General features: G+C 46.2%; 50 protein-coding genes and 1 pseudogene (2 of these 51 running past the window's edge). 27 read left to right on the top strand and 24 right to left on the bottom strand.

Annotation, left to right across the window (positions count from 1 at the left end):
• The 3 genes in view from VA249_RS00795 to VA249_RS00785 are tightly spaced (at most 11 nt apart) and all read left to right on the top strand, a layout consistent with a single transcriptional unit that may run on beyond the window.
• Positions 1-6, top strand: the 3' portion of a protein-coding gene (locus tag VA249_RS00795; RefSeq protein ID WP_128811991.1) for an ExbD/TolR family protein. The gene continues 402 nt to the left of window position 1, outside the view; the window shows 6 of its 408 coding nt (coding positions 403-408); the start codon falls outside the window, past its left edge; the stop codon is at positions 4-6.
• Positions 7-10: 4 nt separating this feature from the next.
• Positions 11-640, top strand: coding sequence for an energy transducer TonB (locus tag VA249_RS00790; RefSeq protein WP_128811992.1), 630 nt, complete (start codon positions 11-13; stop codon positions 638-640).
• A gap of 11 nt (positions 641-651) precedes the next feature.
• Positions 652-1866, top strand: a complete 1215-nt coding sequence (locus tag VA249_RS00785) for a tetratricopeptide repeat protein (protein ID WP_221068491.1) — start codon at positions 652-654, stop codon at positions 1864-1866.
• A 118-nt stretch (positions 1867-1984) separates the two neighbouring features.
• Here VA249_RS00785 and VA249_RS00780 read toward each other — a convergent pair whose 3' ends face one another.
• Complete coding sequence (locus VA249_RS00780; RefSeq protein WP_211916559.1) at positions 1985-2149, bottom strand: hypothetical protein; 165 nt, start codon at positions 2147-2149, stop codon at positions 1985-1987.
• Positions 2150-2181: 32 nt separating this feature from the next.
• On the opposite strand from VA249_RS00780, the gene gmk reads away from it, so the two are divergent.
• The 7 genes from gmk to VA249_RS00745 all read left to right on the top strand — a co-directional run bounded on the left by gmk (position 2182) and on the right by VA249_RS00745 (position 12362).
• Entirely contained in the window at positions 2182-2805 is a 624-nt protein-coding gene (gene gmk / locus VA249_RS00775; RefSeq protein WP_128811994.1) for a guanylate kinase, read from the top strand.
• 204 nt (positions 2806-3009) lie between these two features.
• Positions 3010-3282 carry a DNA-directed RNA polymerase subunit omega gene (gene rpoZ / locus VA249_RS00770; RefSeq protein WP_005379346.1) on the top strand — a complete coding sequence of 91 codons (273 nt, stop codon included), beginning with the start codon at positions 3010-3012 and terminating at the stop codon, positions 3280-3282.
• A gap of 39 nt (positions 3283-3321) precedes the next feature.
• Positions 3322-5442 carry a bifunctional GTP diphosphokinase/guanosine-3',5'-bis pyrophosphate 3'-pyrophosphohydrolase gene (spoT, locus tag VA249_RS00765; protein WP_128811995.1) on the top strand — a complete coding sequence of 707 codons (2121 nt, stop codon included), beginning with the start codon at positions 3322-3324 and terminating at the stop codon, positions 5440-5442.
• Positions 5443-5496: 54 nt separating this feature from the next.
• A complete protein-coding gene (gene trmH, locus VA249_RS00760; protein WP_128811996.1) occupies positions 5497-6180 on the top strand; it encodes a tRNA (guanosine(18)-2'-O)-methyltransferase TrmH in 684 nt (227 codons plus the stop codon).
• A 215-nt stretch (positions 6181-6395) separates the two neighbouring features.
• The gene (gene recG / locus VA249_RS00755) at positions 6396-8477 is read left to right on the top strand and encodes an ATP-dependent DNA helicase RecG (protein WP_211915585.1); all 2082 of its coding nucleotides are present in this window, start codon (positions 6396-6398) and stop codon (positions 8475-8477) included.
• Positions 8478-8733: 256 nt separating this feature from the next.
• Positions 8734-10719 (top strand): S9 family peptidase, encoded by a 1986-nt coding sequence (locus tag VA249_RS00750; RefSeq protein ID WP_221068490.1) that lies wholly within the window; start codon positions 8734-8736, stop codon positions 10717-10719.
• A 248-nt stretch (positions 10720-10967) separates the two neighbouring features.
• Positions 10968-12362, top strand: a complete 1395-nt coding sequence (locus tag VA249_RS00745; protein WP_164837230.1) for a uracil-xanthine permease family protein — start codon at positions 10968-10970, stop codon at positions 12360-12362.
• 86 nt (positions 12363-12448) lie between these two features.
• Here the strand turns inward: VA249_RS00745 and envZ are convergent, their stop codons facing one another.
• On the bottom strand, positions 12449-13741 hold the full coding sequence (gene envZ / locus VA249_RS00740; protein ID WP_221068489.1) for a two-component system sensor histidine kinase EnvZ: 1293 nt from the start codon (positions 13739-13741) through the stop codon (positions 12449-12451).
• Between the two features lie 206 nt (positions 13742-13947).
• A complete protein-coding gene (ompR, locus tag VA249_RS00735; protein ID WP_045460431.1) occupies positions 13948-14667 on the bottom strand; it encodes an osmolarity response regulator transcription factor OmpR in 720 nt (239 codons plus the stop codon).
• 214 nt (positions 14668-14881) lie between these two features.
• Here ompR and greB point away from each other — a divergent pair, with 214 nt between their 5' ends.
• Positions 14882-15367, top strand: a complete 486-nt coding sequence (gene greB / locus VA249_RS00730) for a transcription elongation factor GreB (protein ID WP_211915587.1) — start codon at positions 14882-14884, stop codon at positions 15365-15367.
• A gap of 169 nt (positions 15368-15536) precedes the next feature.
• Here greB and VA249_RS00725 read toward each other — a convergent pair whose 3' ends face one another.
• Entirely contained in the window at positions 15537-17417 is a 1881-nt protein-coding gene (locus tag VA249_RS00725; RefSeq protein WP_221068488.1) for a putative ATP-dependent zinc protease, read from the bottom strand.
• Positions 17418-17626: 209 nt separating this feature from the next.
• On the opposite strand from VA249_RS00725, the gene VA249_RS00720 reads away from it, so the two are divergent.
• Complete coding sequence (locus VA249_RS00720) at positions 17627-19945, top strand: Tex family protein (RefSeq protein WP_221068487.1); 2319 nt, start codon at positions 17627-17629, stop codon at positions 19943-19945.
• Between the two features lie 115 nt (positions 19946-20060).
• Here the strand turns inward: VA249_RS00720 and VA249_RS00715 are convergent, their stop codons facing one another.
• Positions 20061-20525 carry an ATP-dependent Lon protease gene (locus VA249_RS00715; protein WP_221068486.1) on the bottom strand — a complete coding sequence of 155 codons (465 nt, stop codon included), beginning with the start codon at positions 20523-20525 and terminating at the stop codon, positions 20061-20063.
• Between the two features lie 129 nt (positions 20526-20654).
• Positions 20655-21419 carry a pimeloyl-ACP methyl ester esterase BioH gene (gene bioH / locus VA249_RS00710; protein ID WP_221068485.1) on the bottom strand — a complete coding sequence of 255 codons (765 nt, stop codon included), beginning with the start codon at positions 21417-21419 and terminating at the stop codon, positions 20655-20657.
• Between the two features lie 84 nt (positions 21420-21503).
• On the opposite strand from bioH, the gene VA249_RS00705 reads away from it, so the two are divergent.
• The 4 genes from VA249_RS00705 to cysQ all read left to right on the top strand — a co-directional run bounded on the left by VA249_RS00705 (position 21504) and on the right by cysQ (position 24578).
• The gene (locus VA249_RS00705) at positions 21504-22274 is read left to right on the top strand and encodes a ComF family protein (RefSeq protein WP_221068484.1); all 771 of its coding nucleotides are present in this window, start codon (positions 21504-21506) and stop codon (positions 22272-22274) included.
• 97 nt (positions 22275-22371) lie between these two features.
• The gene (gene nfuA / locus VA249_RS00700; protein ID WP_128812012.1) at positions 22372-22956 is read left to right on the top strand and encodes a Fe-S biogenesis protein NfuA; all 585 of its coding nucleotides are present in this window, start codon (positions 22372-22374) and stop codon (positions 22954-22956) included.
• 168 nt (positions 22957-23124) lie between these two features.
• On the top strand, positions 23125-23688 hold the full coding sequence (gene nudE, locus VA249_RS00695; RefSeq protein ID WP_211915593.1) for an ADP compounds hydrolase NudE: 564 nt from the start codon (positions 23125-23127) through the stop codon (positions 23686-23688).
• A 62-nt stretch (positions 23689-23750) separates the two neighbouring features.
• On the top strand, positions 23751-24578 hold the full coding sequence (gene cysQ, locus VA249_RS00690; RefSeq protein WP_128812014.1) for a 3'(2'),5'-bisphosphate nucleotidase CysQ: 828 nt from the start codon (positions 23751-23753) through the stop codon (positions 24576-24578).
• Positions 24579-24973: 395 nt separating this feature from the next.
• On the opposite strand, the gene VA249_RS00685 is transcribed toward cysQ, so the two are convergent.
• From VA249_RS00685 to gspC, 12 genes and pseudogenes are all read right to left on the bottom strand, one after another.
• Positions 24974-25735, bottom strand: a complete 762-nt coding sequence (locus VA249_RS00685; protein ID WP_221068483.1) for a type II secretion system protein N — start codon at positions 25733-25735, stop codon at positions 24974-24976.
• Between the two features lies 1 nt (position 25736).
• A complete protein-coding gene (locus VA249_RS00680; protein ID WP_221069762.1) occupies positions 25737-26228 on the bottom strand; it encodes a type II secretion system protein M in 492 nt (163 codons plus the stop codon).
• A gap of 7 nt (positions 26229-26235) precedes the next feature.
• Complete coding sequence (gspL, locus tag VA249_RS00675) at positions 26236-27438, bottom strand: type II secretion system protein GspL (protein WP_221068482.1); 1203 nt, start codon at positions 27436-27438, stop codon at positions 26236-26238.
• Positions 27407-28417, bottom strand: coding sequence for a type II secretion system minor pseudopilin GspK (gene gspK, locus VA249_RS00670; protein WP_221068481.1), 1011 nt, complete (start codon positions 28415-28417; stop codon positions 27407-27409). The genes gspL and gspK overlap by 32 nt, the downstream gene beginning before the upstream one ends.
• A complete protein-coding gene (gspJ, locus tag VA249_RS00665; RefSeq protein ID WP_221068480.1) occupies positions 28410-29135 on the bottom strand; it encodes a type II secretion system minor pseudopilin GspJ in 726 nt (241 codons plus the stop codon). The genes gspK and gspJ overlap by 8 nt, the downstream gene beginning before the upstream one ends.
• The gene (gene gspI, locus VA249_RS00660; protein WP_221068479.1) at positions 29122-29517 is read right to left on the bottom strand and encodes a type II secretion system minor pseudopilin GspI; all 396 of its coding nucleotides are present in this window, start codon (positions 29515-29517) and stop codon (positions 29122-29124) included. The genes gspJ and gspI overlap by 14 nt, the downstream gene beginning before the upstream one ends.
• Positions 29498-30103, bottom strand: a complete 606-nt coding sequence (locus VA249_RS00655; RefSeq protein ID WP_211915600.1) for a GspH/FimT family pseudopilin — start codon at positions 30101-30103, stop codon at positions 29498-29500. Before VA249_RS00655 ends, gspI begins: the two co-directional genes overlap by 20 nt.
• Before the next feature lie 31 nt (positions 30104-30134).
• Positions 30135-30578 carry a type II secretion system major pseudopilin GspG gene (gspG, locus tag VA249_RS00650; RefSeq protein WP_128812024.1) on the bottom strand — a complete coding sequence of 148 codons (444 nt, stop codon included), beginning with the start codon at positions 30576-30578 and terminating at the stop codon, positions 30135-30137.
• A gap of 60 nt (positions 30579-30638) precedes the next feature.
• Positions 30639-31855 (bottom strand): annotated as a pseudogene (gene gspF, locus VA249_RS00645) (type II secretion system inner membrane protein GspF).
• Complete coding sequence (gene gspE, locus VA249_RS00640; protein WP_128812030.1) at positions 31855-33357, bottom strand: type II secretion system ATPase GspE; 1503 nt, start codon at positions 33355-33357, stop codon at positions 31855-31857. The pseudogene gspF and the gene gspE overlap by 1 nt, the downstream one beginning before the upstream one ends.
• Positions 33357-35396 carry a type II secretion system secretin GspD gene (gene gspD, locus VA249_RS00635; RefSeq protein WP_221068478.1) on the bottom strand — a complete coding sequence of 680 codons (2040 nt, stop codon included), beginning with the start codon at positions 35394-35396 and terminating at the stop codon, positions 33357-33359. The genes gspE and gspD overlap by 1 nt, the downstream gene beginning before the upstream one ends.
• Positions 35397-35432: 36 nt before the next feature.
• Positions 35433-36353, bottom strand: coding sequence for a type II secretion system protein GspC (gene gspC / locus VA249_RS00630; protein WP_221068477.1), 921 nt, complete (start codon positions 36351-36353; stop codon positions 35433-35435).
• A 253-nt stretch (positions 36354-36606) separates the two neighbouring features.
• On the opposite strand from gspC, the gene hslR reads away from it, so the two are divergent.
• The 4 genes from hslR to VA249_RS00610 all read left to right on the top strand — a co-directional run bounded on the left by hslR (position 36607) and on the right by VA249_RS00610 (position 42044).
• Positions 36607-36993 (top strand): ribosome-associated heat shock protein Hsp15, encoded by a 387-nt coding sequence (gene hslR / locus VA249_RS00625; protein ID WP_128812034.1) that lies wholly within the window; start codon positions 36607-36609, stop codon positions 36991-36993.
• A gap of 30 nt (positions 36994-37023) precedes the next feature.
• On the top strand, positions 37024-37899 hold the full coding sequence (gene hslO / locus VA249_RS00620) for an Hsp33 family molecular chaperone HslO (protein WP_128812036.1): 876 nt from the start codon (positions 37024-37026) through the stop codon (positions 37897-37899).
• A gap of 336 nt (positions 37900-38235) precedes the next feature.
• On the top strand, positions 38236-39864 hold the full coding sequence (gene pckA / locus VA249_RS00615) for a phosphoenolpyruvate carboxykinase (ATP) (RefSeq protein ID WP_221068476.1): 1629 nt from the start codon (positions 38236-38238) through the stop codon (positions 39862-39864).
• Between the two features lie 161 nt (positions 39865-40025).
• Positions 40026-42044 (top strand): AsmA family protein, encoded by a 2019-nt coding sequence (locus tag VA249_RS00610; protein WP_221068475.1) that lies wholly within the window; start codon positions 40026-40028, stop codon positions 42042-42044.
• Here the strand turns inward: VA249_RS00610 and VA249_RS00605 are convergent.
• The 3 genes from VA249_RS00605 to VA249_RS00595 all read right to left on the bottom strand — a co-directional run bounded on the left by VA249_RS00605 (position 42030) and on the right by VA249_RS00595 (position 44405).
• Positions 42030-42947 carry a bifunctional GNAT family N-acetyltransferase/hotdog fold thioesterase gene (locus VA249_RS00605; RefSeq protein WP_128812042.1) on the bottom strand — a complete coding sequence of 306 codons (918 nt, stop codon included), beginning with the start codon at positions 42945-42947 and terminating at the stop codon, positions 42030-42032. The genes VA249_RS00610 and VA249_RS00605 overlap by 15 nt on opposite strands.
• Before the next feature lie 107 nt (positions 42948-43054).
• The gene (dtd, locus tag VA249_RS00600) at positions 43055-43489 is read right to left on the bottom strand and encodes a D-aminoacyl-tRNA deacylase (protein WP_221068474.1); all 435 of its coding nucleotides are present in this window, start codon (positions 43487-43489) and stop codon (positions 43055-43057) included.
• On the bottom strand, positions 43461-44405 hold the full coding sequence (locus VA249_RS00595; protein ID WP_221068473.1) for a virulence factor BrkB family protein: 945 nt from the start codon (positions 44403-44405) through the stop codon (positions 43461-43463). The genes dtd and VA249_RS00595 overlap by 29 nt, the downstream gene beginning before the upstream one ends.
• Before the next feature lie 35 nt (positions 44406-44440).
• On the opposite strand from VA249_RS00595, the gene VA249_RS00590 reads away from it, so the two are divergent.
• Entirely contained in the window at positions 44441-45082 is a 642-nt protein-coding gene (locus tag VA249_RS00590) for a DUF2959 domain-containing protein (RefSeq protein ID WP_128812048.1), read from the top strand.
• 31 nt (positions 45083-45113) lie between these two features.
• On the opposite strand, the gene VA249_RS00585 is transcribed toward VA249_RS00590, so the two are convergent.
• Entirely contained in the window at positions 45114-45656 is a 543-nt protein-coding gene (locus VA249_RS00585) for an AAA family ATPase (RefSeq protein WP_221068472.1), read from the bottom strand.
• Positions 45657-45785: 129 nt separating this feature from the next.
• Positions 45786-47618: a translational GTPase TypA gene (gene typA / locus VA249_RS00580; protein ID WP_221068471.1), complete on the bottom strand. Its 1833-nt coding sequence runs from the start codon at positions 47616-47618 to the stop codon at positions 45786-45788.
• A 529-nt stretch (positions 47619-48147) separates the two neighbouring features.
• Between typA and glnA the strand changes: the two genes are divergently transcribed.
• The 6 genes from glnA to add all read left to right on the top strand — a co-directional run bounded on the left by glnA (position 48148) and on the right by add (position 56761).
• Positions 48148-49557 carry a glutamate--ammonia ligase gene (gene glnA, locus VA249_RS00575; protein WP_211915610.1) on the top strand — a complete coding sequence of 470 codons (1410 nt, stop codon included), beginning with the start codon at positions 48148-48150 and terminating at the stop codon, positions 49555-49557.
• 159 nt (positions 49558-49716) lie between these two features.
• Positions 49717-50283, top strand: coding sequence for a DUF4124 domain-containing protein (locus VA249_RS00570; RefSeq protein WP_221068470.1), 567 nt, complete (start codon positions 49717-49719; stop codon positions 50281-50283).
• 178 nt (positions 50284-50461) lie between these two features.
• On the top strand, positions 50462-51472 hold the full coding sequence (gene glnL, locus VA249_RS00565) for a nitrogen regulation protein NR(II) (RefSeq protein ID WP_420864271.1): 1011 nt from the start codon (positions 50462-50464) through the stop codon (positions 51470-51472).
• Positions 51473-51530: 58 nt separating this feature from the next.
• Positions 51531-52934, top strand: coding sequence for a nitrogen regulation protein NR(I) (glnG, locus tag VA249_RS00560; RefSeq protein WP_128812058.1), 1404 nt, complete (start codon positions 51531-51533; stop codon positions 52932-52934).
• Between the two features lie 113 nt (positions 52935-53047).
• Positions 53048-55594, top strand: coding sequence for a phosphodiesterase GepA (gene gepA, locus VA249_RS00555; RefSeq protein ID WP_221068468.1), 2547 nt, complete (start codon positions 53048-53050; stop codon positions 55592-55594).
• Between the two features lie 162 nt (positions 55595-55756).
• Positions 55757-56761, top strand: a complete 1005-nt coding sequence (gene add / locus VA249_RS00550) for an adenosine deaminase (RefSeq protein WP_221068467.1) — start codon at positions 55757-55759, stop codon at positions 56759-56761.
• Positions 56762-56848: 87 nt separating this feature from the next.
• On the opposite strand, the gene hemN is transcribed toward add, so the two are convergent.
• Positions 56849-57671 carry the 3' portion of an oxygen-independent coproporphyrinogen III oxidase gene (gene hemN, locus VA249_RS00545; protein ID WP_221068466.1) on the bottom strand. It continues 569 nt past the right edge of the window, so 823 of the gene's 1392 nt are visible here — the last part of the coding sequence; the start codon falls outside the window, past its right edge — the gene reads right to left on this strand; it ends in the stop codon at positions 56849-56851.

The following is a 57671-nucleotide window of genomic DNA, read 5'->3' as shown; positions in this document are numbered from 1 at the left end:
GATTAAGCTTATGCGGTATCTGGCCTCCATTGCACTGGCGCTCGTTGTCTCCCTCGGATTGTTCTGGGGGATGGACAAGCTAGTAAATAAAGAGCGCCACGAGCTAGTGTCGGATGATGATCTCCGTATGGTGGAATTCATTCGCATTAAACCGGACGAAAAAATACAGGAGAAAAAACGCGAACTTCCGAAACCACCACCGCCTAAGCGTCCGCCGCCACCACCTGAAATGAAGGTGACGTCGACAGTTAAACCGGTGATGGATCAAATTCCGATGGATATGCCTAAGTTGGATCTACCCGTGAACGTAACAGGGGGATCCGTACTTGGTCACTACGCTCAAGGTGGTGCCAAACTGGCTGGCGGAGGGGGTCCTGTACCTCTTGCAACATTCCAACCGCAGATGCCACGTAAAGCAGCACGAGCGGGAATTGAAAAAGGAATTGTATTAGTAGAATTTACCGTCAATGAGCGTGGAGCAGTGCAAGATGTAAAAGTCTTGAAAGAATCTCCTCGTAAGTTGGGCTTGGGTAAAGCCGCGAGAAAAACCGTCTCTAAGTGGACCTTTAAACCAAAAATGGTTGATGGAAAAGCAGTGACTTCTCGTCTATCCCAAGAAATCGAGTTCTCTACTAACTAAGGAGTCGCAACATGAAAGCATATACAAAATTGTTGGCTTCTCTGGTGTTTATTTCAGGCGCGTATTGCGCGCCTGCTTTTGCCAGTAACCCTGAGTTGTCTGACAGAACGTTCCGTACGGTAAACAAAGTTCAAGAACTTATCGCTGAGGAAAAGTACTCTCAAGCAATTGAGAAGTTAAATGCAGCATTGAAAGGTTCAAGCAAAAAACAATACGACAAAGCCGTTTTACTTCAGCAGATGGGGTTTCTTTATTCATTAAAAGACAACTACCCTAAAGCCGCAAAGTACTTTGCCGATGCCTTGAAGCTCGATGCGCTGCCCGTACCAGTAGCCCAGCAAGTTCGTTATAGTCTGGCGCAGTTATACCTCGCAGAGGGACAATTTAGAAAGTCCGTCAACACGATGAATGAGTGGTTTAAAATTTCGGAAACGACCGAAGAAAAGCCACAAGCACACGCATATATCACACTTGCGAGTGCCTACATTCAGCTAGAGGATTACAAAAATGCGATTCCGCCGACCAAAAAAGCGATCGCAATGAGTAAGAACCCTAGTGAGTCTTGGTATCAGCTTCTGATGTCAGCACACTATGAGCTAAAACAGTTCAAAAGTGTGGCCGGTGTGCTGAAAATTTTGACCACCAAGTATCCACAAAATAAGCGCTACTGGACCCAGCTATCTGGTATTTACATGGAGTTAAATCAAGAGCGAAATGCCCTCTCTACTTTAGAGATGGCCTATAAACTAGGTCTACTGGAAGAAGAGAAAGAGTACTTACGTTTGGTAAACTTCCAAGCTTATCAAGGTGTTCCTTTCCGCGCAGCAAAGACGATGCAAACGTCGATGGATGAGGGCAAGATCACGCGTGATGCTAAAAACTTAGAGAAGTTGGCTTCTTTCTGGCAACAAGCACAGGAGTTAGATAAGTCGATTGAGACCTATGTAGCTGCTTACAAGTTAGCCCCAAAAGCAAAAACGCAGATCAAGATCGCTCGTTTAATGATTCTCGACAAGCAGTACTCTGCCGCAACTAAGTTTGCTAAAAATGCGGCACCAGATGCGAAACGTGATGATAAAGGTGAACTGAATTACATTCGAGGCATGGCGTATTTCGAATTGAATCAGCCAAGCAATGCGCTTAAAGCAATGAAGAGTGCAGCGCAATCTCCGGACATGAAAGCTGTCGCGGGTCCTTGGATCAATTTCCTTGAATCACAGGGCTAAACGGACATTGCTGCTTAAATACACGATCTTTTGATTGAGTATAATAAGATTAAGTGTGAGTCAGTCGCACGCCTGGGGAAGTGAAAGCTTCCCCTTTTTTCATTCTTACGTTCATTTTTCACTGACAACACAGATCCCAAAGATCGGCTAGCAACCGCTCGGAGATCATGATACTCTTCGCCTCCATTTTTCTGGCGGGTTTATCACCAATCTCAACATGTTTGGTGGAGAAATCATCAAAGCCAGTGCTATCGTTAACGATGTCGATACTTTCTTTCGGCATTCACTCAATCCAACCAATAGTGGAACAGTACAATGGGCAAAGGTACTCTCTATATCGTATCTGCACCTAGCGGCGCAGGTAAATCTAGCTTGATCTCAGCAATGTTGGAACGTAACCCAACATACGCAATGAAAGTGTCTGTGTCTCATACTACTCGTGGTATGCGCCCTGGTGAAGAAAACGGTACCCACTACCACTTTGTCGCCAAAGAAGAGTTCGAAACTTTGATTGCACAAGGTGATTTCCTCGAATACGCGGAAGTGTTTGGAAATTACTACGGCACATCGCGTGTATGGATTGAAGAAACGCTAAATAAAGGTATCGATGTATTCTTAGATATCGATTGGCAAGGCGCGCGTCAAATTCGCGAACAAATGCCAGAAGCAAAAAGCATTTTCATCCTACCACCATCAAATGGTGAGCTAGAGCGCCGTCTTACCACTCGTGGACAAGACAGCGATGAAGTCATCGCAAAACGCATGGCAGAAGCTAAGTCAGAAATCTCTCACTACAATGAGTATGATTATGTCATCGTAAATGATGATTTTGACACTGCTCTAATGGATTTCAAAGCAATCCTACGTGCAGAGCGATTGAAAGAAGAAAAGCAAGCGGCTAAATACAAAGGCATGCTTGACGCTCTTCTAGCAGAGTAAGACTGCTCTACCCTCACGTGATGTTGGAATGGGATCTCCCCAGATGTACATCATGGCAGGTAAAAAGAATAAATTTCTGCTTCTTTATTTCGGTAAGGAAGCATATATTGCTTATACAGTTACATGTCTTAACGCTAGTAAATAACACGCTAAGACTGTATACTTTCTCGTCATTCAAAATTTAGTTAACTATTTGGAGTCCTCATGGCACGCGTAACTGTTCAAGACGCTGTTGAAAAAGTTGGCAACCGTTTCGACCTAGTACTGATTGCGGCTCGCCGCGCTCGTCAAATGCAAACTGGCGGTAAAGATGCACTAGTGCCAGAAGAGAACGATAAGCCAACGGTTATCGCTCTACGCGAAATCGAAGAAGGTTTAATTACTAAAGAAGTTCTAGACGCTCGTGAACGTCAAGAGCAACAAGAACAAGAAGCGGCAGAGCTAGCGGCAGTAAGCAGCATCGCTCACAACCGTTAATTCTGACTTTAGAATTCAACAACCTCCCGGGCCTATAATTTGTATCTATTTGATAGCCTCAAAGACGTTGCCCAAGAATACCTAACAGAGCCTCAAATTGAGGCTCTGCGTCAATCTTATGTGGTAGCGCGAGATGCCCATGAAGGGCAAACCCGTTCAAGCGGGGAACCGTACATTATCCACCCTGTCGCAGTGGCTCGTATCTTGGCCGAAATGCGCCTCGATATTGAAACCCTCCAAGCAGCTTTATTACATGACGTCATCGAAGACTGTGATGTATCCAAAGAAGATCTCGAAGAGAAGTTTGGTACTACGGTCGCTGAGTTGGTTGATGGCGTATCGAAACTGGACAAACTCAAATTCCGCGACAGAAAAGAAGCTCAGGCAGAAAACTTTCGCAAGATGGTTCTTGCTATGGTGCAAGACATCCGCGTTATCCTGATCAAACTGGCTGACCGCACACACAATATGCGTACGTTAGGCGCCCTACGCCCTGACAAAAAACGCCGCATTGCTCGTGAAACTCTTGAGATATACTCACCGCTTGCCCACCGACTTGGCATCCACAATATCAAGACTGAACTCGAAGAACTTGGTTTTGAGGCACTTTACCCAAATCGCTATCGAGTACTAAAAGAAGTGGTGAAAGCCGCTCGTGGTAATCGTAAAGAGATGATCCAACGCATCCACAGCGAAATCGAAGGTCGCCTTGAAGATGTCGGCTTGAATGCTCGCGTACTTGGTCGTGAGAAAAACCTGTTCTCCATCTACAACAAGATGAAAACCAAAGAGCAGCGTTTCCACACCATCATGGATATCTACGCGTTCCGAGTGGTTGTTGATACAGCAGATACTTGTTATCGGGTGCTAGGCCAAGTTCATAGCTTGTATAAGCCTCGTCCTGGCCGCATGAAAGATTACATCGCCGTACCAAAGGCGAATGGCTACCAATCTCTGCACACTTCAATGGTTGGCCCACACGGCGTACCTGTCGAAGTACAAATCCGTACTGAAGATATGGATCAAATGGCAGACAAAGGTGTTGCCGCTCATTGGTCTTATAAAGATAAAGGTGAGCGTTCAGGCACGACCGCGCAAGTAAAAGCACAGCGTTGGATGCAAAGCCTACTCGAACTGCAACAAAGCGCGGGTAACTCATTCGAATTCATTGAAAACGTAAAATCCGATCTATTCCCAGATGAGATTTACGTCTTCACACCAAAAGGTCGTATCGTTGAACTCCCTCTCGGCGCCACTGCCGTAGATTTTGCTTATGCCGTACATACGGATGTTGGCAATTCTTGTGTTGGCACTCGTGTTGACCGCAACCCTTACCCACTTAGTAAGGCGCTTAAAAACGGTCAGACGGTAGAGATCATCAGTGCGCCTGGTGCGCGTCCAAATGCAGCTTGGTTAAACTATGTCGTAACTTCACGTGCTCGCACTAAGATTCGTCAAGTATTGAAAACCATGCGTCGTGAAGAATCGATTACGTTAGGCCGCCGTCTACTTAATCACGCACTTGGTCGCCACTCAATTGATTCAATCTACCCAGAAAACATTCAAGAAGTGCTCACCGATCTCCGCTTAGAAAGCGTCGATGACTTGTTAGCAGCGATTGGTTTGGGTGAATTGATGAGCATCGTCATTGCGCGTCGCCTACTCGGTGATACCGATGAGTTGACGACCACCAGCTCGATTCCAAACGATTCAAGCAAGAAACTGCCGATTCGCGGAGCAGAAGGGCTACTGCTGACCTTTGCAAATTGTTGTCATCCAATACCGGATGACCACATCATTGCTCATGTATCTCCAGGTCGTGGTCTTGTTGTTCACCGTGAAACGTGTCCAAACGTACGCGGTTACCAAAAAGAGCCTGACAAATACATGGCTGTCGCTTGGTCTGAGGATTACGATAAAGAGTTCATCGCTGAGCTGAAAGTCGACATGCTCAATAATCAAGGTGCGCTAGCAGAGCTGACTAACGTCATTTCGAAAACCGGCTCAAACATTCATGGCCTTTCTACCGAAGAGCGTGATGGACGTTTGTATACGGTGACCGTGCTGCTCACCACGAAAGATCGTGTCCACCTTGCAGGCATTATGCGTAAAATCAAAGCCATGCCACAAGCGACGCGAGTTAGACGCAGAAAGAACTAACCTTAATCGCCACTCAATCACATTGGGTGGCGATTTTTTATATCCCTTTATATTATGAATTTAGAACGTTACAACCGCATTCACCAAGTGCTCAAGGCACGTCAAACTGACCTTACTCTTTGTCTAGAAGAAGTCCATAAGCCGAATAACGTCTCCGCCGTGATCCGAACGGCTGATGCAACAGGTCTGCACAAAGTTCACGCGATTTGGCCAGATAAAATGCGTACCCTTACCCACACCTCAGCAGGTGCTCGAAATTGGGTGGAAGTAGAAACGCACAACACCATTGAAACGGCCATTACTGAGCTAAAAGCACAAGGTATGCAGGTATTGGTCACCAACCTATCCGATACCGCCGTTGATTTTCGCGACATCGACTACACTAAGCCAACCGCAATTATTCTTGGTAGCGAAAAAGTTGGCGCATCTGAGCAAGCGAAAAAATTAGCCGATCACGACATCATCATCCCAATGATTGGTATGGTGCAGTCTTTGAACGTATCAGTCGCCAGTGCCGTAATCCTCTACGAAGCACAGCGTCAGCGTGAAGCTGCAGGCATGTACAACCGTGAAGAAAGTGCACTACCAAAAGAGACCATCAACCGTATTCTGTTTGAGCGTGGCCATCCAGTACTGGCTAAAGTCGCCAAGCGCAAAGGGTTAGATTACCCTCAACTTGATGATGAAGGTCAGATCATTGCCGATGAGGCGTGGTGGAAAGAGATGCAAAGTAAATAACCCAGAATACATAACGCTTCGCTCACGGAATACCGATGACTCCACTTCCGTATTCCGTATTCCGTATTCCGTATTCCGTATTCCGTATTCCGTATTCCGTATTCCGTATTCCGTAATATCTAAGTAAAACCCCTCAATACTATCAATCTTTTCCTGTACAAAAACACAGCTCAATGGTTAACATACCTATACGTTAACTATTTTTCGAGCTCTCTATGTCTGCCCAAATGTTATCTGCTGTTCCTTTAAGTTCTCTCTCTGGAGTTGGCGCGAAAGTCGCAGAAAAACTCGCCAAAGTTGGCTTACATAGTGTCCAAGATTTATTGTTCCACCTTCCTCTTCGCTACGAAGATCGCACCCGTATTTATCCTATCGCCAAACTGCACGCGGGGCTTTGGGCTGCGGTACAAGGTAGGGTTATGGCTGTCGATACCATTTTTGGCAAACGCAAAATGCTAACGGTAAAAATAAGCGACGGAAACGGTACCATCACCCTACGTTTTTTCAATTTTACTGCCGCGATAAAAAATAATTTTTCACAAGGTAAGTTAGTACATGCTTACGGTGAAGTTAAGCGTGGCGGTATAGGGCTAGAGATTGTTCACCCTGACTACAAGTTTTATGTCAGTGAACAAAAGCCGGATGTGGAACAGAGCTTAACCCCAGTTTATCCAACCACCGACGGATTGCGTCAAATCACTTTGCGTAACCTAACGGAACAAGCCTTAGCGCTACTCGATAAAGCGGCGGTACAAGAGCTGCTGCCATCCGGTTTGTACGATCACCAAATTACCATGTCCCAAGCGCTGCACACCATTCATCGCCCACCACCAAGCATTAACGTCGACGAATTTGATGAGGGCAAACATCCTGCGCAAATTCGTTTAATCATGGAAGAATTATTGGCGCAGAACCTCTCTATGCTTGCCGTGCGCAGCAAAGGACAACAAGACGTCGCATTACCCTTGGCATCGTGTGAACATCTTAAAAATCAACTCCTTGCTCAACTGCCATTCTCACCGACCAATGCACAAGCTCGTGTCGTCAAAGAAATTGAAGCTGACTTAGAAAAAGCGCACCCAATGATGCGTCTCGTACAAGGTGATGTAGGTTCAGGAAAAACTTTGGTGGCGGCGCTAGCGGCGGTCAGAGCCATTGAGCACGGCTACCAAGTCGCACTCATGGCACCGACAGAACTGCTTGCTGAGCAGCACGCGATTAACTTCGCAAACTGGTTTGAGAAAATGGGCGTAAAAGTCGGTTGGCTTGCCGGCAAACTAAAAGGTAAAGCCAAAGAGACGGAACTTGCACGTATCGCCAGTGGTGAAGCACAAATGGTGGTCGGAACGCATGCTTTATTCCAAGAGCATGTCGAATTCCACCACCTCGCTTTGGTGATTATTGATGAACAACACCGTTTTGGGGTTCATCAACGATTAGAACTGCGTGAGAAAGGAGCAAAGCAAGGTGCTTATCCACATCAGCTTATCATGACGGCAACTCCGATCCCACGGACGTTGGCGATGACCGCATATGCTGATTTAGAGACCTCCGTCATTGATGAACTGCCACCCGGTCGAACGCCTATTCAGACCGTTGCTATTCCAGATACCAAACGTGACGATATCGTTGAGCGTGTGCGCAATGCCTGCTTAAACGAGGGCAAACAAGCGTATTGGGTGTGTACCTTGATTGATGAATCCGAAGTACTGGAAGCCCAAGCTGCGGCAGATACCGCAGAGGAGTTGCAACGTAAACTGCCCGACGTAAAAATTGGCTTGGTACATGGACGAATGAAGCCGGCGGAGAAGCAGGCCGTCATGCAAGACTTCAAGGACAACAAGCTACATTTATTAGTAGCAACAACCGTTATTGAAGTGGGTGTTGACGTGCCGAATTCTAGCTTGATGATCATCGAAAACCCAGAGCGCTTAGGTTTGGCCCAGTTACACCAGTTAAGAGGCCGTGTTGGTCGGGGTTCAGTCGCCAGCCATTGTGTACTGCTGTACCACTCTCCGCTATCCAAAACGGCGCAAAAGCGTTTAGGCGTATTGCGAGAGAGTAACGATGGGTTTGTCATTGCACAAAAAGACTTAGAGATCCGTGGACCTGGTGAGCTACTCGGGACCAAACAAACTGGCTTGGCAGACTTTAAGATTGCTGATTTAGTGAGAGATCAACGCCTGATCCCAGAAGTTCAACGCATAGCTCGATACATTCATGATAACTACCCAGCGAATGCGAACGCGATCATCGACCGCTGGCTAGGCGAACGAGACATCTACTCGAAAGCATAGCAGCGGCTACCGATTTTATATGCTATCTAACCGCAACTCGGGATAATCTAAGCAATGTAGACTTTCTTATCCCGAATTGAGGTTATCTAGTTTCAATATTTACCTCAGTCCTGCAGACAGCGTTCTGTAAGACTAGTTTCATATACACCAATTCTTCCTACCTATCTCTCATTGAACCTAACATCATTCGACTTTATGGTTGAATTGCGCCAAGTTGTACCTTTCCTAAAAACCATTTGCCATCAAGGATAGATGCATGAACAAAAGCAAACGGCTTGCAGTCACAGCAGTAACCATTGCCGCGTTATACACCACTCCGGTTTTCGCAAAGGATCAGCAAAACGCTCCTCTCACATCCGCAGAGCTCTTTTCAAAAAGTTCCGCCTACTTCAACCCCAAAATATCTCCAGACGGTAAGCATTTAGCATTCGAATCGAACATTGATGGCAAAGACGCCTTGGTCATTCTCAATGCTAAAACCATGCAACCAAGCAGTGTGTTACGTTTTAATGGCAATGAACAAGTCGGTGATTATTATTGGATTAATAACGAGCGTGTCGTTGCCTCGAAAGAGTATCTAAAAAGTTGGTCAACCGCTCCAGTAAGTTATGGCGAATTAGTATCAGCCAATGTTGACGGGAAAAAATACGCCTACATCTTTGGTTATAATCCGCCAAAATCAAGTAAGTTGATACGTTCAGCCTCCATCGTCAAAGCGTTTGGTCATGTCTTAGATATCTTGCCCGATGATGACCGACACATCTTGGTGTCCGCATTGCCTATTGGCGATTACAAATTTGATATAGAAAGACCAAGTGAAGTCTATCGAGTCAATGTTTACAATGGGCGACGCTCTAAAATAACTACATCTCCAGTAGGATTTAGTCGTTTTCTGACCGATCATAATGGCGAGGTACGCTTTGTTTCTGGTCTCAATAGCAAAAATAAAGTGGAACTTTATTATCGTGTCAATGAGCAATGGAGAAGCTCTGACAAGATCCAATCATTAAAGAGCTTCAAAGAGTTTTACCCCATCTCTTTTGGCAGTAATCAAGACTCTGTTTATGCTGCCGTCAGTTACAAAGGGGAGCCAAGAGCGGTCCATCACCTAAATTTAAAAACAGGTGAAAGCACAAAAGTCGCATCCGATGCGAGCGTCGATCCAAAAAACTACTGGCTTGATCCAGATTCAAAACAGCTTTATGCGGTGGAGTTTGAGAGCGATTATCCAACCTATGCCTTTGTCGATCCCAAAAACAAGCGCAGTGAATATCTCCAACAAATCCTTACCTCCCTACCCGGACACCAAGTTAGATTAGTCAGTGAAACCGATGCGGGTGACGCCTATGTCATTATGGCATTCAATGACCGAAATCCTGGTGATTACTACTTATTTACGACGCAACCAAAAGAAATACGCTATTTATTTTCGGCCAGAGAATGGTTAGATCCTGCGAAAATGGCGGAAGTAAAACCGGTCGAATTCACCAGTCGTGATGGAAAACGCATCACGGGATATCTCACTCTGCCACCCAATGCCGAACCGAAAAAACTCCCACTCATCGTCAACCCACATGGAGGGCCTCATGGGCCAAGAGATTGGTGGGAATTTCGCGAAGAAAACCAGTTTCTTGCCAGTCATGGCTATGCGGTATTACAAGTCAACTTCCGCGGCAGTGGTGGCTTTGGCAAACAATTTGAAGAAGCTGGCTACCGAAAATGGGGCACGAACATTCAATATGACATTATTGATGCCACCAAGCACATCATCAGCGAAGGCATTGCAGACAAACAGCGAGTGTGTATTTCAGGTGGGAGCTTTGGTGGATACAGCGCGCTTAAATCGGCGAGCATCGCACCAGACTTGTTTCAGTGTGCGGTCGGCACAGCCGGTGTTTATGATCTTGAATTGATGTTCAAAGAGGGAGATGTTCCAGATAGTAAAATGGGGCTCAGCTACTTAACCGAAGTCCTCGGAGAAGACCCGAAAATCCTCAAAGCGATGTCGCCAACGCATAATGCAGACAAACTCAAGTCTGCGATCCTACTCGTTCATGGTGGCAAAGATCAACGCGCCCCTATCGAACAATTTAATGCGATGACAAAAGCGTTGGACAACATTAAATACCCTTATGAGGCGTTTGTTCTCGATGACGAGGGACACGGTTTTTACAAAGATGAGCATCGAGCGAAATATTACGCTCATGTGCTCAACTTCTTTGATAAGCATTTGAAAAACTAAACATCCTAAAAATAAAAGGCGATACCCTCGGTGTTATCGCCTTTTATTTTTCTGAATAAAGCAAACGTTTGCTTTTTGGCAAAATCCCTCTATAATCCCGCACAAAATTTGTGGTGTGCTCCTTGTCACACCAAACCAATCTGAGTTGACGCTGATTAACAGCAATCACAGGTAATAACGTCAACTCCGCCTAGTACTCCCATTCAGCGAGTTCTGGGTAAACTTTTTTGCGACTAGCGAGACAAACAATGACAACTTCAAACCGACCTTCGGAATTGGTCTATCAACTCAATGACCGTCCACCATTACCTCAGACTATTTTTGCTGCACTTCAGCACTTATTGGCAATGTTCGTGGCCGTCATTACACCATCCTTGATTATCTGCCAATCTTTAGGCGTACCTGCTGAGCAGACCAACACCATCATTAGCATGTCGTTGTTTGCATCTGGCGTGTCTTCTTTTATTCAAATTCGCACTTTCGGCCCAATCGGTTCAGGGCTGTTGTCTATACAAGGCACGAGCTTCAATTTCTTAGGCCCAATTATTGGTGCAGGCCTGTCACTGCAAGCTGGCGGCGCGGATCTTAATACCATGATGGCCGCTATATTCGGCACCATTTTAGTCGCTTCATTTGCTGAGATTTTTCTTTCACGAGTTCTAGAGCACGCACGTCGAATCATTACACCTTTGGTATCGGGTATTGTCGTGACACTGATTGGTCTAACGCTGATTCAAGTCGGCTTGGTATCAATGGGCGGTGGCTATGCGGCAATGAGCGACGGTTCGTTTGGTAGCCTAGATAAGCTGGCATTAGCAGGAACCGTACTGGGTTTAATCGTCATTTTGAACCGCTCTAAAAACCCATATCTTCGCGTTGCTTCCATCGTGATTGCTATGCTGGTAGGTTACGTGATGGCTTACTTCATGGGCATGGTGGATACCTCAAAACTGGGACAGACGGACCTCATTGCTCTACCAATTCCAATGCAATACGGCCTTGGTTTTGACTGGTCACTGTTCATTCCACTTGTGTTGATTTTCTTTATCACAGCCCTAGAAGCGATTGGCGACATCACCGCAACATCTGAAGTCTCTGGTGAGCCAGTGAAAGGGCCAATCTACATGAAGCGTATCAAAGGTGGCGTGTTAGCTGACGGTCTAAACTCTGCGATTGCCGCCGTATTCAATAGCTTCCCTAACTCTACATTCAGTCAAAACAACGGCATCATTATGCTGACTGGCGTAGCAAGTCGCTATGTGGGCTACTTCATTGCCGGTATGTTGGTGATTCTTGGTTTGTTCCCGGGCGTAGCGAGTTTCGTTCAGTTGATTCCTGAGCCCGTATTAGGTGGCGCAACCATCGTTATGTTTGGCACGATTGCCGCAGCAGGTGTGCGCATTATTTCTCGTGTAGAACTCGACCGCCGTGCGATTCTCATCATGGCACTGTCATTTTCAATGGGTCTAGGCATTGCACAAAAACCTGAAATTCTTCAGTTCATGCCAGACTTTATTAAGAGTATCTTCTCAACGGGTGTTGCGGCAGGTGGTATCACCGCGATCATATTGAATCTCCTGCTTCCAGAAAAATTGGAAGAAGACACTGAAGAGCTTGTCACTCAAGAAGTAAAATCGTCTTAACTTTATACTGAATATCGGGATGTCAGGTAGCCCAACCACTATTTCGGTTGGGCTTTTTTTCTCTCGATGCTCGCGGTTTCCAATATTTATTTTGTAGGGAAACTAATTTGCGCGATCAGGCCGCCTTCACTGCGATTTCGGATGATCACCGAGCCAGAATGTTGGCTGACAATACGCTTTACAATAGCCAGCCCTAACCCTGTCCCCTCACTACCGCGAGCCGTATCACCGCGTGTAAACGGTTCAAACAACTTCGCAATTTGTGAGGGCTCGATCCCTGGGCCATTGTCTTCGACACACACCCACACCAATTGCTTGTCCGCCGTGGTGCCCGTACTAACTTTTACCCAGCCATTTCCATAACGTAACGCATTGACCACCAAGTTACTCACAGCGCGCTTGATAGCAATCGGACTGCCTTTCGCGGTTGGTATGTTCGCGTTCAAATCCGTCTCAATTTCTACTTCATAGCCGCCCTCCGAAGTCGCGACATCACTAGTGATCGTATTGATGTCCACTTGCTCAAACGACTCTTTATTGACGGGTTTGAGGTAATCCATAAACTGACTGATGATTTCGTTACACTCTTCCGTATCGCTAATGATCCCCTCCGCCAAATAGCTGTCTTCTGGTGACATCATTTCTGTCGCAAGACGGATTCGAGTCAATGGCGTACGCAAATCGTGACTGATCCCAGCCATTAAAAGTGCTCTATCTTCTTCCAGTTCTTGGATACCTTTCGACATTTGATTAAATGCCCGAGTCACAGAGCGGATCTCTGACGCTCCTTTTTCTGGTAATGGTGGTGGGATTTCCCCTCGCCCAACCCCCTTTGCCGCTTTCTCTAATTCGATTAACGGACGGTTTTGCAAACGAATGAATAACCAACCGCCCGCGATGATCAGTAGCGCCATCATCAAACTATTACGAAATAGCGGAGCAAAATCTTCTTCTTGCAGTTCAGACAGAGGAACTCGAATGATGGAATTTGGCAACTCGTCGATGCGCATCCATAAAATGTAGCTTTCACTGCCCAGCAACAGTCGTACTTCAGTCGGAGAACCAAGCTCTTGGCTCATTTCTTCCGACATTAAATCGATCGACATGGCGTGATTGAATTCATTCATCATTTCGCTATCGACGCTATGAACCGTCACGCCCAAGTTTTCAAGCAATTGATGGCGTAATGGCGCATCCGATTTCAATAAACCGTCTTCATCAAGCACCAAATTTAATTCATGAGCGAGTATTTTGTTGAACTGTTGCAGGCTTGGCATCAACGCATAGTTAAAAACGGCGTAATAAGAAAAGACTTGGCTAGCGAGGAGCAAAGAGACGAACAGTAGAATGGATTGTGTAAATGAACTTCGGATTCGCATGGGGAGTCCCTAATAGAGCGTTCCTGATGGAGAGCCTTAATCGCGAGGTTTCCGTCCCTCTCGTCAAAAGAGTAAACAGCGAAAGAGCGGAGTGTGAATAACCGAGTACCGGTCGATAACATTACCCAGTAAGTAAAACACCCAAGCGACGAAAGAATCGAACATCATTGTCGTGGCTTGGGCATATACTTGGCATGTAAACGTGATTACGCTTCTTTGCCGTCTGGAACGAAGACGTAACCTAAGCCCCACACAGTTTGAATATAGCGTGGTTTACTTGGATCATCTTCTAACATACGGCGTAGGCGAGAAATCTGGACGTCAATAGAACGCTCCATTGCTGAGTACTCACGACCACGAGCCATGTTCATCAACTTATCGCGCGACATTGGCTCACGAGCATTCGTAACCAAGGCTTTAAGTACCGCAAATTCACCTGAAGTCAGTGGCATTGCCTCTTCACCGCGGAACATCTCGCGAGTACCTAGATTCAGACGAAATTCACCAAACTCAACCACTTTCTCTTCCGTACTTGGCGCGCCCGGCAGTTCAACCGTTTGACGACGCAGTACCGCTTTAATTCGAGCCAAAAGCTCACGCGGGTTAAACGGCTTTGGTAGGTAATCATCTGCGCCGACCTCAAGACCGACAATGCGGTCGACTTCATCACCTTTTGCTGTCAGCATAAGAATTGGCAACATGTTGTTCGCATGACGTAGACGTCGACAAATCGAAAGTCCATCCTCACCCGGCAACATTAAGTCCAAAACCATAAGGTGGAAGTTTTCACGAGTCAGAAGACGGTCCATCTGTTCGCCGTTAGCTACACTTCTCACCTGAAAACCTTGCTCAGAAAGGTAACGCTCCAACAGCGCACGTAAACGAGCATCGTCATCGACCACTAATATTTTATGATTTTCCTGCATTGAAACATCCTTTCAAAGGCATCTGTTGTCAAAAATGTATCACTGTTTTTTCAAACGTGCTTGTGCAAATTGTTACTCTTTTTATCTTAAACACGCTTTTGATGAATAATTTCGACGCCGACCATCAAATTTCTCACACTCACAAGAATTTACAGTTAGCTAGCTTCAAGGCTAATATGATGAATAGAATCCAAAAATAGCTGATGTCTCTCTGATGAAAACCAATCTAATTACCCGTGAGGGCTACAATCGCCTAAAAACCGAGCTCGATTTTTTATGGCGAGAAGAACGACCTGAAGTCACCAAAAAAGTCACTTGGGCGGCAAGTTTGGGCGACCGAAGTGAAAATGCGGATTATCAGTATAATAAAAAACGCCTTCGTGAAATTGACCGTCGAGTCAGGTATTTACGAAAACGTCTCGAACAAGTAAAAGTCGTGGATTTCGATCCTCAGCAAGAGGGCAAAGTCTTTTTTGGCGCTTGGGTAGAAATTGAAAACGAAGCGGGCGACGTGAAAAGCTTCCGCATTGTTGGACCCGATGAAATCTATGGCGATGCAAAAGGTTACATTTCGATTGATTCTCCGATGGCACGCGCGCTACTAAAAAAAGAAGTCGATGACGAGTTCAGCGTAAAAACGCCCGAGGGCTTTAAAGAATGGTTTATAAATAGCATTCGCTATCAAGCCGAAGAACAGTAATTCTTCTGAGCCGATAGTTTGACCGCGGATACACACCAAAAAGATAGAAAAAATAAGCGGTAGAAAGATAAACCTTAAAAAATAAACCATAGAAAAAACCGCATTCTCAGATGCGGTTTTTGTGTTATAGCAAAGATGTATTCGTTCAGAGAGAACTTCTGCCGTGTAATTACTCTTCGTAATCCGGCTTTTCAGTCACGATGTAGTTGGTATCACTGGCAACGACCGCACCATGTTTCAAAAAGTTCTTACCCAAAATCATACTGTAATGAAAACGGCTACGGTCTTGTAAATTAACGCGAATTTTCTTCTCTAATTCACCCAATTTTACGTGCATCTCGACCACCGGGCGCTCATTGGCTTTCTCGCCTTTTTTCGCGGTAATGCGCATCACATCGACCACAGGTTTGGTGAACGCTTTTTTCATGCCAGCATCGTTTTCATAGTTAAAGCTCACCATCTTTTTGCCGTCTTTTTCAAACTGTTTGATGTTTTGTGCATTAATGGAACTCACATCAGCGCCAGTGTCCAATTTGACTGGGAAAGAAAGCCCTTCCACTTCAGCAACTTCAATGTGCCCCGCCTTGAAAAGCGTCTGTGCATCCAACAAATGATCCGCACGCGTATTCAGCAATACGCCCCCTTTTGCCATGTTATGACCAAATACGAAAAACGGTTGCTGCTGGTCTTTTTCCAACAAATCAATGGCAAACTTAACTGAGGTTTGTTTATCACCCAAGATAAAGTCGCCCTCAACAACAGGGCGAACAGCATCGCCAACCTTAAGTTTCTTAAGCACTGGCTTCGTAATTTTCTCTTCTTTGCCATTACTTGTTGGTAAGTAGAACGTCACCACCTCTTTTTTGTCTTTTGTCGTCAACTCAAAGCCATTTACTCGAAGTAATGGGGTTTTGACCGTAAAGGTTGGATACGCAGGCAGGCTGTAGCCATCAATATTCACCGACTCTTCAGGTGAAATCACCAATGGTTTCGATTTCAAAGCATTCTTAAAAGATTTCTCGACCCCACCGAGTAAATTTTCTCTATCGGTATCAATCACAAAGTGTTGACTCGCAACGTCTTTCCCTAAGCGAATCTGCGAACTAAAGCCGCTACGGTCACGCAAGTAAACCAACCATTGTTGAGTCTCGGTTTCACTCACTTTTACTGGGAGGTACACCAATGGTCGCTCACCCTTGCTGGTTTTCAGCATTCGGATCAATGGCAGCGTCATTGAATGGCGCTTGCCATTTTCCCCCTCCAAGGTAAAAGAAACTTGCTGCTTCTTTTTATCGACCTTGATATTGAGTGCATGAACGTTGGTATAGCGGCTAGATGTCGAAATACTCACTTTGTAAGGGAGCCCCTCGATACTCACCGTTTCTTTTTTACCAATCATCTGGGCGTTGGGTTGCTCTTGCAAATAGTCATAACCGGCAAACACCCATGCGTTGTTATCGAGGTACGTCTTACCAATCAAAACTGGGGCAGAAAATTGCGTACGCTTAGTAAGGTTCACCACGGTATCAACGGTGTGGCCGGCAATGGTCATTGGCATTTTGACGGTTGGGCGCAAAATAGGTTTTTCACTGGTACGGCTGCGAATAGCACTGATACGGTCTAAATCATCGGTGATTTTGACCTCTTCTCCAGTGTAAGGGTGATGAAGAGTAAAGCTCACGGTCACTTGATACGGCTTGAAACTTTCCGCCGTCCACTTTGCATTGGTTCCGCCTAGATCGTCGACAATCGCCCACATCAATTTGTCATCTTTTAGATCTTTGTACTCTGGATTGGAACTGGTCACGTGAATATTGTCAGCGTGCATTGACGTGGTATCAGCGCCCGTATCGATTTTTCCAATAAAAGGCACGCCACTTAATTCCGGAATATCACTGTAGTGCACACTTTCGACACGACCTAAAACCGGCTTGTCATCAAGTTGGTAGACGGGAGCTTGCGTCGTAGCAGAAAGAGACTGAGACCAAGCTAAGGGGGTCGCTAGTAAAGCACTTGAAAGCGCCAGAGCCAAAGACATTTTCTTCATCATAATTTTCCGTATGAGCTAAGGTAAGGAGTTAGTCGGCAAACCAACGCATAAGTTTCGAATTTAATTACAGTTTTGACACAAACCTGACTGATGTCCACCAGCACTCGGTAAATTTTTGTGAAGCGCCATTAAAACATTGCAAATTCTACCAATGGCCCCAATGTTCTATACATAACCAATACCCAAACAAAATGAAAGAGAAGACACGGATGAGCCAAGCTATCTGTCGCATGATTGCTCAAGAGCTGAATGTTCGCCCTGAGCAAGTTAATGCTGCTGTAACCCTGATCGATGACGGTAACACAGTCCCGTTTATTGCCCGTTACCGTAAAGAAGTAACGGGTGGTCTTGATGATACCCAATTGCGTACACTAGACAGCCGCCTGTCTTACCTTCGCGAGTTAGACGACCGCCGTCAAACCATCCTAAAATCCATTCAAGAACAGGGCAAACTCACCGCTGAGTTAGAACAAGCTATCAAGCAAGCAGACAGCAAAACTCGCCTAGAAGACCTGTACTTACCATACAAACCAAAACGTCGAACGAAAGGTCAAATCGCCATTGAAGCCGGCCTAGAACCGTTAGCTGACATCCTGTGGAATCACCCTCAAACGGAACCAGAAAGCGAAGCAAGCAAATACCTTGACGCAGACAAAGGCGTGGCAGACACCAAAGCCGCACTGGATGGCGCGCGCGCGATCATCATGGAACGCATCGCTGAAGACGCGAACCTGCTTGAGAAGATCCGTAACCACCTAAACCGTAATGCAGAAATGGTTGCTCGAGTGGTTGAGGGCAAAGAGAACGACGGTGAGAAGTTTAAAGATTACTTCAACCACAACGAACCGCTAAGCAAAGTACCATCGCACCGCGCACTGGCGATGCTACGTGGTCGTAACGAAGGCTTTCTAACATTGGCAATGAATGCCGATCCAGAACAGGAAGATGGCGTACGTCAGTCTTACTGCGAAACCATCATCGCCGACCACTACGGTGTGACCCTAAGTAGCGCGCCTGCAGATACGTGGCGTAAACAAGTGATCAGTTGGGCTTGGCGCATTAAAGTCTCCATGCACATGGAAACCGAATTGATGGGCGCAATGAAAGAGCGCGCTGAAATCGAGGCGATTGAAGTCTTCGCTACCAACCTAAAAGACTTGCTGATGGCAGCACCTGCAGGCCCTCGTGCAACGCTTGGCCTCGATCCGGGTCTGCGTACTGGTTCAAAAATCGCTATTGTTGATCCGACTGGTAAAGTGCTTGCGACCGAAACCATTTACCCTCACCCACCACAAAAACAATACGACAAATCTGCGCAAGTCGTTGACCAACTTGTTCGCAAGTACAACGTCGATTTGATCGCGATCGGTAACGGTACGGCTTCACGCGAAACCGACAGTTTCGTCGCTGATGTGATCAAACGTGGCAATCTGAAAGTACAAAAAATCATCGTCAGTGAAGCGGGGGCATCGGTTTACTCTGCCTCTGAGTTGGCTGCGAAAGAGTTCCCGAATATGGACGTATCGCTGCGCGGTGCAGTGTCTATTGCACGTCGCCTGCAAGATCCGCTGGCTGAGCTTGTAAAAATCGATCCAAAATCGATCGGGGTGGGTCAATACCAGCATGACGTGAGCCAATCAATGCTAGCAAAACGCCTAGATGCCATTGTGGAAGACTGTGTAAACGCTGTTGGCGTTGATGTGAATACCGCCTCTGCAGCACTGCTCACTCGCGTTGCGGGCTTATCCAGCACCATCGCGCAGAATATTGTCGACTTCCGTGATGAAAACGGCCGCTTCGACGCTCGTACCACACTGAAAAAAGTACCTCGTTTAGGCCCTAAAGCATTTGAACAGTGTGCGGGTTTCCTACGTATTATGGATGGTAAGAACCCTCTTGATGCTTCAGCCGTTCACCCAGAAGCGTACCCAGTGGTAAAAGCGATTTCTGAAAAAAACAGCAAAGACATCAAAGCGTTGATCGGCGATTCGAGCTTCCTAAAAAATCTACACGCGATCGACTACACCAATGACAACTTTGGTTTACCGACCGTAACTGACATCATTAAAGAACTCGACAAACCAGGTCGAGATCCTCGTCCTGAGTTTAAAACTGCAACATTTGCGGAAGGCGTTAACGCGGTATCCGATTTAGAACTAGGTATGATTCTAGAGGGCGTGGTCTCCAACGTGGCGAACTTTGGTGCTTTCGTCGACATCGGTGTTCACCAAGATGGTCTTGTACACATTTCTGCGCTCACTGACCGCTTTGTTTCAGATCCTCGTGAGGTCGTAAAAGCCGGTGATATCGTCAAAGTTAAAGTCATGGAAGTGGATGTTCAGCGTAAGCGCATTGCGTTAACCATGCGTTTGAACGACGAACCTGGTCAAGACAACCGCAGTCAGCGTTCGGAGACACCACGTCGTCATGATCAACAACGTCGTCAACAACCTCGTCGTGATGATTCTTCATCAAACAACGCTATGGGTGGGGCATTTGCGGCCGCTTTTGCGAAAGCGAAAAAATGATCTCGTAAAAAACAACCTCGTTAAGGTTTAACACTCATACTCAAGAGAGTACAGAGTACAAAAGAAAACGCTCCAATCAGTTTAACCTGCTTGGAGCGTTTTTATTTGGATCGCTTCATAGTATGGCTATCACTTCAGATGGTGTATGGGGCGCGACGGCATGACCATAATGAAACTTAATCACTTTTCTGCGCTTTTCCATTACCCCCTGCTTGATCGCCGCATCCAGAATACGCTTAGGTAACCGAAATCGAATCGTGTAGCCCTTTCCCTGATCCTCGCTATAAGATTTGAGCGCAAGCAAACCAAACAAACGCGCTAACGCATCCTCGGGTTCTTCGTGATAATGACTATCGACATCCGGGTCAATTTGATAGTCAGGATGATCGGATGGATCCCAAGAAGATTGTCGGCGCCGTTTCTCATCACTGGTCACTTTGCGCTCGGCATTGGTTTTCGCCAATGCAACCGTCGGCGTGATAGGCTCTCGAACTTTATTTTCACGAGCAACTTGCTCGGTCTGCACATTCACGGATGGCGCGATCAATGGCACACTAATGTTGGCTGGTGACACAATCATTGCGAACCCTCCTGAGCGTCGCCCAACTCGTCAATACAACAAACACCTCCAATAGAAGCGTTTGTTCAAACTTATATCGACCAATTTTTAATCAGCTTTAGAACTTTTATTGGTTCCAATTTTTACAACCTAAGCGGCAAACTCTCGCACTCGAAGACAAAACGCATCATGCTCAGTCATAAAGGGCGCATGAGAGGACTGTTCGAACACAAACTGTTGCGTGTTTGGGAGTTGTTCACTCAAATCAGAGGCCACTTTGATAGGCACTAATCCATCGAGTCTGCCGTAAAGACGCAGCATCGGCATAGAAAGGCCATGTAATGCATCACGCAAATCAACATCCGCAAGAATGTTCAATCCCACGAGCAAAGAGTCCGGATTCGGTTGCGGTCGAGACAAGACTGCTTGCTTTAATTGCTTCACGTCTTTGCGCGCCGATGGACTGCCCATGGCTTGCAGTGCCATAAAGCGCTCAATCGTGACAGAGAAATCTTCCAGTAACTGAGAGGTAAAAGCCGTCAAAACGTTCGGCTGAATGCCGCGCCAAGGACGCTCAGCCGCAAATTTCGGCGAACTGGCGACAGTAATAAGCTTAGTGACACGTTCCGGTGCGTTAAGGGCAATATGCGTTGCAACTAAACCACCTAATGACCAACCCAACCACACTGCTCTGTCTGGAGCGTTGCTCAGAACCATATCGGCAATTTGAGCTAAACTTTCCGCGTGGTGGGCCGCGCTGTGACCATAACCGGGTAAATCAACGATGTGAACACGAAAATAAGGTTCAAGTGACGTTACTGTCTGCTCCCAGATAGCACCATTCATCCCCCAACCATGCAACAACACCAAATCTGGCCCTTGGCCAAACGACCGCCAGTGTAAATTCGTGCTCATGCTCTCAGTCTCTCCCACTTATTCTATGCCTTAGTATGCCGCTCAAGCGTTAATCTGATGTCAATCTAACCTTGAATGGATTGTATGTTATCTCATCAATGGCAAAACATCATGCACCGTGTGTTGGGCAGTCAATGTGGTTTATGTCGATTACCAATTGACGCCTATCAAGCGACCAATCCACTACGCTGGTGCGAGCACTGTTTTGCTCAACTTAACTCCATACAACGTTGCGCTCGGTGCGGTTTATCGATGATAAATGAGCAGGGTAGTGCCAACGGTCTTGTCTCTGCCAACCCAGCGCCTCAAATCGACCAAGCCAAAACACAATGTGGAGCATGCTTACGCGATCCCCCGCCATGGCAGCGCTTGTTCACACTGGGTGATTATGACTTCCCACTCTCAGTCCAAGTTCAACGATTTAAAGATCACGCTGAACCTTGGCACGTTAATGCACTCACTCAATTACTTGCACAACGAATTGAGCATCCCGCGCCAGTTATCACCTGCGTTCCACTGCATTGGCAACGGTACCTAAAGCGAGGTTTCAATCAAAGCCATACTCTTGCAAGATACTTAGCAAACCACCTTGAGGTAAGGTTTGAACCCAACGTGTTTAAACGCATCAAGAGTGCCCCATCACAACGGGGGCATAAGAAAAGCAACCGGGAGCTAAATTTGAAAGGTGCATTTGCACTAAAAGGCAAAGTGCGCGATTCTCATGTCGCAATTGTTGATGATGTCGTCACAACGGGCAGTACCGTCCGACAATTATGTGATTTACTACTTGAAGTCGGTGTAGAAAGCATCGATATTTACTGCATCTGCAGAACTCCTGCCCCAGGCTCACTCTAGATCGCTTCGCCATGTCTTAGCATCAAAAAGACTAGACCGAGACGCCAACAGGAGTAGAATAGCAGTAATAGCCTACAAAATTACTCAGGTATTCGTCGTGTCAAATATTACTATTACAGAAACTGCGCAAACACACTTCGCCAACCTTTTAGGCCAACAGCCTGAAGGCACAAACATCCGTGTTTTTGTTGTGAATCCAGGAACCCAAAATGCAGAGTGTGGCGTATCTTACTGCCCACCTGAAGCCGTAGAAGCAACCGATACTGAAATCACATTCAGTGGTTTTTCTGCATTCATTGATGAGCTTAGCCTACCGTTTTTAGAAGACGCAGAGATCGACTTCGCAACAGATAAAATGGGCTCTCAACTGACTCTTAAAGCGCCAAACGCAAAAATGCGTAAAGTGGCGGACGACGCGCCTCTTGTTGAGCGTGTTGAGTATGTCATCCAAACTCAAGTGAACCCGCAACTTGCTGGTCACGGTGGCCACGTTAACCTTGTAGAAATCACTGAAGATGGCATCGCAATCGTAGCATTCGGTGGCGGTTGTAACGGCTGCTCAATGGTGGACGTGACACTAAAAGAAGGCATCGAGAAAGAACTATTAAACCAATTTGTTGGTGAGCTAACTGCGGTTCGCGATGCTACAGAGCATGATCGTGGCGATCACTCTTACTACTAAGTTCGACTGATACTCGATCTTTACTCATATCAACGACAAATGGGAGGCAGATGCCTCCCATTTTTGTTTTCAAACCAATAATGAGCCATTATCACGCTAGAAACTCAAGCGTTCTTCTCATATATTAGGTTCTCCCCCTACTTGCCAATGACATTAGGAGTCAGCGTTATGTCGAAAAGGACACCACCAGAAATATTGTCTTGCGAGACAGTTGCAAAATCAAAACTGTTTGCAGTGGAAGCCCTCGACCTTCGCTTTTCCAATGGCGAACTTCGCACCTATGAACGAATGAAACCCAGTGGACGCGATGCCGTCATGGTTGTTCCGGTCACGGAACAAGGCGATCTCCTACTGGTACGCGAGTACGCGGCGGGAACGGAACGCTACGAACTGGGTTTTCCAAAAGGATTGATTGACGCGGGTGAAACACCAGAACAAGCCGCAGATCGAGAGCTCAAAGAAGAAATTGGCTTTGGTGCTCAACACTTAGTTCCATTAAAACGCGTAATCCTCGCCCCGTCTTACTTTTCTAGCAAAATGACGCTATTTTTGGGCCAAGGGCTGTATCCGGAGCAAATGCAAGGCGACGAGCCTGAACCACTCGAAATCGTACGTTGGCCTCTCGCTCAGGCAGAAGAGCTTTTAACGCACTTGGACTTTTGTGAAGCAAGAAGCATCACCGCGTTGATGTTGGCACTAAAACACTTACAGAACACCACTCGCAACCCATAAAGATCTCTAAATAATCCAGAGTTCAAAAACTGATAAAAAATGGCGAGAAAGGACCACGACCTATGCCAATGACCAAAGATTTATCTCACCTGCTTCCGCAAGTCATCGAAATTGCGCGTAGCGCAGGACAATTGATTTTAGACATCTACGAAAAAAAACAGTACGAAGCCTACACAAAAAGTGACGAAACCCCAGTCACTAGTGCCGATATTGCTGCACATAAGTTGATTACTGAGCGCCTAAGTGAATTAACACCGGACATTCCCGTACTTTCTGAAGAGGCGGCTGACATTAGCTTAGAGCAACGTGAAAAGTGGGAGCGCTACTGGTTAGTCGACCCCCTTGATGGCACACAAGAGTTCATCGCACGCAGCGGAGACTTTGCCACGATCATTGCATTGATTGATAACAACAAGCCAACCATGGGGGTCGTCTACGGCCCTGTCTCGGGTGTAACTTATTACGCATACAGCGGAAAAGGGGCTTGGAAAATTCCGGATATGTCCGAAAGTGTAAAAATCTATACGCACAAGCATGAGCAACCGGGACAGAACATTGCGATTGCCATTAGCCGACGCCAAGACATTAATCGCATTACGAGTCGCATGAGCAGTGCTTGGAATTATGATTTGATTCCACTCGGTTCGGCAGCACTCAAAGCCTGCCTAGTTGCAGAGGGTGCCGTGGACTGTTATTTACGTTTAGGTCCAACAGGTGAATGGGACACCGCTGCCACTCAATGTATTGTCGAAGAGGCTGGCGGACGCATACTCAGCACACAGTTAGAACCTCTTTCATACAACGAACGTGAGACACTTGAGAACCCCAATTTTATTGTTTTAGGTGATGCCGACTTACCTTGGCATGAGATCCTGCAAGAAAAAGATTAAGCTCGGATACCTATCACAGTAAGTAAACGACGAACGTTAGCGTAGAAAAATTACAAAGGCCACGAATCCATTTCGTGGCCTTTCTTTTTATCACGTGTACAGCGTTAGGAGCATTTAGCCTATCATGATCTAAATGCTGATTTAGCTGTACACCTACCTACTATATTTTTAAAAATCATAGCGTTAGATAACAGCCCAATACTTAGTTAAACTTTTTGTACAGCGAATAGATGGTTTGGCCTACCATGATCTAAAACCTATCGTGCTTAAGAAAGAGAGGCTCCATAATCAAAAAGGGGCGCAAAAAATAGAGGCGATAAAACGAATATCACGCATAAAACAAAAAGAGCTGCACACTGGCAGCTCTTTGATGATGTGATGGATACCAAATTTGGCTAAAATCGACCTTGGTAATTAAACTCGTATTGACCTTGAGCATTTGGATTACCTAACCATTTTAGTTGGTCACTCATCCCCGATGGAAACTCTGCGCCTGGCTTGAACCAGGCTTTTGTTGAATAGCGCTGATTTGGTTGTAACTCTGCAGAAAACGCCGCGGATACTTGCTTACTTTGCTGCTCACCCGATGCTGTCAGCACACTGTCTTTACAATTTAGGTCCGCAATCACAGGGCCAAGGTCAAGACTTCCTAATGGACTTTGAATGCCACTCGCACTCCATACTAATGTGCCCTCACCAGTTTTACACCACGGTGCGGCATATGATGCATGACGAATATTCAACTCTAGTTGACCATCCACACCAACAGGTACAGGCAATCGAGCTTGCTCCACGACTTTTTCCGCTGGCATAGACGCCACCAAATTTTCTGCGTAGGGACCACCTGCTAGGCTATAACCCACAAAGCCTTTGCCACGTACATCCATATCGCTACCGCGACCAAAACGCACAGCAAATTCCACTTTACCGGTAAACAAACGAGATAATTGAAAGTCCCAATTCACTTCACCTAAGTTCTGGCGCTGCCACATCACATTCGATGCTTGGCCTTGCCAAACCGTACCTTGAGCACCTTGAATTTCCAAACCTCTCACTTTTGGTGCTTGTTGGAGAACCCAAGAGACGGGCAAACCTGCAATCAAACTTGCAGAGAAGAAGGTGATAAAAATCACTACGTAAAGAACGACTCGCTTCACCTTAACCTCGCTTAAATTGCAAGCGATTCACATCAATCATGCCAGCTTGCTCTGTTCGGTCGATATCAAGAAATTCCACCTCAATACCTTGTTGTTCTTTTAAGTAACGCAGCCAATCGACCATTTGATTAAATGCTAAAGGCTTGATCCATACTTGCACACTCTCGTTGCGCGGTTGCACTCGGATAAGCTCAACTTTGTAGCGACGAGCAGACGAAGAAACAATCTGGTTAAGTGGCTGATTGGAAAAACTCACACCACCACTTTTGCGTAGTGCGGTAATGTCATCCGCTTTATTTTGCACCCAACTCAACAACTGCTTTTCACTTGAGATTCGCGATTGTGCTAATTCGGCACGTTGACTCATAGGTTGCAACACACCCCAATAAATGATGCCTACAACCGCAATGGCCCCACAACCCAACACTAAACGCTGTTCTCGCTGTGAGATGCTGCTCCACCATGCTTGAATCGGAGAAATTAAATTCTTCATCATCACCTCACAGACGCTTTAATACAAAGCTACCCATCACAACATTGCCGTTGCGATTGAGTTGACCTTGTTCAACATTAAATTTTTCTGCTAATTTCACACGCGCTTGCTCAAATGGTTGGAAATCAGAGCTTGTTGCTTGAATGCGAACTTCACCACGTTGACCATCATATTTAAAACTCGTCACTTGCAGATCTTTCACCTGTCCTAACGCAGATGGCAAAGCGGCAAGCCAAGGCAACATCGCTTGCTCACTGGCTCCGCCCGATAAGCGACGCTCTTCATCCGTCATTTGACGCTTTAAGTAGCTCACGGTTGGAATACGATTCTTACCCGGGAATACTTGACGGAAAATACGTTCACTCTCTTCACGATACGCATCAGCTTGCGCTTCGTACTTATGGACCATCAAGAGTTGTTGAGCCACAAGTACAACCAGCAACACACTCGCTGCGATCGCGGTTTTCTGCCATACCTTAACGTATTTGCCCAGAGACGACTTTGGCTTAAATGCCCCGGTCAAAATGTTGGTCTTCGTCTCTGCTACTCCTTTCGCCAGCAATGCCATGGTCATTTCTTCAGGTTTCGCGACCCAAACATCTGCCATAGAAGCCTCTGGTAAAGAGCTATAACTATTGAGTTTCCACTCTGGTTTATTCTGTCGATAAGCCGACAGATACAAATCTAGCCACGAACTATCGACCACCGCACCTTGCGTTTGAGAATGGCGGATCAGCCACTGCTCACCAAGCAATACCGCCGTACTGCTATCCTCTTCACAAGGCAGAGCCAACACATCAGGCAAAATTCGCTTAATCACAATGCCTTGAGTGGAAAAACGCTGCAAAATGGTTTGGATCCAAGCTCGCTCGACAGCACACACTTGTGCCTTATCGGCTTGCTTATCTAATACGGTGAAATGCAGGCTATCCACATCTTGTGCGACTTCATCCTCCACCAAATAAGGCAGCATACTGTCAAACTGACGAGCCGCACCCGGTGGGATATCTAACTCCGTAAGGACAACATCATTGCTTGCAAGCAGGGCTATCACTTGTCGCTGCTCAGCATATGCTGTCAGCTCATCCAGATGTTCCCACCCGGCGATTTCACCGCTGGCAATCACTTCTTGCTGTTGTGTCGACCACACCAACCATGGAATGGTACTTTGTTGTTCGCTACTCAGCCGAACGGTCAGAAACTCGCTCACTGATTCCTCCAAAACGACGGCGAACGACAGTCACCGTTTCTCTATTCGTACTTTGCAAAAGACTTCGGATACGAACTCGGGATTCATCCACCAGCACTTGTGCATCTAATTCAAAATAAGCGCTATCGACACCCAAATAGCCTTTTGCATTTTTCTTTACATCATCACTTAAGCCAGCTAATTCTGACTCAGCTAAAAATTCATCAACGCTATCCCAACCATCAAAAGGTCGCTTTTCTATCAACTGGACAGCATCGCTATTATTCAAGCCAGGGGTAAACATCGCCACCAAAATGGAGGCTTGTTCAACCTCGATGGTATTCACGTTTAAACGCCAATCATCGGTAGGAATCGCGCACACTAACGGCGCAATTTTTTGATAAATATCGCCAGACACCTGATAAATCGCACGCAACTCACTAACATCGGCCATCAAGCCGTTTGGTGGTAAATAAGCGGGCTTCATCGCTTCATAAGTGCTATCTTCGACCCCAGTAGTCGAACGAACGGTATTGTCGCTATCTACATATTCCCACGCAGAATCCGCGATCACTTCAGCCTGATAAGGTTCGACATCCGCCTCTTCTAACATGCGTTGAAGCACTTGAACCAAATACGGTCGAGTCGTTTGTTCACCGGCTGGCTGCACACTCGCTAACACATTGAGGTTGTAGCATGCCTGCTTATCAATAATCTTACCTGAGGCTTGACCATAATCGAGAGGATACACCTGCTCTTTTATTGCCCATGGTTGGCTAAGATTAATGGTATCGCTGTCTTTATAGCTCTGTTCGATACCCACTTTTGCCAGGGCTTCTACCCCTAAGCTATACCAATAAGCTTGTTGATAGTTGATCTGGTTTGCACCGCGCTGAAACTGCAAAAACAATCGTTCGGACATACTTGCTGCAATGGTTGTCATAATGGTTAATAGCATTAGGACAATGATCAAAGCGACACCGCGCTGACGTTTAGCCATTGCTGTCTCCTGAAGCGTTGTTACCTCCTGCAGAGTCGTTACTAGAAGCATCATCGCTGTTGCTCGAGCTGAACTTGCCATCCGGTGTTAAGTACGTTCGTGTGATCTCACCATAATCTTTAAGGTCTAAGATCACCGATACAGCCTTTGGAAGCTCACGATTGTTCGCCCAATTTTTTTGCCAAGATTTGCCATCATAAAAACGCATATCAAAGCTTTCGACTTGAGTGAGCAGTGGTGTCACCAATCCCTCTTGACCGGTTGGCGTATCTGGATAGCGCCACCATATACGTTGCAACACATTGTCTTTGAGGCGATAACCCACTTTCGTTACCTCACCTCGCGGAAATTGCTGTTGAGGGTTATGCCACCCCAAACGCGCAAACATCACGCCTTTTGCATCCGAATCCAACAGATAATCGGACCAAAAGATCAATTGGCTTGATGGCTCTTCACCGTTAGTACGGATTTGGCGCATCGCCATCTGACGAAAGTCGTTATCCATCATCACCATCGCCCTTTGAAGCTCATTCAAGCGTTGAGTGCGTTCTTGTGAGAGCACATTGCTACGCTGCACTTGAGACACCACTTGATACGCAGCGACACTCAAACTGGCAAATATGGCAATCGAGACCAACACCTCTATCAGCGTAAAACCGCTTTGCTTTGAACGTGTTGGGTGGCCGTGCATCAAGCGTTTCGTTTTACTGCGCCACATAACTTCTCACTGTAACCACTGGGCTTGTGTTTTTTGCTGTCGCGACACTGACATCAAATGCTTTCAGCAATGGCTGCGCGGTGGCAACGGGTGTGACTTTCCAATACCAAGTGCGGCCCGCAAGCTCTTCTGTACCGTTTTTTGCTTTTAGCTTTTCGGTAGCAAGCATCACGTTAGCCATTTGGTTATCCACAACCATAGCTGCAAAGATTTTTTCTTCTAAATAACTGATGGTATTAATGTGCTGACTCACAGAGCGAATCACACTGATCGCTGCGGTGGCAAAAATAGCGAGTGCAACAAGCACCTCAAGCAACGTCATGCCTCGTGTTTTGCGGTACGATTTACCAATACGGTGTAGGTTAGAATCTCGTATTGTCATCGTCTTCCGCTTCTTCTCCTGGCGCTAATAACTTAATTTCGCCAGTTTCTTTGCCAATTATTCGCCAACCATCATTCAATGTATCACCATTTTCAGGGAAGAAAGACAGCGTAAAAGGCGTCAGCTCTGCACTAGAAAAAACAAACACTTGTGGTGGTTTTACTTTTTTGTTTTTTTCGTCGTCTTCCTCGGCAAACATGTCTTCATCAAACAAAGATCCCGGCTCAAACAAACGATTATCATCATCCCAAGCTCCGCCCCCCAGCTCTAACTGCAAAGCGATATCATCTTCTAACTTGGTTTCACTCGGAATTTGCTTTAATTCGAGAGGCTGCCAACCATCTTGAGTCAAACTCAACAACACATAGGTTGATTTCGCTTCATCAACACGAACGCCAAAATCTTTGCCACTCAATACGGCTTCTTCATTCAACAGCTGCAAACGTTGAAAAAAGCTTTGAGCGTACTGTTTGGAAAGGTCTTTCTGACTTGTCGGTAAGGTTGTGATCACCGCTACCGCGGTAAGGGATAACAAAACCAGCACCAATAGAATTTCTATTAATGTAAAACCGTGATGTTTTTGCATTTGCTTCATTAGTGCTGGTTTGTCATAAATATTATTGGAAGTCTTGCATGTTCCAGTTGCCAATATCAGCAGCAGGACCTTCACCGCCCTCTTGACCATCTGCACCAAGTGTGAAGATATCAATCGTGCCATTATCACCTGGGCTTAGGTATTGGTACTCATTACCCCAAGGATCGTTTGGCAGGCGCTTGATGTAACCACCATCACGGTAGTTGCGTGGCTCAGGGTTAGACGGTTTTGTAACAAGCGCGTCTAGACCTTGGTCTGTGGTTGGGTAAACGCTGTTATCCAACTTATACATATCCAACGCATTTTCTAGCGCCACAATGTCTGTGATCGCTTTTTGTTGATCTGCTTTTTCTTTGTTACCCAATAGGTTTGGCACAACAAAACTTGCCAAGATACCCAAAATAACCACAACGACCATTACTTCTAAAAGTGTAAAGCCGCGCTGTTTACTACGCTTAAATTTCATTGTTTTCTCCGAAAGTTAGATTCAAGCCATATCATCAATAGACACGTCTTAACCCGAATTTTATCCGCTCATTAAGTTATTCATTTCCAACATTGGCATTAATGTCGCCATTACGATGAAAAGCACAAGGCCTGCCATCAATGCAATCAATGCTGGTGTAAACACACCCAAAGCAATATTAACCGTTGATTCAAAGTTTTGGTCTTGGTTATCAGCCGCTCGTGTGAGCATGCTTTCTAGCTCACCACTTTGCTCACCACTGGCGATCATATGTAGCATCATTGGTGGAAACAAACGCGTTTGATCAAGGGCTTTTCTTAAACTCGCCCCCTCGCGCACATTATCCGCGGCAACCAACACTTGCTGCTTTACATAGCGGTTTGACATCACGTCTACTGCAACGCGCATCCCCTCAAGAATAGGAATGGCACTTGAAGTACAAATCGAGAGCGTGCGTGCAAAACGGGCCGTGTTCAAACCTTTAGAAATCTTACCCAGCAATGGCATGCTCAGAATTTTTCTGTCCCACGCTAGACGAAAGTTTGGTTTTTGTAACGCTAATTTTAGGCCGTAGAAAAACACCACGACCACACCAAAAATAATCAAACCCCAGTTCTGAATAAACTCACTGGCAGCAAGCAAAATCTGCGTTGATTGAGGTAACTCTTGCCCCATCTGAATGATAGGTTCAATAATTTTAGGCACGACCGTCGCTAACAAGAAAGAGACAATCGCCACCGCAAAGACCACTAAAACAACCGGATAAATCATGGCCTGCAAGAGTTTAGAGCGCATCTTTTGACGGTTCTCGACATACTCTGCCAAACGTTCCAATACGGTATCCAAGTGGCCGGATTTTTCACCGGCAGCAACCATGGAACGAAACAGCTCATCAAAGACATGTGGATAGTCACCTAAGCTGTCCGCTAGCGGATAACCCTCCGTAACTTTAGAACGAACGGCAGCAATCATGGTCCGAATACGTGGCTTTTCCGCTTGCTCTGATACGGCTTTTAAACACTCTTCCAACGGCATGCCGGATTGCACCAACGTAGAAAGTTGACGTGTAATCAAAGCCAGTTCAGCCGTTTTTATGCCACGTTTAAAACCAACCGAACCAGAAGACTTTGCCGCTTTGGCTTTGGCTTCCATGACCTCAACAGGGATCATTCCCTGCTCTTTTAGGCGTTGGCGCACTTGACGGGCGTTGTCCCCTCAATCGTGCCTTTCTTCTGTTTGCCTTTCGCATCCAGCGCTTTGTATTCAAATGCCGCCATTACGCTTCCTTGGTTACTCGCATGACTTCTTCAAGTGACGTAATGCCAAGGCGAACTTTGCTCAAGCCATCGCTACGAATACTTGGTGTATGTGCACGAACGGCTTTTTCTACTTCTTGTTCACCTGCTTCGCTATGGATAAGCTCTTGAACTTTGTCATCAACCATCAATAGTTCATGAATACCCGTTCGGCCACGGTAACCTTTTTGGTTACAGGCCTCACATCCTTTAGCGCGATGTAAAACTAAAGATTCTGTCTCTTCCATTTCAAACAGTTTCTTCTGTTCTTTATCCGCTTCATACGGCTCTTTACAATCCGAACACAGCGTACGCACGAGACGTTGAGCCAGCACACCAAGCAAAGAAGAAGAAATAAGGAATGGTTCAATGCCCATATCACGGAGACGTGTAATCGCACCAACGGCTGTGTTGGTGTGTAGCGTCGACATCACTAAGTGACCAGTCAACGAGGCCTGAACCGCTATCTGGGCCGTTTCCAAGTCACGGATCTCACCCACCATCACGACATCCGGGTCTTGACGCAGGATCGCGCGCAAACCACGAGCAAACGTCATGTCCACTTTCGGGTTAACTTGCGTCTGGCCGATACCATCGATATCGAATTCGATCGGGTCTTCCACCGTTAGAATGTTGCGCTCGTTGCTGTTGATCTCTTGCAGACCGGCATACAAGGTGGTGGATTTACCCGAACCCGTTGGGCCCGTCACCAAGATAATGCCGTGTGGACGTTGGATCAGATGCGCAAAGTTATGGTGTACGGAAGGCGTCATGCCTAAGCTGTGCAAATCAAGGCGGGTGGCGTTCTTATCCAATAGACGCATTACCACACGCTCACCATGTGATGACGGCATGGTTGAAACACGCACGTCGACCGCACGCCCACCAATACGCAATGAAATACGCCCATCTTGTGGCACGCGTTTTTCAGCAATGTCCAATTTCGCCATTACTTTCACGCGGGAAACCAGTAATGGTGCGAGTTTGCGGCTTGGGGTTAATACCTCACGCAACACACCATCGACACGAAAACGAATAGACAGCGTTTTCTCGAACGTTTCGATATGAATGTCCGAAGCCCCCTCTTTAATCGCTTCACCAAGCATGGCGTTAATCAACTTGATAATTGGCGCATCATCTTCAGACTCAAGTAAGTCTTCATCATGCGGTAACTCTTCTGCCAACGAGAAAAAGTCATCGCTATCGGCACCAATATCTTCCATCAATTGACGAGCTTCAGATGAGTCACGCTGATACGCTTCAGTAAGCTTCTTATCAAACGCATCTTTGTCCATCACTTGCGGAATAAAATTCTGTTTCAGTACACGGCGCACTTCAACCAGAGCCGCTGGATTAAGCGGCTCCACATAGTAAAGAATTGGAGGGCGCTCTGGGTGCTCCGTCTCCAATACCAGTTTAAAGCGATTAGCAAAACTGAATGGCAGACGACGCATACTTGGCGCTGTGTCTAACATATCAACCATTACTTCACTTCCATTTGATCAATGAATGCTTGGATTTCAGCTGGGTGCTTACGCTCACGACCAAACTCAGGCAGAACCGGGATGTTGTCATCCGACATTAGCTTCAAGCCTTGTTCTTGGTTGTATAGTTGCTCTGCACGAATAAAGTTGTACTTACGCTGAGTAATACCATCTGCCGTCATGCCATCACGAATAATGGTTGGCTTAATGAACACCATCAGGTTTTTCTTCTCTACTTGCGTACTGGTCGATTTGAACAGATGACCAAGAACCGGAATATCACCAAGCAGCGGTACTTTCGATTCACTCTCTAGTGCACGCTCATCAATAAGCCCACCTAGTACCAACATTTGACCGTCTTGTACCATCACTGAAGTATTCAATTGACGCTTAGCAAAACGCACGTCCACCGCACCATTGGCACCCAACACGTTTGACACTTCTTGTTCAATATTCAGCTGAACAGAGTCTCCCTCGTTGATCTGAGGCACGACTTTCAGCTTGATGCCCACTTCTTTGCGATCCACGGTTTGGAATGGATTATCGTTGTTTGAACCTGCAGTTGAGCCAGTAATCACCGGCACTTCTTCACCGACAATAAATGACGCCTCACCGTTGTCCATCACGGTAATGCTTGGTGATGACAAGATGTTTGAGTTCGAATCCGATGCGACAGCACTGATCAATGCTGTCCAGTCGCCCATCACAATGCTCATCGCTGCACCGTTCACGCCACCTAATGCCGCAGCCAGTGTTGAATAATCACCCTCTTCAGTGAACTCACGGGTTTCCCAGGCACCGTTACCATTCTCGCCACCGCTAGAGTTCCAATAACTTTCAGTTTTCGTAACATCTTTGGCTTCCTCTAAGCCAACCATTACTTGACCAATTGGTGCACCAGTATTGCTGTATTGGATCATCGCACCCGTTTCGAGGTTACCCCACTGAACGCCGAGGTTCACACCGTCACCCTCTGCCATCTCCACGATCAATGCTTCAATCAATACTTGAGCACGACGGATATCCAGCTGAGCAATCACATCTTGCAGTGCAATCATAATATCTGGCGGCGCCGTCAACACGAGAGAGTTGGTCGCTTCATGGGATGCAATCACCACTTCGCCACGCTTCGCACTTGAGGCGCCTTTCTGACCTGCTTGTTTCTCTGCTTGCAAGTTATCAGACACGCCTTTTAGTACATCAACCAAATCTTCCGCTTTCGCATACTTGAGGTAAACCACTCGGTTATTACCTTTGGTTGCCATTTCGATATCAAGTTGACGAATCAAGCGTTTAAGACGAGCACGCACTTTTGGATCGCCAGAAATTAGGATGGAGTTCGTGCGCTCATCTGCCACGATTTTCGGCTCAAGAAATTCTGGTGTGCTTTTTTGTGCCGTAGTTTTGTTCAACGCATCAATAATGCGTACCATTTCTGCTGCCGATGCATTTTGAAGCTCAACCAGCTCAATATTTCTATCACCCGCTTGGTCAACACGTTTAATGATTTCCGCGAGGCGATTCACCACGGCTGCTCGGCCTGTGATTAAGATGATGTTCGCTGGATCATAGTGCACCACGTTACCGGCACCTGCGTTGTTGATCAGCTGACGTAACAAAGGAGAAAGTTCACGTACCGATACGTTACGTACCGCAACAACACGGGTGATCACGCTATCGCCTGGCTCAGCATTACCGCTCACAACTGGGATTGCCGATGTTTTCGCGTCTTTTGCTTTGATCACCTTCAGGACGTTATTGTCCATCTCAACAACCGCGTAGCCATATACTTCGAGAACATTCAGGAAGAAGCTGTAGTATTGTTCTTCGTTTAAAACATCATAACTACGTACATCGATTTTACCGCGTACAGATGGATCAACGATGATGGTCTTTTCTAGATTACGACCCACAATGTTGATGAATTCTTGAATGTCAGTGCCTTTGAAACTTGCACTAAACTCGTTCGCCATCGCACCAGGCGCGCACAGGAGCGTTCCTGCCAGTAGCCAAGTGCTTTTGCTAAACCAATGTTTCACGTATGTCTCCCTGAACTTACGCCGTTCGCCTAAGTCTTACAATTGGATATAGATATCGTACTGTTGGCCATCGCGCTCAACAGTCAGATTAAGTTCTTGTGGATCGTTCATCACTTGCATCAGTTGTACTGAAGAAGATGGGTCACTTAAATCGATCCCATTAAGTTGCACCGCAATATCGCCCGCCTTTAGACCGACATCATTAAACAATGATGCATCACGTCCCGGAGAGACACGGTAGCCTGCAATTCCCCCGTCTTTTTTCACTGGAGAAATATTGATGTACTTAAATACGCTTTGTGGGTCTTGAGCAATTTCTTCACGGATTTGCTCTAATTTATCGCCAACAGCGGCATTGTTGCTTGGTTTCGCAACTGGACGTGCAGCTTGTGGGCTTTCTGACAATTTTTTGTACTCAATACCTTGCAGCATCAAGGTTTCATCTCGACCTTGGTTATCGATAATGACTCGATCCACCAAAACCGCTTTCAATGTTGCGCGAGTGCCTTCAATTTCTTCACCAATACCATAGGTCGCTTGTTTACCACGGTTTGCGATCACCGCAAGGCTGGTTTTCACATTGCTACTCGCAACGGCACCGACTAAAGTTAAATTAAGGCGTGTTTTTGGTGCATCTTGGACGACCGGTTGCTCAACAATCACTGGCTTTTGCTCAGTGTATTGACCAAACAAATGCGCATTTTGCAGTGCATTAAAGTCGATCGTGTCTTTTGCGGTGTTTGATTCGACGCGGCTCGCCGATGGACGCCATTGAACGACATCGGTGCTTTGAGGGACGGATAGCCACACCAATTTTCCGAGCACCCAAGCCGTTAGTGCAATAAAAAGACAAGTCAGTAGCAAGCTGAGTTTGGCTTGAATGGCATGATTGTTGGACTTGATATGAGTCAGTAGCGAGCGACTTGATAATCCTGCACTTAGCTCTAAACGCTTCACTGAACGAATTCCTTTATTCTAACGTCAGCCGTCCTGTTTTATACGCGGAAATCGACTCTACGTTGCTAAAATTGCAATAAATTTACTACTCAACAAATAGCGGAAAATTATATCATAACTTGCCTTTTGTACCTTTTTTCTTATGTAGTTTTTGCCAACTCCCTTGAAAAAAAAACACCTTGGCACCATCTGTAGGTGAATAATCCACCAGTCACTACACTATTCGTGTCGTGATTAGATAGCACTGAGTCCTATGAGTTCCGAAAATGAAGCCGTAAGGCTAGATAAATGGCTTTGGGCCGCCCGATTCTATAAGACCCGCTCCATTGCCCGTAATATGGTCGACGGTGGTAAAGTCCACTATAATGGCCAACGAAGCAAACCTAGCAAAATCGTTGAGCTCGGCGCAGAGATCCGTCTTCGTCAAGGTAACGAAGAAAAGACGGTGGTTATCGAGAAAATTTCTGACCGCCGTATGGGTGCTCCCATCGCACAAACGCTATACCGCGAAACTGAATCAAGTATCAGTCTACGTGAAGAGCAAGCGATGCAACGCAAACTCAACGCCCACAATCCTAGTCCGGAACGCCGCCCAGATAAAAAGCAGCGCCGAGACATCATTAAGTTCAAACACCAATAAAGCCGGAATTACCGACGAGGAAAGCACTCCATGGCAAATAATGTTTTAAACCGCTACCTATTCGAAGATCTTTCTGTACGTGGCGAGTTGGTACAATTGGATGAAGCGTACCAACGTATTATCTCCAGCAAGGAATATCCGGCAGCACTACAAAAACTGTTGGGTGAGCTACTCGTTTCAACCACACTTTTAACGGCAACTTTGAAGTTCGAAGGCTCAATCACTATCCAACTTCAGGGGGATGGCCCAGTTTCTCTTGCAGTTATCAATGGCGACCATGATCAAAAGATCCGCGGTGTTGCACGTTGGGAAGGCGATATTGCAGACGACGCAAGCCTGCACGATATGATGGGTAAAGGTTACCTAGTGATCACTATCGAGCCGAAGAAAGGTGAACGCTACCAAGGTGTGGTTGGCTTAGAGGGTGACACGCTGGCTGACGTTATCGAGGGTTACTTCGCGAACTCAGAACAGCTAAAAACTCGTATTTGGATCCGCACTGGCGAGCTTGATGGCAAAGCACATGCGGCAGGTATGATGATCCAAATCATGCCAGATGGCACAGGTACACCTGAAGACTTTGAGCACCTAGAGCAACTAACAAACACAGTAAAAGACGAAGAGTTATTTACGCTTGAAGCAAACGAGCTTTTATACCGTCTATACAACCAAGATACTGTTCGCCTATACGAACCACAACCGGTTGAATTCCACTGTGGTTGTTCTCGTGAACGTAGCGGCGCGGCCATTATCACGTTAGACAAAGCTGAAGTTTATGACATTTTAGCGGAAGAAGGATCGGTTTCTTTACATTGTGATTACTGTGGCACGTCATACGCGTTTGACGAACCAGCCATTACCGAACTCTATTCTGAAGCAGAACCAAACAATAAAACCCTGCATTAATTTTCATAGCTTATCAAGCATGTAATTTACCTATCAAAAGGCCAGCTTCACGCTGGCCTTTTTGTGATCCAACCCCCGCTACATCTGGCCTCGCCCGTAATAAAACAACTTCTTAATTTTAAAAGATTAATAATCGCTTTGCCCTAGCGCAATGGTTTGCGCGCACGATAAACTATTGAAACCAATATGTGACGGGACACCTAAAACCACACCTAAATAGTGGGTATTTTTTGAGCTATATCCCTGTTTTATTCCCAGCCCGTTGCTAGCATGGTGAGCAGATAAAAATAAAAAATTTCTTACAAATTCCCTACAAAATCCTTATAAGGAGCACCTATGACCGTTATGGAACATACTAAGGCTGCAACACTTGATCTAACTAAGCACGGACTGCATAACGTCAAAGAGGTTATTCGTAACCCAAGCTACGAAATGCTGTTCGAGGAAGAAACACGTGCTGATCTAGAAGGTTATGAACGTGGCGTGGTGACAGAACTCGGCGCAGTTGCCGTCGATACTGGCATCTTTACTGGTCGCTCACCAAAAGATAAATACATCGTAAAAGACGCAACCACAGAAGAACATATGTGGTGGACATCTGACGCGGTAAAAAATGACAACAAACCAATCAACAAAGAAGTATGGGACGACCTAAAAACGTTGGTGACTAATCAACTATCAGGAAAGCGCCTTTTTGTGATTGACGGTTACTGTGGTGCGAATCCAGACACTCGTCTGAGCATTCGTGTGATTACCGAAGTGGCGTGGCAAGCGCACTTCGTAAAAAATATGTTCATTCGACCATCAGAAGAAGAGTTGGCAGCATTTGAGCCTGATTTCGTCGTCATGAACGGTGCAAAATGCACAAACGAGAAGTGGGAAGAGCATGATCTGAACTCGGAAAACTTCACAGTCTTCAACCTAACAGAGCGCATGCAACTGATCGGCGGTACTTGGTACGGCGGCGAAATGAAAAAAGGCATGTTCGCGATGATGAACTACTTCCTACCGCTAAAAGACATCGCCTCTATGCACTGTAGTGCCAACATGGGCGAGGAAGGCGACGTCGCGATCTTCTTTGGTCTGTCTGGTACCGGTAAAACTACCCTATCAACGGATCCTAAACGTGCACTGATTGGTGATGATGAGCACGGCTGGGATGACGATGGCGTGTTCAACTTTGAAGGCGGCTGTTACGCGAAAACCATCAAACTATCAAAAGAGGCTGAGCCAGACATCTACAACGCCATCCGTCGTGATGCTCTGCTCGAAAACGTCACCGTACGTGGCGATGGCTCGATCGACTTTGATGACGGTTCTAAAACAGAAAACACCCGCGTATCTTACCCACTTCATCACATCGACAACATCGTGAAGCCGGTATCGAAAGGTGGTCACGCAAACAAAGTGATCTTCCTGTCGGCTGACGCATTTGGTGTGCTTCCTCCAGTGTCAAAGCTGACACCGGAACAAACCAAATACCACTTCCTATCTGGTTTCACAGCGAAACTTGCTGGTACAGAGCGCGGCATCACTGAGCCAACACCTACGTTCTCTGCTTGTTTTGGTGCGGCGTTCCTAACTCTTCACCCAACTAAGTACGCTGAAGTGCTCGTAAAACGTATGGAAGCGGCTGGCGCAGAAGCTTACCTCGTCAACACTGGCTGGAATGGCAGTGGCAAGCGTATTTCTATCCAAGATACACGCGGCATCATTGATGCGATCCTTGATGGTTCAATTGAAGATGCGAAAACCAAACACATTCCAATCTTCAATCTAGAGGTGCCAACATCGCTACCAGGTGTGGATCCAAGCATCCTAGACCCACGTGACACTTATGTTGACCCACTACAATGGGAAAGCAAAGCAAAAGATTTGGCAGAGCGCTTCATCAACAACTTTGATAAGTACACTGACAACGCGGAAGGTCAATCTCTAGTGAAAGCGGGCCCTCAACTCGATTAAACCATCAATGAAATCATGAGTGCCTCAAGCACAAAAATGATCATCAAGCCCCTCTTTTGAGGGGCTTTTTATTGAATCCGTACCAAGATTGATACAAGCTTAGGCCTATCAAAGTAAGTCGATACTCACTTACTCCATATTACATACAGGTTTTGGCAGGGATGAAAACAGCAGGTCGAATTCTAATTCTTATACTCATACTGGCGATCGCGCTTCCAGCCGCCTTTGTGACTCTGCTCACCACCTCTTATTCTCGCCAAGTGTGGAGTCAATTTGCCAATCTTGTCGATCTCCCTCTGCAAGCCGACAATATTCAGTATGATTTTCCGTACCATATCACGCTCTATGGCGTGGCGACCAAACAAGAAAAGCTCCCTTTCATTGAACAAATAGACCTGTGGCTAAACCCCGACATCCGCCGCGATGGAACATGGATTGTCGATAGCTTGCTGATCGACGGCCTGAGCTTGCAACACGGCCTACCGACACTGCCAAACCTTAGTCATGTGTACTTTCATCAAGTGGCATTAAAGAACATTGACTATGCTGATGAGTCATTCAGTATCAATGGGTTAAATTTGCAAATCCAAGAACCAACTTGGGCGAGTCCATCACAGTCACTGCCATATGGTCAGATCCAACTCTCCGCTGAGCAGTTGTATTGGAACGGTGAAGCATTAAATAAACTGCTTATCGATGTCGACTACAAAGCACAAGACAGTACGCTTTATGGGGCATCCTTTAACTGGCGAGGGAGTGAAGTCTCAGGTCAAGCGGAGCAATATCCGCAAGGTTGGTCGCTAGTGAATGTGACCATCGATAAACTGAATATCAACAACACTCAACTGCAATCCTTATTCGCTAAGCCTTGGCAAGAACTGCCTGTCCATATCCATCACATAAACAGTGTCGACTTACTCAATGCTGAGATTGAATACGGTAACTGGCACTGGCAGAACTTAGAATTATCCGTAGAAAATGCCACTCTACCCGTATCTCTGTGGGAGACAACCGCGCAGATTTCTCTACAAGCTGACAGCGTCAGTTTCCAAGATCAAACGGCGATTGAACCTCGCTTGAATGCTCAACTAAAACCTGACTCTATTCAACTACAAGAGCTGAGCTTCGATTGGCAACAAGGTTCGGTACAAGTCTCCGGAGACTTGGAGCCAGAACACTGGAAAATTAACACTGCGACCATCAGTGGATTAAAGTGGGCCATCCAGCCAGAAGACAAGAATGATTGGTGGCAGGCTGCTACAGAGAAGCTCCAGCAAGTCGATGTTAAACAGCTTGAGATTGAACGCAGCCAGATCATCCAACTTTCACATCAGCCCTATTGGCAACTTTCAGGCTTAAACCTAGACGGTCATCAACTCACTGTAAAACACTCTCATGGACGCTGGGGAGTCTGGAATGGCAAGCTCAATGCCAGTGTCGTTAACGCAAGCTACGATCAAGTATTGTCATCCCACGCCGCGCTCTCAACGGAGAGCGAAAATGGTTTCTGGCAATTAACACGCTTATTCGCGCCGCTTGAGCAAGGCTATATCGAGGGATTTGGTCAATATGATCTTAGCGCCCCTAGCCAGCCATGGGGGCTAAACCTAAATGCCGACGGTCTCCCTTTACAATTAGTTCGTCCATATTTGCCACCAGCACTAGCCCTGAATGGCTTCTCTGATTTAAGTCTCGACTTACAAGGGCTTGGCGGTGATCGAAGCATGCTCTCTTACAGTTTATCTGGCAAGGTCGCCGCGAACTTGCGCGATACCACATTAACATCGCAATCAGACCAATCCTTAAAAACCGTCACGATCAGCCCAATTCAGTTGAAAGCTCAGCGTGGTGAAGTAACGATGCAACCAATCACTATCTCTGGCAAAGCGATAACGGGCTCGATATCTGGCGGATTTGATATGGCAAACGATCCACTCAGTGGTGTGGTCTATCAGCTCAAGGATTTATGTGGAAAAGTCCAAGGAGACCTCTTTAGCCGCGATGTAGAGCTAAATGAATGTGTCACTCAATCAGAACCTGCAAAAAAAGAAAAGGAGCCCTCAGAGGCGCCTACTGCTGCTCCAGTTGGCGACATAAACATTGAACACCATGAAGAGTTCAACGAAGTGGTCACGGAAGAAGATGAGGACAAGACGGTGGCAGACTCAACAGCTCAGTAATTTTGAGTAGTTAGGCAACAACATGTAAGTGCCCACAAAATCCACCGCTGGGACATCGCCACTGTAAATCACAACATGAATAACAATACGAGCTTTTCGCCCTGATGCTAAGCGGTCTAAATCCCCACTGATACCATCTAAAGAAGTACTCGCAACCGGGTTTTGCTCAACAGGATGACGATATCGAATCGAGCTATCTGCCAACACAATATCCCCATGCAAACCACGCTCTTTCATGAGTAACCACGTCATTCCCCAACCGGTTAAGGTCGCAAGAGTAAACGCGGAGCCTGCAAACATCGTGTTATGCGGATTCAAGTTAGGATTAAGCTGAGCACTGCACTCAAACTGGTAGCCCGTGTACTGATTGATTTTTATCCCCATCTTATCCGCAATGGGAATTTGCGCTTCCCAACGTTCCTGTAGCTCCGTACACCAATCTGGTCGACGCAGCACATCAGCCATGGGATCGAGCGGCTTGACCATTTGTTGGTGACGCACTGGTCCTCGCTCATCGGTTAATTCACCACGGCGCTCAAAGCCATTTTTTTCATAGAATGCGATCGCATCTTCACGCGCATTACACACCAGACGTTTCGCGCCCTCTTGTCGAGCGAGCGACTCTAGCGCGACCAATACCAGCGAGCCCATCCCCTTGGTACGACGATTATTTTTCACAGCCATATAACGGATTTGTCCGTCGTTATCAGGCGTAATATACAAGCGACCAATCGCCATTGGGCGACCACGACTGTCGGTGATCATACGATGATGGCTCATCCCGTCGTACTCATCTCGCTCGGAACCCACAGGCATACGCCAAGGCTCTCGCAACAATTGCCAACGAAATTGATAGTACTTTTTGAGCTGATTTTCTGTTTTTGGTGTGATGAGCTTGAACATATCAATCCTTTGAAAGTACAAATCAAATAGAAGTCTTAGATACAATACCCAAGCAAATTCGGTTTACTTGGGCTTAAAGCTTAGACTACATCGCTAAGGTTACCAGATTAGACCTGTAGCCAGAATGTCACTGGGCCGTCGTTAATGAGTGACACTTTCATATCGGCAGCAAAACGACCTCGCTGTGTTGGCAGTTCTTGCTCACACAAATCAGAAAAGTAGTCATAAAGACGCTCGGCATCCGCCGGATGTGCGCCGCGAGAAAAGCCTGCTCGCGTGCCTTTTTTGGTATCTGCGGGTAGCGTAAATTGAGACACCACCAATACCTGACCGTTCACTTGTTTTACGTTGAGGTTCATTTTCCCCTCATCGTCTTCAAATACTCGGTAAGTGGTCACACGCTCCATCAGACGCTTTGCTTTTGCTTCATCATCGTCCCTTTCTACACCAAGTAGGACAAGTAGACCTTGTTCGATTTCACCCACCACTTCACCGTCCACTCGGACGGCCGCTTCACTGACGCGTTGAATTAGCGCTATCACGACTCTCTTTTCCTTCATCTGTTAATTGAAATTCCGCCGTCGAGTGTATCATTTCTAAGTTATCACTCCAGTGCTCTCTCTCACCTAACGATGCCGTGACTTCCGCACCAATCAACACGATAAGCCAGCACAGATACACCCAAACAAACAAGATTGGGATCGCCGCTAGCGCGCCGTAAATCAGTTGATAAGATGGGAATTGCGTAATGTAAAAAGCAAACCCCTTTTTACTGAATTCAAACAAGATCGCCGCCACCGCAGCCCCTAATGCCGCATGAGTGAGGTAAACTTTTTTATTTGGCACCAAAAGATACAGCCCCATAAATGCAAAAAATGAGAGCAGTAATGGCAACCAGCGTAAGAATAAGTCATACGCCCCAGATAGGGTTTCATTCTCGATAAGTCTTAATGACGTCACATAAGATGTCGCCGCAATACTCGCCCCGACCATAATTGGCCCAAGCGTTAACACCATCCAATACATTGAGAATGAAAACACAGGGCGACGCTTATCTTTCACTCGCCAGATATAGTTAAGATTTTTGTCGATGTTGGAAATCAACATTAAAGCAGCAACAAACAAAAACGCACCACCCACGGCGGTCATTTTACCGGTATTGGCGACAAATTCTTGCAACGCGGTTCTTACCGCGTCTCCAGAAGCTGGGACAAAATTGTCAATGATATAACCTTGCAGCACTTCACCAACGTTCGAAAAAACCGGAAACTTAGACAAGATTGAGAGCAAAACCGTCAACATCGGCACAATGGACAGCAAAGTAATGTACGCGAGGTAGCCGGCATTCACGTTGACGCGATCGTGCGTCATTCGCTTGAGAAGATATTTAAAAAACGCGACACCGCCTGGTACAAGTCTTGTTAATCTCACCTTGTAACTCTCTGATAACTGGTTCATAGTTCATCCCATAGATTAGCGTCGAGGACATAAGAATGCCTTATTTATTAGCAATTGTACTATCAATTTTCACCTTGACTGGATGTCAGTCGGCTTATTATTCCGCAATGGAACAAGTGGGCTACCACAAACGCGAAATCATGGTTGATCGAGTTGAAGATGCCAAAGAATCGCAACAAGACGCGCAAGAAGAGTTCACCAGCGCTTTAGAAGCCCTTTCAGCGTTAACCAATTTTAATGGCGGTGAATTGGAAAGTGTTTACAACAACATAAACGATAAATACGAAGACAGCGAAAAAGCCGCTCAGGACGTCCGTGACCGTATCGCTGCTATTGAAGATGTGTCCGATGCACTCTTTGCAGAATGGCAAGACGAGCTCGACCTATACACCAGTGCTAAACTGCGTCGTTCTAGTGAGCAAAAGTTGCGTGAAACCAAAGCCTCTTACAAAACCATGCTCAGTGCAATGAAACGTGCCGAAGACAAGATGACACCGGTTCTGAATACGCTGCGCGACAATACGCTATTCTTAAAGCACAACCTAAACGCCAGCGCCATCGGCTCTCTAAAAGGTGAATTCTCAAGCCTAGAGAAAGACATCCAATACGCAATCAAACAAATGAATGCCGCGATCGCTGAGTCAGATAAGTTCCTGCAACAGTTGAATCAAAAGTAAGCCTTTAGAAGCTCCTCCTCGTGAGGAGCTTTTAATTTGTGACCTCATCGACTAAGCCAACGACGCTTCGAACAAATTCAACCCTTTCTCTTATTGTGCCCCATGGTACTTCAACGACGTCATAACCAAGTTCAACATAAGTTTCGACAAGCGTTTGATGGATTTGCATCGCCTCTTCAAAGCTGTGAGGGCGTACTTCATCTTGCACGTAGATAGACGATTCTGGTCTACAGGCCAACACTTGGTCGTGATACCCAGCACTGCCCGCTATAAATTCAGGCCCCACATGACAGCCTCCCACTTGAAGGTACGCCACAATGTCTGGAATTGCTCGGTCAACAAAAGCCAACGAGTGCTCTAAAGCCTCCGTTTTTTGCTTTCCCATCAACGCTAGACATAGTTGGGCGAATACTGGCAGATTCGTCCAAGGAAGAGCGCCATTAGGCAAACGGCTTTGTTCGGTAATTAGGTAACGAGATGCCTCTTCAAACGTAGCGTAACCAACATCGGCGAGCGCTTTAATGAGCGTAGTTTTCCCCGCTCCCGGACCACCGGTAATGATAATGGGCTTCATACATCCCCTTTAAAATAATAATGACGTCGCTAGGTACGACGCTAGGTTTGACACTCAACAGGCAATAAAAAACCCTAAGTCGCAATACGGCTTAGGGTTTTCTTATATCAGCTAATCTAAATTAGATGATTATTTCGCATCACGTGAAGCACGTTTACGATCGTTTTCAGTCAAGTGACGTTTACGAATACGGATGCTTTCTGGTGTTACTTCTACTAGTTCGTCATCATCGATGAATTCTAGCGCTTGCTCTAGCGTGAATTTGATTGCTGGAGTAAGAACCTGTGCTTCATCAGTACCAGATGCACGAACGTTCGTTAGCTGCTTACCTTTCAGACAGTTTACTGTTAGGTCGTTTGAACGGTTGTGAATACCGATAACTTGGCCTTCGTATACTTCGTCAGCGTGCTCAGCGAATAGACGACCACGTTCTTGAAGGTTAAACAGTGCGTAAGTCAGCGCTTTACCTGTCGCGTTCGAGATCAGAACACCGTTGTTACGTTGACCGATAGTACCGCCTTTGTGTGGGCCGTAGTGATCAAACGAATGGTATAGAAGACCAGAACCAGAAGTTAGCGTCATGAACTCAGTTTGGAAACCGATCAGACCACGTGATGGCATCATGAAGTCCATGCGAACACGGCCTTTACCATCTGGAGACATATCAGTCAGTTCGCCTTTACGAAGACCGATAGCTTCCATGATACCGCCTTGGTTTTCTTCCATAACGTCGATAGTTACAGTTTCAAACGGTTCTTGTAGGTTGCCATCTTCATCACGCTTGATGATTACTTCAGGACGAGATACTGCTAGTTCGAAACCTTCACGACGCATGTTTTCGATCAGGATAGATAGGTGAAGTTCACCACGGCCTGAAACGCGGAAGCGATCTGGGTTGTCTGTTTCTTCAACGCGTAGTGCAACGTTGTGTACCAATTCTTTCTGTAGACGCTCAAGGATGTTACGTGAAGTAACGAACTTACCTTCTTTACCCGCAAACGGAGAAGTATTTACTTGGAACGTCATTGTTACTGTTGGTTCATCAACAGACAGCGGAATCATCGCTTCAACATTGTTCACGTCACAGATAGTGTCAGAGATTTTAAGCTCGCCAAGACCTGTGATTGCAATGATGTCACCAGCATTAGCTTGCTCGATGTCATGACGCTCTAGGCCAAGGTAGCCCATTACTGTGCCCACTTTACCGTTGCGTTTCTTGCCATCTGCGCCAACGATTGTAACTTGTTGGTTAGGACGTACAGTACCGCGAGTTACACGCGCAACACCGATAACACCTACGTATGAGCTGTAATCTAGCTGAGAGATTTGCATTTGTAGTGGACCGTCTAGGTCAACTTGAGGCGCTTCAACTTGGTCAACGATAGTTTGGAATAGTGGTTCCATGTTCTCGCCAGTTTCGCCTTCTTCTAGCGTCGCCCAACCGTTAAGTGCTGATGCGTAAACCACTTTAAAGTCTAGCTGTTCATCAGTTGCACCTAGGTTGTCGAATAGGTCGAACACTTGGTCCATAACCCAGTCAGGACGTGCGCCAGGACGGTCAATCTTGTTGATTACAACGATTGGCTTAAGACCGTGAGCAAATGCTTTTTGCGTTACGAAACGAGTTTGCGGCATTGGGCCGTCAACTGCGTCAACGATAAGTAGTACTGAGTCTACCATCGACATGATACGTTCTACTTCACCACCGAAGTCCGCGTGTCCCGGAGTATCTACGATGTTGATGCGGTAATCATTCCAGTTAATTGCTGTGTTTTTAGCAAGAATGGTAATACCACGTTCTTTTTCGATGTCGTTTGAGTCCATGACTCGCTCTTCAGCTTCGCCGCGAGACTCTAGAGTACCTGATTGTTGTAGTAGTTTATCAACCAGTGTTGTTTTACCGTGGTCAACGTGCGCGATGATCGCGATATTTCTTAATTTATCAATCTGTGGAGTAGCCATGGATTTGATTCACTTAGATAGATGAAATGCCCCCACGCTGAGAACGGGTGCTCTCTGGTGACATTTGCTGATTAAAAAAACGGCCATAATGTACCAGATTTTAGCAAAAAGCATAGAAATATGTGATCTACTCCCGAGCATTTCTGTCAAATTTACGCTTAACGCTCACTTTCTGGTGTATAGCGGATTGATTCAGCTCAATTTTATCCTAATCCCCGTTAATAGAAATTGACCAGCGCTCAAAAAACAGGCTGAATGAACAATAATATTGTCACATGATGGTGCAACACTTTTCATTTGCACCAAATTAGTGCTTCGATAGATCATTTTGGTGCAATCGTTTGCACCAAATGCGCACTAAAAACCATAACCAACTGAAAATAAAGGAATATTATTTTTGGCACGGTTTTGGCTTTAGAGAAACAAGCATCGATTAACGATATGTCAAACAGATTAATCAATGCTGGATTTTATCAACGATTCATAAATCGAGCTTTCACCGCTTTAATAACACTGGAGGTTATCCAAGATGTCAGTAGAAAACGTTTTATCGCTAATTCAAGAAAACGAAGTTAAGTTTGTTGACCTACGCTTCACTGATACAAAAGGTAAAGAGCAGCATATTACGATCCCTGCTCACCAAATCGACGCTGACTTCTTTGAAGAAGGTAAAATGTTCGATGGTTCATCAGTTGCTGGCTGGAAAGGCATCAACGAATCAGACATGGTAATGATGCCTGACGCATCTTCTGCTGTTCTTGACCCATTCACAGAAGACGCAACGCTAAATGTTCGTTGTGACATTCTTGAGCCTGCAACTATGCAAGGCTACGACCGCGACCCACGTTCAATCGCTAAACGCGCAGAAGACTACATGCGCTCTACTGGTATCGCAGACACCGTTCTTGTTGGTCCAGAGCCAGAGTTCTTCCTATTCGATGACGTGAAATTCTCTAACGATATGTCTGGTTCGTTCTTCAAGATTGATGACGTAGAAGCTGCATGGAACACAGGTTCTGACATCGAAGGTGGTAACAAAGGTCACCGTCCAGGTGTTAAGGGTGGTTACTTCCCAGTAGCTCCAGTTGACTCATCTCAAGACATTCGCTCTGCAATGTGTCTAATCATGGAAGAAATGGGCCTAGTAGTTGAAGCTCACCACCACGAAGTAGCAACTGCGGGTCAAAACGAAATCGCAACACGTTTCAACACGCTAACGACAAAAGCGGATGAAATCCAAATCTACAAGTACGTGGTTCACAACGTTGCTCACGCATTTGGTAAGACAGCGACATTCATGCCAAAACCACTTGTAGGCGACAACGGCTCAGGTATGCACGTTCACCAATCTCTAGCAAAAGACGGTGTAAACCTATTTGCTGGTGACAAGTACGGCGGCCTTTCTGAAACGGCACTTTACTACATCGGTGGTATCATCAAACACGCTCGTGCAATCAACGCGTTTGCTAACCCATCAACAAACTCGTACAAGCGTCTAGTACCAGGATTCGAAGCACCAGTTATGCTAGCGTACTCTGCTCGTAACCGTTCTGCATCTATCCGTATCCCTGTGGTTCCAAGCCCGAAAGCACGTCGAATCGAAGCTCGCTTCCCGGATCCAGCAGCAAACCCATACCTAGCGTTTGCTTCTCTACTCATGGCAGGCCTTGACGGTATCAAGAACAAGATCCACCCAGGTGAAGCAATGGATAAAGACTTGTACGACCTACCAGCGGAAGAAGCAGCTGAGATTCCAAAGGTAGCAGAGTCTCTAGAAGTCGCACTGAATGCACTCGATGCAGACCGTGAGTTCCTAACGGCTGGTGGCGTATTCTCTGATGACTTCATCGATTCATACATCGCATTGAAATCTCAAGATGTTGAGCGCGTGAACATGGCGACTCACCCACTAGAATTCGAACTTTACTACTCTGTATAAGATGTAGACTGTGTAAGCACAGTAACAAAATCTTAGGCTCGCCTCGCAGGCGGGCCTTTTTTGTATTCAAGCCAAAGACGCGGTTGTTTATAACGGCGAACACCATTAATCAGTGTTTCCGTATAGAAAGGGATGATGAACAAGCAGAGAAAGAAAAATATGAGCGTAAAAATGTGCCTCTCTTTAGGCATTATTGTGATTTCACTTTCAACCACAGCACCTTGCGCCCAAGAGATATTTACCTGGCTTGATGAAAAAGGCATTCGTCACTTTAGTGACACTCCCCAAAAAGGTGCAGATGTGGTTATTCTTCCCAATTTGAAAGCGAACACTCCAACTTCCCTACCTTTAGAGCCACCGGTTTTAGAACCATCAGCTTTAAAATCAACGATTTTAGAGCCACCGGCGTTTGAATCATCGTCTTTCAAACCACTTTCTTTAACGATACTGAATCCTCAGCACGATATGACGATTCGCAGTAACCAAGGCATTATCATGGTTCAGCTTAAGTCCAATCGTCCCTTAGGGAGTGCTGAGCACGTTCAATTGCTCCTTGATGGCAAGCCCTATGGTGCACCTCAACGTAACTTAGACTGGCGACTGAATAATATCGACCGTGGTACACACACGTTGACGGTCCAAACAATACGAAACGGCAAGCTTATTGCATCCGCTAGCCCTATAACGGTGCATTTACATAGAGCAAGCGTCAGTCCGAGCAATTAAGGGGCAAAGTAGAAAACAACGTGAGGAAAATCATTCTTTCTCTACGCTTTTTACTTTTTCTTCTCTGCCATATTCGCCATACTTACGTTCTAATGCACCATAGTGGTGCAAGGCACATTCATGACTCAAACAAGGACGTATTGTGGATACCAGTCTCTCTAGCGCTATTCTCGATAACATGGTGACAGCAACGTTAATTCTTGATGATGAGTTAGCGATTCGCTTTGCTAATCCTGCTGCGGAATTGTTGTTTTCACAAAGCGCTAAACGCATTGTCGATCAGCCGCTATCCCAACTCATTCAGCATGCCTCCATGGATTTAGCACTCCTGACTCAGCCTCTGCAAAGCGGCCAAAGCATTACCGACAGTGATGTCACCTTTGTGGTTGATGGGCGCCCGTTGATGCTGGAAGTCACCGTTAGCCCGCTCACTTGGCAAAAGAAACTGATGTTACTTGTCGAGATGCGCAAGATTGATCAACAGCGCCGTCTGACTCAAGAGCTTAACCAACACGCCCAACAACAAGCAGCGAAGCTTTTGGTGCGGGGACTTGCCCATGAAATCAAAAACCCGTTGGGAGGATTGCGAGGCGCAGCGCAGCTGTTAGAAAAGATGCTGCCCGATCCGTCGCTGACGGAATACACCCATATCATCATTGAACAAGCTGACCGATTACGAGCGCTGGTTGATCGCCTATTGGGGCCACAAAAACCGGGAAAAAAAAGCGAAGAGAATCTTCACCAAGTTCTGGAAAAAGTTCGCCAACTGGTTGAGTTGGAGTCACAACATAGTGTCGTGATTGAACGAGATTACGATCCAAGCTTGCCAGAAATATTGATGGATGCCGATCAAATCGAGCAAGCCATGCTTAATATCGTCAGTAACGCTGCGCAGATTCTGTCTCGCCAAGAGCATGGAAAAATCACAATTCGCACCAGAACGGTGCACCAAGCGAACATTCATGGCCAGCGTTGTAAACTCGCGGCTCGCATTGAAATCACTGACAATGGTCCGGGAATACCACCAGAACTACAAGATACCCTGTTCTACCCTATGGTCAGCGGCCGTGAGGGCGGAACCGGACTCGGACTGTCTATTTCACAAAACTTGATCGACCAGCACAACGGCAAAATAGACGTTGAAAGCTGGCCTGGCCACACCACTTTTACGATTTACCTGCCAATCTGACCCCATTCAATGGATCTGCTATGCGTCAGTTTTCGGCTTTTGCTGCAAGGATTAATTCATGAGTAAAGGATATGTTTGGGTCGTCGATGACGACAGTTCAATTCGCTGGGTAATGGAAAAGACCCTCTCCTCCGCAAACATTAAGTGCGAAACCTATGCGGATGGGGAAAGTGTTCTCATGGCTTTAGAGCGTGAAGTGCCTGATGTCCTAGTCTCTGACATTCGCATGCCTGGCATTGATGGCCTAGAACTGCTTAAACAACTGCAACAGAATTATCCCGATCTACCCGTGATCATCATGACCGCGCATTCGGATCTCGACGCGGCGGTTAATGCGTACCAAAAAGGGGCATTTGAGTATCTACCGAAACCCTTTGATATTGATGAAACACTCACACTTGTCGAGCGAGCTATCGCACATAGCCAAGAGAATAAGCGTGAACATTTGCTCCCTGATGATGTGCCAGCGGATACACCAGAGATCATTGGTGAAGCGCCTGCAATGCAAGAAGTGTTTCGTGCCATTGGCCGACTATCTCGCTCATCAATCTCAGTATTAATAAACGGTGAATCAGGGACGGGTAAAGAGCTCGTTGCTCATGCATTACATCGCCATAGTCCACGGGCAAATAAACCGTTCATTGCACTCAACATGGCGGCCATTCCAAAAGACTTAATTGAGTCAGAGCTCTTTGGCCATGAAAAAGGCGCGTTTACTGGTGCTAACAGTGTCCGTCAAGGGCGCTTTGAACAAGCCAACGGAGGCACCTTATTCTTAGATGAAATCGGGGACATGCCGTTAGATATTCAAACTCGGTTGTTACGCGTGCTTGCAGATGGACAGTTCTACCGCGTCGGCGGGCACTCTCCGATCAGTGTTGATGTTCGGATTGTTGCCGCCACTCACCAAAACTTAGAAAAACTGGTCCACAATGGCGATTTTCGTGAAGACTTGTTTCATCGCCTCAACGTTATTCGCGTGCAGATTCCCGCTCTTCGTGAACGTCGACAAGATATCGAAAAGCTGACCCAACACTTCTTAGTGCGTGCCGCTGATGAACTCGGCGTTGAAACCAAAACCCTGCACCCATCATCCGTTGAGATCCTCAATCGTTTAACTTGGCCGGGGAACGTGCGACAACTGGAAAATATTTGTCGTTGGCTAACCGTAATGGCCAGTGGCAGTGAAGTCCTTCCAAGTGATTTACCACCAGAGTTACTGGAAGAGAAAAAAATCACGAAAGATTCTGAACATGGCAGTTGGCAAGAGCAATTATCTAAATGGGCGCGCAGTGCCCTTGCTGAGGGGGATAAAGAACTACTGGCGTACGCTTTACCAGAGTTTGAACGTATAATGCTCGAAGCGGCACTCGAACATACTAAAGGTCATAAACAGGATGCCGCTAAAGTACTAGGTTGGGGACGTAACACCCTTACTCGAAAACTCAAAGAGCTGTATTAATACAAAGTACCCAATAATTTGAACATTGGTTATCAAGCACGCAACAATATGCTCGCTTGATAGCCAAATTGTCAGTACAATTACGGTACACTGCACCCTAAGTAACTCGACAAATGTCTAATACGACGACTCAAATTACATTACGCACTGCTGTACTCATCCCTTTTGTGATGATTTTTTTGCTGGCTATCAGTGTGATTGTTTACGTCCAAAAACAGAGCTACGAAGACGTCGTAACGGATCTCAGCGACAAGCAGCTATCCGTTCTGACTGAAAGTGTTCACGATCATCTCAATGATTATCTGCGCAAGCCTTTTTCGGCCGTTACTTCGCTCGCGCATAACGTCAGTTACCACAACCTTTTCCACCCAAACGATACTCAAGACATTAAAACTTACTTGAGAAGTGCTTTTCAGAACCTTTATCACTCTATTCCTCAATTAGATGTCATTGCTTTTGGTTCTCGAACTGGTGATTTTGCAGGTTTCCGCCGTGAGCCTGATGGCAACTATACGCTGATGGTTCAAGACCATCGCACGAATGGCAATTTGGTCATTTATGGCAATGATAAGATCAGCGACAAGATTCGCACCATCATTGCTGACTATGACCCTCGAACTCGTCCTTGGTATCAGCCTGTAGCGCATACTAATCAAGCTCGATGGTCTCCCGTCTACCCCAATGCCGATGAACGCCAAGACGTCACCTTATCGGCAATGGCACCAGTATACGAAAAAGGTACGTTTGCTGGTGTACTCGTGACAGATATCCGTATCAATACATTCAGTATTTTCTTGCGTGAGCTCAAAGCTAACACCAAAGCTTCGGTTTTCATCATGGATCAAGATCGTCGATTAGTGGCTCATTCAGGACAAGGCAGCGTGATCTCATGGGGAACGAAGTTCTCAGATGAAGGCCAACGCTTACTGGCATCAGAAAGCCTAGACCCAATGATCCAACTGAATGCAGAGCGGATAGAAAATGTCGACCTATCAAAAAGTGATGCACCGTACACTTTTGAAATCAATTTAGATGGTCAACGCATGTTCAGTCGTGTTACGCCTTATCATGATCCGAATGGCCTGACTTGGTTTATTGGCACTTCAATTTCTGAATCAGATTTACTTGGAACCTTACCAAAAAGTCAGCAAAAAAGTTGGATCGTCGGCGTTTTTGTCAGCTTAGTTGGCATTGCGATAGGTTGGGTCATCTTCAACCGCACCACTCGACCAATAGAAGCCACCGTTGTAGCCGCACAACACCTTGCAAAAGGTGACTGGGATAGTCCTCTGCCTCGCCCTGGCTTTATTTATGAAACCACCATCCTCGTGAAAACGTTCAATGAGATGGCAAACAACTTAAAAGCCTCATTTAAAGCCCTGCGTGAACAATTGGAGTTTGATTCATTAACGCACTTATACAGTCGCCAAGGCTTAATCGAAATCAGTGAGCATTTAGACTCGCAACACCCGGCTTGTTTATTCCTCTTTGGCGTCAACAAATTTAGAGATATCAATGATAGCGTAGGACACCACAATGGTGACCAACTGCTCATTAACATTGCGGAACGATTAAGGCAACAGCTCCAAGAAGAAGCCATCCTTGCAAGAATTGGCGGAGATGAATTTGCAATTTTCATCCAAAATATCAATAGTGAAGATGACATTCGCTTAATAGAAAGGCGTATACAGCAACTTCTCGCTTCCCCATTCATGCTCGACGGCGAAACCGTGGTGATTAAGGTCTCCATGGGCATCGTGCGTACAGATTCTGCACATAATATGAATCTATGGTTACGTAATGCCAGTATCGCTCTTAGCTCCGCAAAGCAAGATTCACTGACCAATGTGTGCCACTACAGCCCGGAATTGGCGAGCGCATCGAAATACCGCACACAAATGGTGACAAAAGTTCAAACCGGTATTAATAACGGTGAATTCAAACCTTACTATCAGCCAATCATCGATCTTGCTAGTGGCAACATCTGTGGTGCTGAGGCACTGGCTCGTTGGGATAGTGAGTCCGGTATGGTATCACCTTTAGAGTTCATCCCTATCGCAGAAGAAAGCGGGATGATAAAAGCAATTGGGCAGCAAATTTTCTCACAAGCTTGTAACGATACGCGCAGCGCCATCGACAACAAACAATGGCCGGAAAACTTCCAGCTGCACGTCAACGTATCGGTTAACCAGCTGTCATGCCCTGACTTTGTTGATACTGTCAGACAAGTACTCGACGAAACTCGACTCCCAGCAAAGAATGTAACCTTAGAAATAACAGAGTCTCGTATCGTAGATAGCGCCCCAACCACGTTAGACAATATCTCGGCACTCCGTAATATGGGACTAGGTATTGCTATTGATGATTTTGGAACAGGTTATTCGTCCTTAGCCTATCTACATGCGATACCATTTACATGCTTGAAAATTGATCGCACATTCATTAATCGCTTATCCAAAGAGAATTTGGATAACTCGGTTGTGGCTGCGATCATTAGAATCACCAAAGGAATAAAAACCACGGTCGTTGCTGAGGGAGTAGAAACCGCTGCGCAAGCTCAGCTGCTGAGCTCTCTGGGGTGTGAACAAGTTCAAGGCTTCTATTACAGCCGTCCATTGCCAATTGAAGAATGGCCAACACATTTGGTGAACATGAAGTAAAAAAGCGCTGAAATTGCTGATTTACTGGCCATCTCATACTGACAATATACCCAACTGTTATTTATACTTTATACCCAAGTAACCACTTATCTTCCCCATGTATTGTCATTGATAATGTTTGGGCTGAATGCCTGTTTATAACAAACAACCCGGAACGACATAATGATAACGAAGAATCTTCCCCTAACAGATTTGCACCGTCACCTTGATGGCAACATCCGTACTAAAACCATTCTGGAACTTGGTCAGCAATTTGGTGTTGCTTTGCCCGCTTACGACATCGAGTCTTTAACTCCACACGTTCAAATTGTTGAAGCTGAACCATCTCTTGTTGCTTTCCTTTCTAAGCTTGATTGGGGTGTGGCGGTTCTGGGCGATCTAGATGCATGTCGCCGTGTTGCTTACGAAAACGTAGAAGACGCACTGAACGCGCAAATCGACTATGCAGAGCTGCGCTTCTCCCCTTACTACATGGCGATGAAACACAAACTGCCTATTGCCGGTGTAGTAGAAGCGGTTGTCGATGGTGTTCAAGCGGGCATGCGTGATTTTGGTATCAAGGCAAACTTAATCGGTATCATGAGCCGTACGTTTGGAACGGATGCCTGTCAGCAAGAGCTTGATGCTATCCTTAGCCAAAAATCGCACATCGTTGCTGTTGACCTTGCCGGTGACGAACTTGGTCAGCCTGGTGATCGCTTTGTCTCTCACTTTAAACAAGTGCGTGATGCTGGCCTTAATGTCACGGTACACGCTGGTGAAGCGGCGGGCGCAGAAAGCATGTGGCAAGCGATCCAAGAGCTTGGCGCAACACGTATCGGCCACGGTGTAAAAGCGATTCACGATCCTAAACTGATGGATTATCTGGCGGAAAACCGTATTGGTATTGAGTCTTGCCTAACATCGAACTTCCAAACCAGCACGGTTGATTCTCTCGCCAACCACCCGATCAAACAGTTCCTAGAGCACGGCGTTCTTGCGTGTCTAAACACTGACGACCCAGCAGTTGAGGGCATCGAGCTACCATACGAGTATGAAGTTGCAGCACCAGCAGCAGGTCTAACTCAAGCGCAGATTCGCCAAGCGCAAATTAACGGTCTTGATCTCGCTTTCCTATCAGATGCAGAGAAAACTGAGCTGAAAGACAAAGTAAAAGACCGCGCATAACTCATTGCAGAAAAAACAAAAACTTATAACAGAAACAAAAATGCCAGCAGATGCTGGCATTTATTATATTGAGAAGCGGTTTCAAACTTAAATGACGCGAGAGAACTGCTGCTGACGAGCTCTTGCACGTAGGTATTTATCGAAGCACATACAGATGTTACGAATCAATAAACGGCCACGTAGTGTCACGCGAATTTCATTGCCATCGACTTCAACTAATTCGTCATCAATGAAAGTTTGCAGAAGCTGTAGGTCTTCTTTGAAATAGTGTTCAAAGTTAACCTTAAATTCTGATTCAATTGCTTTCTTATCCAACTTGAAGTTACAAATAAGCTGCTTAATCACTTCGCGTCGCAATAAGTCATCAGCATCCAGAGAAACCCCTTTCCATAGCGCATGACGTAAGTCATTCACTTGTGCATAGTACTTTTTCAGTTCTTTCTGGTTTTGCGCATACGCATCACCAATCATTGAGATCGCTGAAACGCCAAAACCAACTAAGTCACATTCGCCTTGAGTGGTATAGCCTTGGAAATTACGGTGCAAAATACCCTCTCGCTGAGCGACAGCAAGCTCATCATCAGGCATAGCAAAGTGATCCATACCAATGAACTGGTAACCTGCGCCGGTCAGCGTAGCAATAGTATCCTGCAGGATCGCCATCTTCTCTTCTGCTTGAGGTAAGTCTTCATCTTTGATCTTACGTTGCGCGGCAAACAACTGTGGCATATGAGCATAGTTAAACACAGACAGACGGCCAGGCTGCATCTCTAACACTTGCTCTAACGTTTTCGCAAAAGACGCTTTCGTTTGCTTCGGCAAGCCGTAAATTAAGTCAAGGTTCGTTGAGCGGAAACCAAGCGTTTTTGCACGTGCGACCATCGCAAAGATAAATTCTTCATCTTGCTCA

Origin of the sequence: Vibrio alfacsensis (genome assembly GCF_019670485.1) — a bacterium.
GTDB classification, from domain to species: Bacteria; Pseudomonadota; Gammaproteobacteria; order Enterobacterales; family Vibrionaceae; genus Vibrio; species Vibrio alfacsensis.
Note: the sequence above shows the minus strand (reverse complement) of the source record. Positions and strands in the feature narration are given on the sequence as shown.

Bases quoted from the DNA above. Each gene is read 5' to 3' on its own strand.
- VA249_RS00745 (WP_164837230.1), top strand. From the start codon at position 10,968: ATGACAACTTCAAACCGACCTTCGGAATTGGTCTATCAACTCAATGAC.
- add (WP_221068467.1), top strand. From the start codon at position 55,757: ATGATAACGAAGAATCTTCCCCTAACAGATTTGCACCGTCACCTTGAT.
- VA249_RS00780 (WP_211916559.1), bottom strand. From the start codon at position 2,149: ATGCCGAAAGAAAGTATCGACATCGTTAACGATAGCACTGGCTTTGAT.
- VA249_RS00790 (WP_128811992.1), top strand. From the start codon at position 11: ATGCGGTATCTGGCCTCCATTGCACTGGCGCTCGTTGTCTCCCTCGGA.
- recG (WP_211915585.1), top strand. From the start codon at position 6,396: ATGTCTGCCCAAATGTTATCTGCTGTTCCTTTAAGTTCTCTCTCTGGA.
- VA249_RS00585 (WP_221068472.1), bottom strand. From the start codon at position 45,656: ATGAAGCCCATTATCATTACCGGTGGTCCGGGAGCGGGGAAAACTACG.
- VA249_RS00720 (WP_221068487.1), top strand. From the start codon at position 17,627: ATGAGCCAAGCTATCTGTCGCATGATTGCTCAAGAGCTGAATGTTCGC.
- gmk (WP_128811994.1), top strand. From the start codon at position 2,182: ATGGGCAAAGGTACTCTCTATATCGTATCTGCACCTAGCGGCGCAGGT.
- gspE (WP_128812030.1), bottom strand. From the start codon at position 33,357: ATGGTTGATATGTTAGACACAGCGCCAAGTATGCGTCGTCTGCCATTC.
- VA249_RS00610 (WP_221068475.1), top strand. From the start codon at position 40,026: ATGAAAACAGCAGGTCGAATTCTAATTCTTATACTCATACTGGCGATC.
- envZ (WP_221068489.1), bottom strand. From the start codon at position 13,741: ATGCGAATCCGAAGTTCATTTACACAATCCATTCTACTGTTCGTCTCT.
- rpoZ (WP_005379346.1), top strand. From the start codon at position 3,010: ATGGCACGCGTAACTGTTCAAGACGCTGTTGAAAAAGTTGGCAACCGT.
- trmH (WP_128811996.1), top strand. From the start codon at position 5,497: ATGAATTTAGAACGTTACAACCGCATTCACCAAGTGCTCAAGGCACGT.
- nudE (WP_211915593.1), top strand. From the start codon at position 23,125: ATGTCGAAAAGGACACCACCAGAAATATTGTCTTGCGAGACAGTTGCA.
- gspI (WP_221068479.1), bottom strand. From the start codon at position 29,517: ATGACAATACGAGATTCTAACCTACACCGTATTGGTAAATCGTACCGC.
- VA249_RS00680 (WP_221069762.1), bottom strand. From the start codon at position 26,228: ATGAAGAATTTAATTTCTCCGATTCAAGCATGGTGGAGCAGCATCTCA.
- VA249_RS00595 (WP_221068473.1), bottom strand. From the start codon at position 44,405: ATGAACCAGTTATCAGAGAGTTACAAGGTGAGATTAACAAGACTTGTA.
- bioH (WP_221068485.1), bottom strand. From the start codon at position 21,419: ATGAGCACGAATTTACACTGGCGGTCGTTTGGCCAAGGGCCAGATTTG.
- VA249_RS00750 (WP_221068490.1), top strand. From the start codon at position 8,734: ATGAACAAAAGCAAACGGCTTGCAGTCACAGCAGTAACCATTGCCGCG.
- cysQ (WP_128812014.1), top strand. From the start codon at position 23,751: ATGCCAATGACCAAAGATTTATCTCACCTGCTTCCGCAAGTCATCGAA.
- VA249_RS00715 (WP_221068486.1), bottom strand. From the start codon at position 20,525: ATGATTGTGTCACCAGCCAACATTAGTGTGCCATTGATCGCGCCATCC.
- hslR (WP_128812034.1), top strand. From the start codon at position 36,607: ATGAGTTCCGAAAATGAAGCCGTAAGGCTAGATAAATGGCTTTGGGCC.
- VA249_RS00785 (WP_221068491.1), top strand. From the start codon at position 652: ATGAAAGCATATACAAAATTGTTGGCTTCTCTGGTGTTTATTTCAGGC.
- hslO (WP_128812036.1), top strand. From the start codon at position 37,024: ATGGCAAATAATGTTTTAAACCGCTACCTATTCGAAGATCTTTCTGTA.
- ompR (WP_045460431.1), bottom strand. From the start codon at position 14,667: ATGCAGGAAAATCATAAAATATTAGTGGTCGATGACGATGCTCGTTTA.
- gepA (WP_221068468.1), top strand. From the start codon at position 53,048: ATGTCTAATACGACGACTCAAATTACATTACGCACTGCTGTACTCATC.
- VA249_RS00705 (WP_221068484.1), top strand. From the start codon at position 21,504: ATGTTATCTCATCAATGGCAAAACATCATGCACCGTGTGTTGGGCAGT.
- glnG (WP_128812058.1), top strand. From the start codon at position 51,531: ATGAGTAAAGGATATGTTTGGGTCGTCGATGACGACAGTTCAATTCGC.
- pckA (WP_221068476.1), top strand. From the start codon at position 38,236: ATGACCGTTATGGAACATACTAAGGCTGCAACACTTGATCTAACTAAG.
- typA (WP_221068471.1), bottom strand. From the start codon at position 47,618: ATGGCTACTCCACAGATTGATAAATTAAGAAATATCGCGATCATCGCG.
- gspJ (WP_221068480.1), bottom strand. From the start codon at position 29,135: ATGTGGCGCAGTAAAACGAAACGCTTGATGCACGGCCACCCAACACGT.
- glnL (WP_420864271.1), top strand. From the start codon at position 50,462: ATGGTGACAGCAACGTTAATTCTTGATGATGAGTTAGCGATTCGCTTT.
- VA249_RS00590 (WP_128812048.1), top strand. From the start codon at position 44,441: ATGCCTTATTTATTAGCAATTGTACTATCAATTTTCACCTTGACTGGA.
- gspG (WP_128812024.1), bottom strand. From the start codon at position 30,578: ATGAAATTTAAGCGTAGTAAACAGCGCGGCTTTACACTTTTAGAAGTA.
- gspK (WP_221068481.1), bottom strand. From the start codon at position 28,417: ATGGCTAAACGTCAGCGCGGTGTCGCTTTGATCATTGTCCTAATGCTA.
- VA249_RS00570 (WP_221068470.1), top strand. From the start codon at position 49,717: ATGAGCGTAAAAATGTGCCTCTCTTTAGGCATTATTGTGATTTCACTT.
- VA249_RS00655 (WP_211915600.1), bottom strand. From the start codon at position 30,103: ATGCAAAAACATCACGGTTTTACATTAATAGAAATTCTATTGGTGCTG.
- glnA (WP_211915610.1), top strand. From the start codon at position 48,148: ATGTCAGTAGAAAACGTTTTATCGCTAATTCAAGAAAACGAAGTTAAG.
- VA249_RS00725 (WP_221068488.1), bottom strand. From the start codon at position 17,417: ATGATGAAGAAAATGTCTTTGGCTCTGGCGCTTTCAAGTGCTTTACTA.
- VA249_RS00605 (WP_128812042.1), bottom strand. From the start codon at position 42,947: ATGTTCAAGCTCATCACACCAAAAACAGAAAATCAGCTCAAAAAGTAC.
- greB (WP_211915587.1), top strand. From the start codon at position 14,882: ATGAAAACCAATCTAATTACCCGTGAGGGCTACAATCGCCTAAAAACC.